Origin of the sequence: Blautia sp. 2227st1_G12_2227SCRN_220401 (genome assembly GCF_039062885.1) — a bacterium.
GTDB lineage: Bacteria > Bacillota > Clostridia > Lachnospirales > Lachnospiraceae > Blautia_A > Blautia_A fusiformis.
In genome coordinates, this window is the sequence record NZ_JBCLNI010000015.1 from 1 (window position 1) to 57,671 (window position 57,671).

Genomic DNA, 57,671 nt, shown 5'->3' on the forward strand with positions numbered 1-57,671 from the left:
TCAACTATTCCCATTCTTGTGGGCAGAACCGCACCATGCGGACGTATCATTATTCTGTGAGGATAGGTCGTGGCAAAGCGACTTTTCCAACGGTCGCTCTCGGATCACTGCGTGGGTCGCTCGCTTTCTTTTGGAAAGGTCATGGCGTACAGTCCCCGTGGCTTGCTATCTCACAAACGTATCTGTCTGCTTTATTCAGTTGTCAAAGACCAGACGGGCATAATCAATCCCGATATGAATTAGAAGCGTTTAATATCAAAGTTTAAGATTTTACGAATAATCGCTTCTTTGATAAAACCTTTCATTTCCAAATCTACCGCAAGACGTAAGTTGTTGTTATCGTCGTAAAACGGACGCATACAGCTCTGATTGATATATGGGTCATAAAATTCCAAGATTTTTGAAATTGCTGTTTCGTCGCCGTCGCAGGCTTTGGAAATAACCGTGAAAGTCGGTGTCAGCTCTTTTGGCATTTTTCTTTTTCCTCCTCAATCAGTTGCTTTAACTTGTCTAGTGCTTGTATTCTGCACTTCGTTACATTCGCTCTGGAACAGTCAAGCATTTTCCCAATGTAAGTGTCCGTGTCCCCAATGAAAAAATACTGTAAAACGATATTACGCTTTCGTTCTTCAATAGCTTTCAATGCACGAGCCAGTTGTTCATCTTCGATTGATACTTTTTCTCCACAGACTTCAAATACTGCAACATAATCCGTAGAATATGTATCTTCTGTACCTATGGAATTTAAGAGGTCGTCCATAATTTCGGCGAATGGCATTTCTTTTTTCTCTGAACGACGTATCGCTCGATAGAAGTCAATCGCTCTATGACGTATAACTGTTTTAATAGCACAATCGAATTGATGACAGGTTTTTTCTTGTAGTTCTGACGGTTTCATTTTCCTCACCTCCTTTCGCTAGTCGAAAAGAGGTGTCTGCCCCTTTTCATATATACCGCGTTGAAAGTGGGGTACAGCGTAACCAAAATCAAAAAAAACTTAAAAAAATTTTTTCTGGCATGAAAAAAGCCCGCACAAAACATATAGTCTGTACGAGCCTTTGAAACTGTATTGTATTTAGTTCTTATAACAATGCCGTTAGGGTCAAATTGATTGTGTCGAGGTATATCTAAAATATTCCATAATGACAGCTCCTTTACGGCACTATTCTTGTTTATTCAGACAGAAAAGAAATTGCACCGTTTTTAATTTCTAAGATTTCGTCGGCTTCTTCTGCCAAATGCTTACTGTGTGTAACCACAACAACACATTTTCCTAATTCATGTGCAGTCTTTTTCAGCAAAGCAATGATTTCATCAGCGGTAGTTTCATCAAGATTTCCCGTCGGTTCATCTGCCAAAAGTACATGAGCGTCGCTGGCTAAAGCTCTTGCAATCGCCACACGCTGTTGTTGTCCGCCAGATAGTTGCAATACATTTCTCTGCCAGTATTCTTTTCCAATACCGACTTCTTCCAATAATTTTTCAGCATTTCCACTACCACCTAATTTGACATTTTCAACCGTTGTCAAATAATCAATCAGATTATAATTTTGAAATACCAATGAGATATTATGCTTTCTGTGGTAATTCAGCCCTTTTTTTGTAATGTCCTCGCCATTGCAAAGGACAGTCCCTTTTACCGCTGTGTCTAAGCCTGCTAACAACGATAAGAGTGTTGTTTTTCCTGCACCACTCGGACCGACAATGGTATAGAAGATACCCTCCTCGAAAGTAGCAGATACATTATTCAAAATGGTTTTATCTTTTTTTGTTTTGTAAGCATAGCTTACATTCTTTACTTCTAACATTTTCGTCGTCCTCCTAACTCATTTCCGATAAAATATCTTTCGGGTTTCTCTTTAGTATTACAATTCCAGATACCAGAACAGAAGCCGTTATCAACACAAGAACACTTACACCGTCCAACAGATACATTTCTGGCGTAACCTCTACGCTGATACTCTGCACGTCCTGCTTTGGTGCAACGTATTCTGTGGATACTTTTCCCTCATTATTCTTTTCTTCCTCTTGCATTTGCTGAACCTGCTGTGATACCAGATAATTTGCAGTTACTTTAGAAACAGCAGGAGCGACAGCAAAGGACAACATAAGGGAGAGAACAGCAATCATAATCGCTTCGCTCCAAATTTGTCCGATAATTCTAAATTTCGGAACACCGAGAGATAAGAAAATACCAACTTCCTGCACCCGATTTTTCAGCCAGAACAGAAATACTAAAACAAGGATAACAAAACTTGCAACAGAGATTACCAATATCATCATTTCGCTCACTTTTGCTAAATCATTGAAGTTTGAGGACATGGTTTCGGAATTTCCGTTATTGTCAATCAAATCATATTGCTCCCAATTGATGTCTACTTTTTGCAGATTTTCTTTTACTTCGTCGTAAGCTTCCACATCTTCCACTTTGAAATAGGCTCTTTCATATAATGGACTTGTTTCACCCTCTGCCTTTTCTGGAAATCTCAAATCTGTAAATATTACATTTTCCGAACGGTAAGTATCTCCCTGCATAAGTGGGGACATCTTTTGATCCACTTGATAAATTCCAACAATCTCAGCTTCTGATACCTTTGAATTTTCAGTATCGTGGTAATCATTAAAAGAAATCTTATCGCCGATTTTCAGATTATTTTGCTTTGCCAGTTCCTCTGAAATGACACACATATCTTTATCCTCTGAGGTTATCATTCGTCCCTCTTTGATATGCAGGTTTCCAGATAAAACATTTCTGTCTAGTTTCATATCTTTGTTTCCAATTAAACTTACACCGCCAACATCTGCATTCTGGTCTACATCTTTATCTTCAATCCTTTTGAAATTTACAGGGTTTACGGGAGTTGTTACTGTTGTAATATTGTAATCAGCAATTCCTTTTGCTTTTGCCAATTTCTCAATGTCTTTTATATCTAAGCTTTCAAATTCATTTGTTGTCCAGCCTGTCCAAGTCTCCACACCATTGATAATCTCTTTTTCCTGATGGTAGCCACCAAAACTACCTTCCTTATCATTACCAATCTTTTCTGAGTATTCACGAACTCGCTTTGTTCGGTACTCTGCATTTCTTTCTAAAAGAAAGCCTGCACCTATGGCTTGTCTGGTTTTGTCCTGCACCTCAATACTGGCATTTTTGCTCGCCACACCTGCAAGAAGCAAGGTACTGATTGCAAAAACAATCAACAATAAGAGAATACTTTTTACGGGCTTTCTGAACACAGAACGCCTTGCCAATCCAAAAAAATTCATGTACTATCCCTCCATTTTTGCTAATATATCTTTTGGGTTTGCTCGTAATATCGGAAGAATGGAACAGCACAATGCCACCAAAATAACTGCACCGCCTAAAAGGAACAACATTCCAATATCTTGTATCTGCAAAACCACTTTCAGATTTTCTGTTACTGTTTCTGAACCGGTAATGACGTTTTGCAAAACGCCCGAGAACAATTTACCAATGGCTGTTGCTCCTAAAACCGAAAGTGTAAATACACTGCCTGCTTCTAATAAAGTTTGCAGGAAAATTTCACTTTTTGTCTTGCCGAGGCTCATAAAGATTGCCACCTCTTTTTGCCTTGTCCGCATCCACATACATAACAGCAGGGAAACAACAACAGTACCAGTTACCAATGTAAGGTAAGTACCAGCATAAGATTTGCCACCTTACTGATTTGCTCTAATGGAGCAGACATCTGTTGATAAAGGGTATCGGAAGTGCTAAGTTCTACATCATTTCCGAATATTTTTTGCAGGCTGGTTTCCAGCACATCTAATTTTTCTGGTCTTTTTGAATAAACGCAGAGTTTTTCAAATTCAGCTTCTTTGAACAATTCTTTATAAGTGCTGTTGTCAATAAAGACTTGATTTTCTATTCGATTGACCGCCGTAGTTTTTGACGGCTGGTCTTTTTCCGCATTTCCTGCGGACATGAAAATTCCAATAATCTGAACAGATACTTTTGTTCCGTTTTCTGTACCTAGTTCAATCGTATCTCCAACCTTTAGTCCATTTTGATTTGCAAGGTTCGCATTGATAACAGCACCTTTTTTCTCATGTTTGATATAATCGCCAGAAGCTAAGCGGTACTGCATTTCTGAAAAAGGACTGTCTTTTTCCAAATCATCATAGGAGAGCAACGCTATTTTCAAATTTTCCTCATTCGTAGAAGTATTGAGCGTAACGGGAGCAAAATCATTCGGAAATACCTCTTGTCTGCCGATACGGTTGATAGACGAAACATCTTCCAGCGTTTCAATCTTGTTTACTTCATTCTCGGTTATCTTGCTGTCCTTACTTGTAATTTCAGCTACAATCTTAGAATTTGTCTTTTCCTGCATGGCTTGTTTGGACTCATTTGTAGTCCTTAAAATCATGCTTGTACCTAAAATCATACTGTTTACAAGTATCAAAACAATCAACAGAAGAATGGTTTTTCCTTTTTTTCGCTGTAAATAGCGAAAGCCAAGTTGATAAAACTTCATACTTCACACCTCTATTCCCAACGAGCTACGACAACCTTTGTTGCATTAAAATGAAGTGTGTCTGAAAACTCTCCATAGAGATATACTTCAGATTGTTTTTTTACATCGGATATAGAACCCGTTGTTACATTCCTAACACCAGACTGTGCATTTACTGTGGCAATGACAAATTCACAATCTGGGTTATAGGTTACAGAAACAGCATTCTCTTTTTTTTCCATTCCCGGTGCTTCTATTTTTATCCCAGCTCCACCCTCAATATCTTTTGCTTGATTTACCAAGCAACCATTGTCTGTAAATTCCAAAACACTTCCTATCAAATTAGCAGAATCTAATATGTCGTTTCCTTTATTTTCTGAAGAACCATTTGCATTTTCTTCATTCGTATTAGAATTGACAATAGGATTAGACGTATCTGGTTTTTCATCTGGACTTGCACCACACCCCGTCAATGCACAGATACATAATCCAACTGCTACAAATTTACTGATGTTTGTTTTTTTCATTTTTGTATTCCACCTTTCTTGTTCGATATGCCCCTATTGTAAAAGGAAACCATTCTAAAAATCCTGTAAAAAAGTAAGAAAATCATCATCATTTTTTAGAGGATTTTTACAGACTTTTCTGTTATACTGTCTATAATTTATATAGAAAAGGATTGATACATTATGAAAATACTTCTTCTGGAAGATGATTTAGAATTATGTAAAAATATAAAAATTTCGCTGGAAAAAGAAAACTATATGGTTGATTGTTGCAATGACGGGGAAACCGCTATGCTGTATGCCTTAAATACCGACTATGCTTATGACCTCGCCATTGTAGACCGTATGCTACCAATCATTGACGGTTTGACAATCATAAAATCTATGCGTAGAAAAGGAATATCTATTCCTATCCTTATCATTACTGCCATGAGTACCCTTGACAATCGGGTTGAGGGTTTAGACGGCGGTGCTGATGATTACTTAGTAAAGCCATTTCATATCAAAGAATTGCTTGCAAGAGTTCGGGCATTGACAAGGCGACCTGCCAATATCCAGTTATCGTCTAAATTACAATATGGAGATTTAACTTTCGATAAAGACAGCCGAACCTTATCTACACCCGTCAATTCTATTTTATTAACTTCAAAGGAAACCGAATTGACTTTTGTATTTATGCAGAACCCAGAAACACTATTTTCCCGTGAACAGCTTATCCTTAAAATCTGGGGCAGTTCTTCTGAGGTGGAAACTGGCAATGTAGACAGTTACATTTCTTTTCTGCGAAAACGCCTAAAAGAGTTAAAAAGTTCCTGTAAAATAACAACGGTCTACGGTGCAGGGTACAAACTGGAGAAAGAAACATGTTAAATAATTTATACCGAAAACTTCATATTCTGTTTGCAAGTTCTGTTATGCTGATTATTACCCTTGTGATTTCCTTTGTTGTTGCGAACACAGTTCACACGGAAAAAATCAACGAAAGCACCTTGTTTCAAAGATTGACAACCTTGCTGATTTATCAAGTGGAAAGTGCTTCTTCGGATATGGATAAGGAACTTAAAGCCTACGAAGAAAGTTATCATATTTTTTCCTTGATTAGCGATACAAAAGGAAATACCATTTATCAGAGTAATTTTCCATTTCCAACTCCTACGGACAATCTGTTGCATGATGTAGAAAAGCAGATTTCTACACAACCATTATCACAAACAGAAAACAGCACAACTTCACAAGGCGGTTTTCTGGAAATAAGAGGAACACATCACGATACTTATTTTGTTATTCCTGCTACCATTCGGACAGCAAATGATACCGTATATCATGCAACCTTTTTTTATCAGACAGCCAGTTTGACGGATATTTTACAAAAGACATTGCCTATCTATCTTCTTATCTGGTTTTTGGCTTGTATCGTTGTTATCGTGCTGACCCGTTATCTGCTGAAAAAGTCGTTTGCTCCAACGGAACGGATACTGCAAAGCCAAAAAGATTTTGTTGCAACAGCGTCCCATGAATTAAAATCTCCACTTGCTGTTATGATTTCCAACACGGATATGCTTCTTGATAATGTTTCCTTAAACGAGCAGGCAAGGCAAGCCGTACAGACCATAGATTTTGAATGTATGCGGTTATCCCGTTTAGTCAAAGATATGTTGCTTCTGGCTTCTTCCGACGCTAAAACATGGACATTGCATAAAAGCACAATCAATGTAGATACCTTACTCATCACGTTATATGAAACCTACGAACCCGTCTGCATGAAGCAGAATTTAGAACTAAAACTGCATTTATCCGAGGAAAGTTATCCTGCCATGCTTACCGACAAAGACCGATTATTTCAAATCTTGTGTGTCTTTATGGATAATGCCATTCAACATTCCAAGAATAATTCTTTGATAGAGATAGAAGTAATCGCCACCGAAAAGAATATTGCTTTTTCTGTGGCAGACCACGGACAAGGCATTTCTGATGAAGATAAGCAGTATATTTTTGACCGCTTTTATAGTGGCGACAAGTCCCATACGAACAAATCAAATTTTGGACTGGGACTAAGTATCGCCAAAGAATTAACCCAAATGCTGAACGGCACAATAACTATCAATGATACTGCTGGTGGCGGTGCTACTTTTACTGTTAAATTTCCTCTGAAATAGATTAAGGCTTGCAGATCATACAATATGTATGGAGCAAGCCTTTTTTCAAATCTTTGTCTTTTTGGTAATCTTGTAAATATATTCTTCTGGGGTAGGGCGTTTATTACCAAAATATTTTTTGAAATTTGCCTGCACCTCTGGGTCTGGGCTGTTCATGGCTTCATCAATCGTTGCTTCAATATCAGCCCGTATATCAGCCAATGAAACACCGCCAGCCTTTGCACCTGCTTTCAAAGCTTTTTTAATATCTCGTTTTTTTAGACCTATCATATTTCAAATAACCTTTAATCTATATATTTTTCATAAACATTTTTTACATAAAAGTGGCTATTAAGCCAAAAGCTAAAATACCAAACATAAGAAAACCGAAAAAAGCACTAACACATAAAGCGACGATTGAAAATACATCTCGTCGTTTGGGATTTTTTACTAACGAAACCGAAAGAACAAAACCAGATAATATCGAGATTACATTTAATACAATCAATCCCGTTTGAAGTCCTCCTGTAATTTCTTCTGTAAAAAGAGAAATCAATAACGTGATAAATGGTAACAGCGAAATGATAAATGTAATAACACTTAATTTATTTTTTTTCATTTTATATTACCTCATTTCTTTTCGTCCAAAGCATTTAATAGAAACATATAGTGCAAGGGCTGATATGATTACAGCACACGGTATAAAAGGAAATAGCGATATTGTACTTCCTGTTCCCGTCGTTGTTACAGTATGTAATGCGTCTGATACGACATAACCACTATAACAATAAGGGTACACTAACCATAAAGGCGTATTAGCAATTAAAACCCCCGGAATTATTAAGAGTAAATTTAATCCCATAGACAATAGTGGTTTTTCAAATAGTACAGTAATCGCCCACATACAAGCAATAGCTGGAATCATTGTTGCAAACAATTTTAATGTCCATGTGAGTAAGTAGAAAACAGGAATATTTTCTGCCACATTCATTATTTTAGTAGCAATAATGCCTGCAATGATGAATGAACTGAAAAAGATTAATAATTCAATCATTAAAAAACTTAATAATACAAAGAACTTTGCCAATGCAAGTTTTCCTTTACTGATGGGCAAAGCAAGCATTTTTAATATACCATTATTCTTTGTTTCTCTGTTGGAAATCATAACGCAAACAATTACCATTGAAAATGGAAGTAAATAATATCCAAAAAGTAATGCACTTTGAATGAACATTGCCGACCAAGCGTCTGTATATTCTGGCGTCATATACATACTAATACTAGATACGCCAGAAATCACAACTAAGATAGGCGGAATTAAAAGCAAAGGTAAAATCATAGACCTTTTTACTTTCATAAATTCTATTTTTAACAATTCAATAATTGACATACGATTGCCCCCCTTTTATTCATAATGCTTTATTTTGCAAAGATACCAGCCAATCATAAAGAATATGATTGTTTCAAAAACTCCCAATATTAAAATACCTGTATCAATACTTGCTGTTGAAGCTACCGCAGGTTTCATCATCAGTACAAATGGATTGACAAGAAATAGTGATATATCTGAAAGGGACATTGCCATACCGCTAAAAAAACCTGCTACTCCAATACCTAATGTAAACCATATATTTTCACATCGTGATGACACCAAAAGCATAAATGCCAATACAGGTAAAGATGATACAAAGCAATATCCTGTATATTTGACAAGTGTTAGTAACTCAAAAGTTCCGTTGGGTAAAAAGATATTTCCAATAATACACAATGCTCCATTTTGCAAGACGATACAAAAAGTAAGCAAAACAAATAATATATAAAATTTATTTTTGAAAATAGATGATGTCTTAAAAGGAAGCATATACATCTTTTTAATTGCATTTCCTTGAAACTCCATATTATATGTTAAAGTTGTTGCCACGATAATGCCGAACATATTAAGAACCATAACCATTCCATAAAGTTGTGTCAGCAAAACGTCCATAGGCGGAAGCGGTAAACTCAACAAAACCTCTTTACGAACTATAAAATTTACAAAAGCGTATAATGCACCAAGAAGTCCAACAAGCGGTAAAACCACTAATATTCCAGTACGTTTACATTTTTTTAATTCTACGGTTAAATTCTTCATAATTTTAACCTCTGCTTTCTATTGGCATTGTCCTCATCAATCATAGATAAAAACATTTCTTCTAAGTTATCATTTTCAAAGCCAGCTTGATGTGCCGTCAATTTCAAATCATCAAGACTTCCTTCAAATAATAATCTTCCATGATTTAAAATACCAATATTGTCTGCTAATAATTCAATTTCTGACAGCATATGTGACGAAATTAGAACCGTACAGTCATATCTTTTTGGAAGTGTTTTAATGAGATTGCGAATTTCGTGAATACCTGCTGGATCTAAACCATTGGTTGGTTCATCTAAAATTAAAACTGGTGGTTCGCCAAGTAGAGCAGAAGCAAGACCTAAACGCTGTTTCATTCCTAAAGAATATTTTTTTGCCAAGCGATTACCAAATTCAGATAATCCTACTAATTCTAATGCTTTATCAACACTTGACGCTGGAAGTTCTAAAATTCTACGAATAATATCAAGGTTTTCTCTACCTGTTAAATTTGGATAGAATGACGGAGACTCGATAAATGAACCAACTTCTTTCAAAATACGAACACGGTCATTCGGGAAAGTCATGTTATCAATTTGAAATTCTCCATCAGTAGGTGCAGTCAAACCCAAAAGCATTTTCATAGTCGTAGATTTCCCAGCACCATTTGGTCCGAGAAAACCGTAAATACTACCTTTCTTAATGTGTAAAGATACGTGGTCTACTGCAATAAACTCTTTGTATGTTTTTGTCAAATTTTTAGTTTCAATCATGTTTTTCATAATTTTTAACTCCTTTCTCGTTACTTATAATATAAAACACCGACATTACAGCAACATTCTCTCTACCTTACATTTACCTTACAAATGCGAAAATGACTGTTCAACTTTTTTCAGAATGTTATAATAGGATAAAGAAAAAGATAAAGAGAGTGTGACAAACAAATGAAAGATACATACTTAAAATCAAAAAAAGTATTAATAGTTGATGATGAAGAAAGTTTAAGAAGTATGCTCATTACCATATTAGAAGATGAAAACTTTTTTAATATTATTACCGCTGATTGTGTAAAATCAGCTTTGGAAATCTGCCAACAGGAAAAACCAGATATAGCTATATTAGATGTTATGCTTCCAGACGGAAACGGTTTTGAACTTATGGACGCACTAAGAAGTTTCACTAATATTCCAGTAATATTTTTGACTGCAAAAGATGATATACAAGATAAATATTCTGGTTTTGGGTTAGGAGCTGACGATTATATAACAAAACCCTTTATGCCAAAAGAACTTGTCTTTCGCCTAAATGCCGTATTACGCAGATGTTATAAGGAAGATAGCCCTCTTATAGAATTACATGATTGTAAAATTGATTTGGCTAATGCACAAGTTATAAAGAACGATGAAGTTTTACCTCTTACCGCAAAAGAACATGATATTTTAGAAACACTTGTACGAAATGCTAATCATATTGTAACAATAGACGCTCTTTGTGAAGCTGTATGGGGCGATAACCCATTTGGATATGGAAATTCTCTCCTTGCTCATATTCGACGTATAAGAGAAAAAATTGAACTTAACCCCTCAAAACCAAAATCATTAATAACTGTTAAAGGATTGGGATATAAAATAAACGTGGAAAGCAGGTTACAATAATGCGTAATTTTGGAAAATTTATCAGTAAACATTTCTTTATATACTTATCAGTAGTAATTCTTATAGTGCTTTTAGATTTATTAATTTTCTTCCTAACTTTTAATGGTACTGTCAACAGTATAAGCAAAGATAATCCTATTCAAATACTAGAAAAAGTATCTAATAACCTTACTATTCAAAATGGAGAATATATATTAAATAATAAATGTCAAAAAGATTTAGTTACAAACAATATCTGGGGAATAGTAATAGATGATAATGGTAATGTAGTATGGAAACACAATCTACCAAAAGAAATACCATTAAACTATTCATTACAAGATGTTGCTACCTTTTCTAAGGGGTATATCGAAAATTATCCCGTATTTACATGGAAACAAGGAAATGATTTATTAGTATTAGGTTATCCAAAGAACAGCTATTCAAAATTTATGACTAACTATCTTCCCTTATCAGCAATACAGAAAACACCCTTTCTTTTTTTGATTATGTTAGTATCAAATATTGCCATTCTATTTATTGTGTACTACTTATCAAAACGAAATGTGATGTTAAAAATTTCCCCTATACTCAATGGAATAGATAAACTATCACACGGCGAAACGGTTACACTTAATATAAATGGAGAATTGGAAGAAATTGGAAATCGTATCAACGAAACGTCATTGCAATTAAAAAAACAAAATCAAGCAAGAGCAAACTGGATAAGTGGCGTTTCACACGATATACGAACACCCCTTTCCATGATTATGGGATATGCAGATAGAATATCTTCTTCATTAAATGTTGAGGAAAACGCTAGAAAACAAGCTAATATTATCAAAATTCAAAGTGTAAAAATCAAAAATTTGGTTCAAGATTTAAACCTTGTAAGCCAATTAAATTATAATGTGCAACCACATCAAGAAAAACCAGTTCATTTCTGTAAATTGATACGAGAAATTGTTGCTGAATATCTAAACAGCAATATAAATAATAAGTTTGAATTTGAATTGAACTTAAACCATAATACAGAACAAATCACTATTATAGGCGACGAAAGATTGCTATGTCGAGCAATACAAAATATTATTTCTAACAGTATCAATCATAATGAAAACGGCTGTATAATTTCAGTTAGATTAGAAATAAATGGAAATAATTTAGAATTAGTAATCAGCGATAATGGAAAAGGAATTTCCGAAAAAGAACTACAAAAAATACAATCGACACCTCATTATTTACAAAGTACAGATAATAGGTTAGATTTGCGACATGGTCTAGGACTTCTTCTTGTGAAAGAAATCATTTCTATTCATAAAGGAACAGTTTCCATTTCAAGTGCATTAAATAAAGGCTTTTCTACAACTATTTCCTTACCTATAAATAATCAATGACAAAACCGTAGCTTGTATATCACATCAGAGTGTTATATTACAGGCTACGGTCTTTTTATATCATTTATCCTACAATCTTCCAGTTACTATCCTTTTGTAACACAAGCTCATACTGTGATACCTGCGTCGCCTTTGTCTGATTATCAAGGAATTTTACCGCTACCTTGACTTTCACATTATCCCCGTTCTTTGTAAAGATAGGGTTTACCAATTCAGAATAAAGGTAGTCCCTGCCGATAGGTTCAATCACATTTCCAGCTACATAGTAGGCAAGCTCTTTTTCCGTCGCTGTTGGGTACAGCTTAAAGAATGTTTCCAGAAATGCGGTAGCGTCATTGACGGTATCAGCGTCTACGCTTGCGTCTGCTTCTGGTGTCTTTAGCTCATAGTCTGATTTTTCGATTGCTGGTGCAAGGGTAGGGTTCTGAACGATTACCATATCCCCGTCAGCGTCTACATGGACTTTTACGGTATAGGTTGCCTTGACATTTCTTGTCTGTTCTCCCTCTTTTATCTGCTGATCTACTTCGTAGGTAGCAGAAAAAGTGTCCGTTCCCGATTGCTCGATATGCCACACAATCACATCTGTAACTGTGGAGCTGGTCGGTATATCGGTTCTAATGGTATCTATATTCAAGTCCTGCAATTCCTTTGTCAGATAACCGTTGATTGCCTGCGTCCTTGCTTCAATCGCTTCTTTACTGTTACTCCATGTGTAGTAGGACTTCGCAAAGTTCTTCACGAAATTTTCTATCCCGTTGGTGTCCTGTAAGCGAAGCTCAATGATTTCTTTTTCGTGGGTCGTGTGCTGGTCGATAGCCGTAAAATTCTTATACACCCCAAAACTCACGCTTGCGATAAGCACCACCCACAACGCAATCACGGTTTTCTGATGTGTGCCTACCTTGACAGTACGCACCTTTTTTTCTTTTGGTTCTTTGATAGTTTCTGTCTGTTTCTTATTCTTCTTAAACATATTTTTCAAGTCCTTTCTATTGTTTTACTCGTCCTGCACCGATTAAGTGCTGTTGCCAGTAACTACTGCTTAGGTCTGCATATCCTATCGGGTCGCCTGCATGGTACATCTGGTTATTTCCCACATATATTCCCACATGGGTTACATACGAACCAGCATTATAGGTGGAATGGAAAAACACCAAGTCCCCAGCCTTTGCCTGCGAGAGTGGAAGATGTTGGGTAGCGTCATACTGTGCTTGTGCTGTTCTCGGTAAGGAGATACCAGCTTTTCCATAGCACCATTGCACAAGTCCGCTACAATCAAAGGAAGTGTTCGGGTTACTGCCACCATACACATACTTCCAGCCTTGATATTTCAACGCTTCATTCATAATCGCTTGTGCCGTCGCATTATCAAAATGTGCCACAGTCAGATATTGATTGACTAATTCCACATAGAACATATTTCCATAGCCATACCGCCAGCCCCCGTTCTTCGCAACAGCTATCGGGTTGGTGTAGGTTACTTTCTTTCCGCCCGATTTCTCACGGGCGAAGCTCTCTGCAAGATTGTAGGTATGTTTCTTTCCTTTTCCTGCCACATATCCCACATAACCACCGCCATAGTTATAGGACTGTATCGCTACATTCAAATCGTCGATACCTTGATTTTTGCAGGAAGAAAGCAGGGACGCAAAATATTTACACCCCTGCTTGATTGAGCTTTCTGTATCTAAAGAGTTGGGCGGTAGTCCCAGACTTTCTGAACTCTGCATAACATCTTCTGCCGTACCGCCACTTTCTACTTGAATGATAGCCAGTAGCACATTGACATACTCGGAAATGCCGTATTCCCTGGCATATTTTTCCACCATAGGCTGATGTTTCAAGACTTCTGCGGATAAGTTCATACCCGTAATGCCAGAAGAAAAGTTACTGTTCTCGTCGTCGCTGTCCGCACTAATCAAGACACCAAAGAAAAGCACCAGAGAAAAGAGGATAGGAAACAGACTGCCAATGATAGCGATATGTTTCAGTTTCATTTTTTCTTCTGTCCTTTCTTCATTACAAGACTACGGTTCTTTTCGGTATGTTCTGTTGTACGCTTTGATTGTTCAAAGGTCTGTGTCTTTGTAGTACGCTCTGCTTTGTAGTTCTGGCGTGTTTCCTGCGATACCACTTTTTCTACATTCTGCCTATGTACTGGCTGTACAGACTGGGTCGCTTTTCTATCAGAAGCACCAGAAGATAGCGGACGCTCTTTGATAACACTTGTCTTGACTGGCTCACTTGTTTTTGAAGTGGTCGCTGTGGCAGGGCGTTTGACTTCCTGCGTCTTTTCCATACTCGGCTTTGGAATGGTTGAAGCCGTGGCTGGTCGCTCATGGGGACGGGTAGCTCCCGTTGTCGCTGATCCGTCAGCCTTTCGCTGTGCCTGCCTTGCTTCTTGTGCCTTTTGAAGCTCCATACGCTTATCGGCGATATTTTGTCTATGCTGTGTCTGCTTTTCCAATCGTCCCGTTTGTCTGGACTGCTGTTCCTGCACCATACCACGCTTGAAGTCAGACACGCTGGACTTTGCTTTTTCCTTTGCGGAATATACCGCATAAGCGGTCTGTGTTGGCATATCCTTGATATTCTCTTTGACAGCGTTTGCCTTGTCTTTTACTTTATTTTTCGTATCTAAGACAGCACCAACCTTTGAGCCTGCACGCTGTCCCATGCTGGAAGTGGTATTGCCCCGATTTTCTTTTGAAGCTGTATTTTTTCTTTCCGCTCGTTTATTAGCAACGGCACTTCCAGCCACCGCACCAGCGACACCGCCCGAAATACCGCCAGCACTTACCGCCCTTGCAATACGGTGTTCCATACGCCTAGCCCCATGTCGCATAAACAGATACGGTCTGCGGAAAATTCTTCGTCCCATGCTTTGACTGTCATTAGCGTTCAAAGAGAACATACTCATTAAATCGCCCAGCTTCATGTAGATACCAGCGAAACATACTATCTGCAAAAACGCCACCATGAAAAATGGATAGTCTGTGGATATGTTATAAAACATACTGGAAATACTGAACGCCACCGTTACAATGAGCGTTATTCCTGCCCGTGTCATAATGGTATTAAACACCCTCACGATTGCCTGCTTTGCCATGCTTTCATAGCTCGGTATCATGGAAAGTAAAAAGCTGATAGGTAAAAACATTGCAAAGATAATAAAAAGTATCTGGCTGAACAACATCATGCCCGTAAGTAAGAATACAAATATTGTTATCCCTAAATTGAAGAACAATAGGAAGAACACCATGCCTAAACGGTTTACCACCTGCGGTATCGTCAGATTGTTGTTGTCGTTGTCCTCGATTTCTGTTTTCACGACTTCCTCTCTGGTCTTTCCGTCCTCGTCCTCTGGGCTTGCCGATACGAGAGCTTCTACACGGTCTGCCCCGATTTCCTCTGCGTTGCTGTTTCCAAATTGCAGAAGTAGCCACGGCTGTTCCACTTGAATAGAAAATAAGCTGTCCCGTATCAAGTCTACGCTGTCCTTGCCCTCGCTGTCAGAGTTGGGGAGCATGATTTTTGTTCCCAAATCAAGTGAAGCGGTACTGATGTCTGATGAAAATTCATTTATCTTCTTGATGTAATCGGGAGCATAGGCGATAAACGAAGCGGACAGTACGAACACCACTACAAAGTTGATAACGGCGTGAAGTGCCTTGCTGGTTTCCCGTTTGATAAGTCCCGTATAGGCAACATAAAGTCCCACCACTAAGATAATGAGAAGCAGGAAACCAACATAAAAGCCCGTAGAAGAAAAGCCGTTCTGTGTTACGCCTGCAAGGGTCTGTATGCTCTTTCCGATACTGTCTGCCATATCGTTAATGAAGTCCAGCTTATAGGCTTCCTGCACCACATAGCCCGTAGCATTGCTTAAATAAAGGCTTATCGTCCAGACAAAGTTGGTAATGCAGTAAAGCCCGTACTGCACCGATTTTCCAATCCCGTCCAGCCAGTTCCACGGCAACCACGACCAGCTATTATCCACATAAAAATCAAGCTGGTAGTTGGAAAGGGGATATTTTGAGTAAAGATTTTCTGCGTTTATGGTATCGTCCACAAGCCCCGTTGCATGAGCCACCGTCCCCAGAAGTGAAAGCAGGATAAGGGAGAGTGCCACCACGAACAGAGCCATTTTGAGAAAGTGGAAAATCTTCTTTTTTGTGAACGCACCTTTTATCCTTTCTTTCATCACTCCACCTCATTTCTCTGTACGGGCGGTCTGGTATCAAAGGCGTGTAGCAGTTCTTCAAAGACGGGGTGTATCTGTACCACACCGACACGCCCGTATAAGTCCTGCAATAAACATTGTCCGTTTTCCAAATCACGCAAGCGTTTCTGGTTGTTTTCATCGTCCTTGTCGATACCGAAAAATTCTAAGGTCTGCTTTATCTCGTTTATATCCGTGCTTCTAAAGGCAAATTTCAAGCCGATATTGTTTTTCAGACTTTCCTTTGAAACATCATAGGCAGACTGGGTAACAAAATAAACGCCTGCCTGCATAGCTCGTCCAGCACGAACCAGCTTGTTAGAGAGCGTTTCTCCTTGTGCCACATTTAAGAACGCCCACGCTTCATCAAGGTCTACAATCTTAAAAATGCTTCTGTCGCTGTGAATGAAGTCGAGTGCAAAGGTACTAATCACAATCAGCATAGACACCGATAATAATTCAATGGTTGTGTATTCATTAAAAGTGGTGTCTTTATCTGGCAATACTAAGTCCGCTACTTGAATGATATTGAGCTGATTATCTAGGCTGATTGTATTTTTTACTGTCCCGTCTGAAAACAATAAATGTGCAAAATCATAGTTCGTAAAACTGGCAATATGATTTGCAATATGGTTCGCAATCGGCGTATTTTCTTTCCGTAATTCTGTGATAACATTTAACAGCCCTCGGTGTTCGCTTTCAGATACATTGCTGATTGCACTAATAAGCACAGGAAATTTATCTCCGTCACGGGTAGAGATACCCGTTAAGAATGTTAAAATTTCTTTTGCCAGCGTCGCTCCGTCCTCTTTGTCTTTCATAATCACAAATGGGTCAAGAAGTCCTGCATTGTCCTTGTCGCTGGTTAAGTTTACGATATTGATTTCATGGGCGATTTCTGGGAGCGTTTCTTTCCAGTTGCCACGCTCTGATTTTGGGTCTAAGATAACCGCTTGTCCCCCAAAGAGAACCGAATAATACACCAGAAGATTGTTGCAGAACGACTTACCACCGCCAAGCGAACCGACAAAAGCAGAAGCAAGGGCATTTGTAACTGTGCCTTTTACGCCCTGCGAAGCTAAAGACGGTTGCAGGTACACATTTCTTCCCGTATCAACGGAATAGCCCATATAGATACCCGTAGTTTCCCCTAACTGCTGTGTCGCTCCAAAGCCAAGCCCAGCTAAAAAATCTGATTTTACATACTGCACGTAGTCATTGATATATCGCTTGCTGGCTGGAAGAAATTCAGAATGAAGCCCCAGCATATCCCCAGCAGGACGCACCAGCTTTACATTGAGGTCGTCGTAAAAGTCCTTGACTTCATCACAACGGCGTTTCAGCTCGTCAAGATCGGGTGCAGACACCCGTATCACGTAGCTTAACTTATACATACTTTCTTTGCTCTGGTCTAAGTCCGTTTCCAGCTCGTCCACGCTGTCTAAAGCGTCCACCACATTTGAGCTGGTTTCACTTCCTGCTTGATAAGCGTGATTGTCAAGGTCTTTCAATTCCTTTTTCTTATTTCTTACTGTGGTAAGAGCCTTTCTGTTCTCCACGATTTCTACATTCATAGAAGTATCAACGGGGAATGTGAATTGCTGTTGCTGGAAATAGAAGATTTCACTTGACGGAAAATCAAGCTCACCTACAATCGCATTGACGGTAAAGTAGGACACATAGCTTTCCTTATCCTCATGTTCCAATCGTAAATACCGCTGGCTTTCTTCAATCACACATCTTGTCGGACGGATAAGGTCGTAGTATTTTATCAGCGTTTCTTTCTTCAATTTCTTCTTTGGTAGCTGGTACTCATAATCTTCATAAGCGATACCGTCCCTGCCGTAAAGATGTTCCATGAGATACCCAAAATCATTGATTTCCAAGCGACGCACCTTAAAGCGACGGGAGATTTTATTTTCCAGTAACTTTTCCATTTTCATGTAACGGTTGATTTCATCATTCGGCATGGAAACAAAATCATTCATCAGCGTATGGTTCACTTCATGGAGAAATTCCGTGAACGTCAGCCACACCGATTTTTTCATGTTCTTCAGATTGAGCTGTTCTTCCGTAACCATGAGCTTAAAGCCAAGAAAAAAGCGGTAGTCCACTTGATTGTCCCCAATCATAGATACTAACGCTTCGGTCTGCTCGTCTATCTTCTGGCAGGCAACTTCCTTTAATTTTCCCGTTACCAGCTTCTTTGACTGCTCCTGCATACTTCGTATGGAGCTTTCTGTGGCAATCTGCAACGCATGAATTTTACCCTCACGGGACTGTGCGATTAGCTGTCGAAAGCTGTCATGCACGATAAATTTCTGCTCTGCGGATAGGAAAGAATAGTTGTACGGTATCAGCTCATAGTAGGCAAATACCTCATTGTCCTTGTTCCAGACAAGGTTGTTGTCAATATATTTTATCGGGAACATAGTTCACACTCCTTACTGCCGTGATTGTTTCATTGAGTATCTGCTTATGCAGTTTTACGGCTTTTCCTGCATAAGTGATTTTGGGTCTTAACGCATAGGTTATCTGTGATTTCAAAAAGCTGTACGGCTTCTTTCCGTCAAAGGTTTTCTGCGACATAAACCAAGTGAGAGCAACAGGAATACCAAAGTATTTAAGAAATGCTCCCTCAATCATGGAAAGTGGGGGAATATCCCCAAACAGAATGATGATAAATTCTGTAATCACAAACCATGTAATCTGTGTAAAGGTAACGGGAAAGGGCAAGTTAAAGTCATTGATTGCATACAAGACTTTTTCCACGTTCCAGATACCCGTATAAGATTTAATCTTTTTCAAGTTCTTTCAGCTCCTTTCAAAATAGAAAAGGACAGCCATGTTTCAGACTGTCCCTTAAAAGAGAAATACGCTGTCAGTAGCAACAATGCTTGTCGCTGATCTTCCAGCGTTAGTATGGTATCTCGCACATACCTCGGCTTGTTTCAATAAAGCAACCACCCATATCCAAATCTCGCCCGTAGGCTTCATAGTCAATGTAGTTCTGTAAGTGGGGTGGAATGTCGCCAAGTGCCTGCAATTCGTCTATGTAGTAGTAGGCAACGTCTGTCATGGTTTCACAGTCGGGATAATAATAAATATCGTCCTTGTGTTCCACGACTTCTTCCAGCGTCCCATAGTGGCTGATAAATTCGTCCAGACACTCTATGATATAATCGGGAAGTTCCTCTATCATTTCATACATAGAGTTCAGTTCTTCAATGGAAACATACTCGCCAATCGCAATGGGGAAGTTGTCGGTATCATGGATTGCGTATTCCTCATACTGTTCATTCAAGCCGATTTTTTCTTTTACATCTTCCTCGTCAATGGGAAACGTGAACCAAGCGCCGACTAAATAGCCCTCATTGTATTTGCCAAGATTAGTAATGTAAACCGCCATATCATCAATCATAAGCACCACCTCATTTCCTACTCTGGCAGTTCAAAGATACCGTGTTCTGTTACTAAAAATTTTCCGTGTTCCTGCAAGTGAGAAGCGTAGGCTTCAAAGTCAAAATAGTATTCTTTACAGTCCTCGGATAAATGTTTGAACGTCGGGTCGTTCATCAGCTTTTGCCTTGCAACATCAATCATGCTTTTGCAGTCGAGATAAACCGTAATCACGTTCCTGCAAATATAAAGTGCTTCTAAATTCTCAAACACCGTAAGAAGTGATACATATTCTTCCTGCATATCGCTTGAAAGCTGGCGGTACATAAAATCTAATTCGTTGAGCTGATACACTCTTGTATGTTCGTGGACTTCATCAGCATAAGGCAACACCTTTTCGATAATACGGTAATCCCCACTTTCTGCACCGATACCTAACTTTTCTTCAAACTCGGCAACATCTATCGGCAGGTCGAACCAGTATGATATTGTTTCTTCGCCAGTTGTTCCTTTCGTTTCCACCAGCACCCTTGTTTCCTGCATTGTTCCTCACGTCCTTTCTGTTGTTTCATCACATCTTTTAAGGTCTGGTACGACATACCAAACACATACTTTGAAAAATCTTCTAACTGTCTTTCTTCATAATTGGCAGGGTTCAGTCGTTTCATTTCCTGCCACACCTTACGTTTGTAAGAGGGCAGGTCGGAAATGTATTCACAGCCGACTTTTGCCTGCATATCCTTAAAAATATCGTTCATTTCATCACTCCAATCTGAAATTTTGGTAAGAAAAAAGCAGTCAATCCTAAGACTAACTGCTTTGTGTGTAGGGATATGAAATTGTAAACTAGATTGTTTGTTATAGATTTATAGTCATAATATATTCTTCGCTGTTTTCATCAACAACAAGAAAACCTGCTTTCTTATACATTTTTACTGCATAATTATTTTTCTGAACAGATAAGGAAATTTTTGAATAACCAAAAGATTTTTCCACCAACAATAACTGTTGCAATAATGAAGTTCCAATCCCTTGTCCTCTATACTTTTGAAAAACAGACATAGCAAGGGACGGTGTATCATTGTCAATGTGTCCGTAATCGTTCATTATTCGTACCCAAATAGCACCTACGACATTTCCTTGAACTTCCGCAACTAAAGCCCTATCATCTTTTCGCTTTCCAAATTCAAAAACATATTCTTGTAATTCTGGACAGTTAATTATTGATTTAGGTGGTGGCTCAACACCGTCTGGAATATAAATTGCTTCATACAAAAAGTCATTGAGTAAATCATATTCTGCTTTTTTAATTTCCCTTATGATATAATCCATAACTTGACTCCTAATCTATTTTATCTTTTTTCATACCCCGATTATACCATTCACATATAAGCACTACAACAAAATTTTATGCTTCGATAATCTTGTTGAAAAGTTCTAAGAGTATATCATTTCATCACTCCAATCTGAAATTTTTGTAAGAAAAAAGCAGTCAATCCTAAGACTAACTGCTTTGTGTGTATGGATATGAAATTGTTTATCAGACATATTGTTTGAAAAATACATTTAACTTTTGCCCTAGTAGTGTTGGGTTATCTGTATTTACTTCATGTCCTGCATTTTCAATAATAGCTATTTCTGCGTTTTCTATCTGTTGTTGCAATTCTAAAGAAGCTTTTTTATTTATCTTATCCTTATCGCCACAGACAACAAGTACCGAACATGATATTTTTTTCAGTTTATGTTTAAAACTAAGTTCCGTCATAGATTTGCATAGATTGATAAAATCTGTTTTCTGAAAGCCCATTTTTTCAAATGCTGAACAAGGCATAATACGGAATATCAGATTTTGCATTTTTAACAGATACTTTGGCATTTCATATTGTTGTGCCTATTAACACTAATGAGTTCATTTTTTCTGGGTGTTCTATCGCATACTGCATAGCAAGAATACCACCTAAAGAAAGTCCACAAATATTTAGCGGTTCTTCAAACTGTTCACAGTATGTTTCCAATGTCCGATACAATGTATCATAACATGGTGTTTTCCCAAAAAGCCAATCTGATAAATTAGGGCATAAAACTTCAAAATCATCATTGAATACTTTTACGGTATCACTCCAACTTTCAGAAGATTGTCCCAAACCATGAAGCATTATATATTTCATTCCATCACTCCTAGATACTGTGTTTCATATCCACATTATAACATTCGCATATCAGCACCACAATAAAATTTTACGCACCGATAATCTTATTGAACAGCTCTAACAGTACATCTTTCACACCGCCAGCATTGAATACCAAACCGACAGCAATCAAGGCAACTACCAAGAAGCCAATGAGCTTTGAAAACTCACGCTTGAACCCTAAGTAGATACCGATAACCACAATCGCCATAAGCACTAAGCTCTGTGCGTTTGATAAAAACCATTGATACAAATTGTTTCCGAAATTCATGTTATTTGTCCTCGCTTTCTTCTAATTGTTTCATTTCATAGTCAGCTTCTTTGCCGACATTCAAAATACACATCAAGACTACGCCGATACCCATTCCCATAGATACCAGCAGGAAGTCTTTTAATAATACCCACATTTTTTATCACTCCTAACTTTCTACTAAATCTTTTGCAGGGGTCGTCTGCTGTTTGATTATCATTTCATGCTTTTCTGTGAGCTTTGCTTGCTGTTCGATTGTTTCCATGTAGTCTGTACCGTTTCCTTTATCAATCTTTTTCAGCATTTTCAAGGTCGGTGCTACCTGCCTTTGTACCCACCGCAATGTACGGTCTAAGGTGTAAGGCTCTGGCTTTGTCGTCAGCTTCAGACTTTGCCGATTATCGCCGATAAACCAAGCCCAGCGGTCATTGAGTTTCCAGTCATTTTTTCGCTTGTCTGGTTCTTCATCAACAAACCGCACATACTGGTTGATAATAGAAAAGGCGGTCTGTTCTGCGTCATAATAGGTCAGCAAATCTCGTACTGCATAATAGGCACGTTCATTGCGAAGTCGTATCTCAAAACGGTTGATAATGTCGGCTTCTTCAAGCGGTGTCCCTAACTTGACGTACTGCTCATAGTCCTTTTCATAGATACAGAAATACACATCTGATTTCAGCGAACCAAGATAAAGGGTACGTCCCATATATTCTCTGTCGTCCTCTCTGTGCTTGATAAGCTCGCCCGACTGATAAAACTTATAGCTTCTGGACTTTCCAATATATTCCTGTTTTCTGCATTTTTCCGCAAGCTCTGGAATATCTAAAATGCCCGTATGGTCGTTGATAGCAAGGTCGATACGCTTCATCACGCCACCGTCTACGAGTGCGTCCATGAGAAAGTCATACCAGCTTCTTTGTTGTGCTAACAGGTAACTTTCAAACTGCCTGCAACCACGCCCCTTTAACTCTAAAAGGACACCTTTTTCTTCGTCAGCCGACGTATAGATAAAGATGTCCCCTAAAGAATAATGCTCCGTATAACTGTAACGTCCGTAATCTTCATGGAGCATATAATTGATATTCAGTTTTAATATATCTTTGATGATGTGCTGTATATCCAGCGTGGGAAAACGAATTTTCACATAATCAAACAGCATGGTAAGCGGTGCTTCTGGATTGAACCTTGCCAGTTCCTTATGCAAAGTTTCCAGAAGTTCCTTTGACGGCTTCATTTTTCCGCTTTCTATCTTGTTGAGATATTCCCTTGTGATACCCGAAGCCACCGCCAACCTGCCTTGTGAGATACCGTAAGCAATCCGTTTCTCCCGTAATTCTTTTATCCATTGTTCTTCATTCAGAACCATACCCCCAATCTGTAAAGTGTGAAGTTTTTTAAGGCGACTTCACAACTGATTTTTACTAGGAAATCATGCCAGAAGCCTTATGTTTCCTATGTTTTTTGTCTATTGTCTATTTGCAAACGTACCCCTCTGTTAGATACCGAGGGGTTTTACCTGCTGGCGTGGCTAACGCCACACCAGCAACGGCTAGTCCGTGCCGTCGCCTTTCGCTTCGCACGTCGCCGTCCCGTCCTGCCTTGCTTGTGCAAGAGAGCCGATAGTCTGCAAAAAATCATGTCCTTTTGGGACTAAAGGCGTGTAAAATTCACTTATGACGCTTGTTCCCACATCACAATAGCCACGCCCCTTGATACGCTTCTGAAAAAACTGCTTTTTCACATCTGAACCGAACAGCATACCGTAACCTAATTCACTGATACGCCCAAGTCCCACACGGAAATTGAAGTTATCTCTGATACCGTCCGAGAAATACTTTGCGTCTGGACGCTGGCAGGCAACGATAAGGAAATATCCTGCTTGTCGCCCTAACATAACGATTTTCTTTAACTGGCTAAGCAGGCTTACGCTTTCTTTCGTCCCCAGCATTTCAAAAAATGCTACATATTCATCAAAGATAAGAAAGCAGGGTGGCAGTCCCAGATAGGCATAGTTTTCGCCAGTCTTATAGTTCGGGTGTCGTTTCATTTCCTCACTTCGCTGTACCATGCCCTCATAAAAGGCATTGACGCTGTCAATCATTTCTTCTTTGGTATGATACACATTTCCCATAACTGTCCCTAAGTCCGCAAGGTCACCGTTCTTCGGGTCTAAGATATAAAGGACAGCGTTGGTATGCAGTAAGGCTTCAATGAGCGTTAGCAAAAAATAGGTTTTACCGCCACCAGTCCCACCAGCAATCAGAGCGTGAGGGAGTGCGTCATATTCCCAGACAAGATTTTTCATCAATCTAAGACAGCCGTTCTCTGCCCGTACTTCATCAATGGTAATGCGGTTTGCTATCATATCATAAAGCAGGATATATTCGATATATCCGTCATGCAGGGTCTTGTCGGTCAGCTCACAATACAAGCCACTTTCCAATTTATCCTCTAACCGTAAAAGCTGGTCTTGATATTTCCCCAGCGTAATTTCACAGCGGATATGAAGCAGTCCCTTTTCCATTTGATAATAAATCTTTGGAAACCAGACGATTTTTTCCCTTGATCTGCTTTGCAGGTCAGTAAAAAAACCGCTGTCTTGTACGGTATCGGCTTCATACCACTTGTTTTCCAGTACCATTCTTGCCAGCTTTTGACGGTGCAGGAGCTTCTTGAAACTGTCGTAACAGAAGCGGTAATACAGAAAAGCGACCAATGCACAAACACCAGTCGATATCAGTATGGTTATGAAGTTGTAAGGGGAAAGCGTCAAGCCATTCTCAAACAAGCTGAAATGCTCCCAATCGGCACGCATGAGCTGTTTGATATTCAGTAGCAGGAGAACCGCCACGAATACAAACAGAAGCGTTCCTATGGAAAAGTGGTAGACAAGGTGCTTGTCGCTGGCTCTGATACGGTGTCCTTTATTCCAAATCTTACGCATAAAACAATCTCTCCTTTCTGTGTACGAAAAAAGCAGTCAATCCTAAGACTAACTGCTTTAAACTGTCTTTATTCAAAAATAAATATATCTTCTATCGGAGCTTTTACAGCTCTTGAAATATCTATTGCCAATTTAAGTGACGGATTATATTGTGCTTTTTCTAATCTCATAATAGTTTCACGACGAACACCTACAATGTCAGCGAGTTGTTCTTGTGTTAATTCTTGTGCTACACGATATTTTTTTAAATTACATACAAACTTTGCTTCCATAATTTATTTCCTTTTTTCATAACGATATAATAAATAGTTGCTAAGAAAAAGAACAAGAGCATAGATAAGTGAAACAGAAATCAGCATAAATATTGCACACCACTCAACATTACGGGAAAACATACCTATTGCCATAAGCCAGATAACTACAAATAATAGTTTAAAACCTATCTTGTAGGCTTCTAATTGTGCCTTACGTTTATTTTCTTGAAAAAGCTCATCTTCTAAGATATGAGAAAGTTTACCTTCAAAGAAAAAACTGAAAAAACCAAAAAATATGAAAAAAGCAAAAGGAAATATTTCTCCAAATTTATAGTATGTCCAAAATCCGCCAAACCCCAGAAAACCAAACATTCCACAAAATCCCCAGTAAGGAGAAATTGTTCTTGAATATCGTTTTTCCCTGCTGTTTTTTGAAAAGACATTTTTAAAGCAGATAATTACTATATAGATAGCATATAGTGCTATTAAAGCTCCAATTACTAACATAGGAATATCCTTGTAAGAAAATACATATTCCGACATATCCATATTTTTGACCCAGCGTCCATCATTGTATAATAGGGAGTAGATTGTACCAACAATAAGCAATAAAGCACACCCTACCCCCATAAAAATAATTTTTTTAATTTGTTTCTTTGACATATTTATCTCTCCTTTCAAATGAGATGTTTTTGTATCTTTATGAGATAAATATATCACTCTGCATTGTTCGTGTCAATCAAAATTAAGACAAATACATCACTTTTATTTCTTCGGCTGTCCCTGCGGTGTAGGGTTCTGTGGACTGCCTGCGTTCTGGTTGCCTTTATTCTTCAACACAATATCCTCTGCCTTTACATACCAGTCCACATCTGCACCCGTATAGGTTTTTCTTGATACCGTATCGGCTACGGGATTGACAAGCTCCACAACTGCATTGTAAGGAAATTCCCTTAACGGTACTTCTGGCGGTACAGACACGGGGATAATTCCACCATGCAGACTGCACTTCAAATCATAGATACGCTTTTTAAGCTGGGTACTCGGTGTCCCGTCCTCATTCTGTAAGAACACATCACGCACCGCTGTAAACTTTAATTCTCCAAATGTTTTCTCTTTGTCAATAACAAACCCGTTTGATAATCTCATAAATTCTTCACTCCTTTACTTTTCTTCAACTGCTACAATATCATCAGCAACTAATACATAATCGGTATGTCCCATATCCCCGATTGCGTAACCTCTGCCGTATAACTTCGGATTGACAAGTTTTACTTTCTGCTCATACTTGAACTTCTTTTCGCCAGCCTGCACGGGAATTTCTACCACAACATTTTCGCCTTTCTGTACGTCGGAATAAAGGTTATAGCTTCGTCTGGCTAAGACCCTGCGATTATTTTTATCTCTTTCAAAGACTGGCTCGCTTTCGCCTGCAAATTCAAGAGTTCCAAAAGACTGTGCCATATCTGGCACGACATATTTCATTTCCATACTGTTTTACCTCGTTTCTTTCTATATTTGATAAGTTTTTTAATTGTGATTTCTTATTCTGGCGGTTTGGGAAGTACCAGCAATCCCCCAGATAGTAAAGGGTAAAATCAATGCTTACGCACCCTTGACTATCCGTGTTCTTGCAGGTTGTAGGCAGACAAGCCAGAATAAGCAAAAATCTGCCGTTTGACAGCTTCGGCGGAGAGCGTGATTTTTCTTTCCTCATACCGTTACCGCCTTATGATTTCTTCATTTTACGGCGTTTGTAAAGATATGTTCCAGCCAGTCCACCAGCAGACGCAAGCAACATCACGATAAATGCCATTACATTTGTACTGTCGCCCGTTTTGGGACTGTCGCTAGGTCTGTTAGGCTTTTCCGGTGTCGGTGGTGTTTCGGGTTTCTCTGGTTCTTCTGGCTTTTCCTTAAAAGTAATCGTCTGTCCCTTATCCTCAATATCCTTATGCTCGGTAACTTTCTTCGGCTCGTCTGGATTGCTTAAATCGTATAATTCCTCAAAAGTTACAAGCTGTTTGCCGTCAAGAGAAGTAGCGTCAAACGTAAAAGCAACTTCCACTTTCATAGTTTTGCTGTCAGCAATAAAAGTGTAATCACTTTCCACACGTTTTCCATTGATAAGAAGTTCTGCATTTTCTTCTTTCAACATCTGCCAGCCCACAAGTTTGTACTGTGTACCGACTTCTAAGCCCTCTAAGGTTACGGTATCAATGATTGTAACGTCTTTTCCTGCTTTAAGCTCTTTGTTGCCGTCCTTATCGGTAGCGGTAGTATGTATCTTGATGATACGCTCTGTGATAAGTACCGTTTGCCCGTCGTCCTCAATGTCTTTGTGTTCTGCAACTTTTACGGGTTCGTCTGGATTGCTGAAATCATATAATTCTTCAAAGGTAACAAGGTTTTTGCCACCTAAAGCAGACGCATTGAATGTATAGGAAATTTCCACTTTCATTTCTTCATCATCAGCGACAAAGGTATAATCGTTTTCTACACGTTTCCCGTCAATGATAAGCTCGGCGTTTTCTTCCTTTAACATCTGCCAGCCTTTCAACTGATACTTTGTGCCTTTTGTAAGTCCGTCTAATTTGACAGTATCAACGATTGTAACCTCTTTTCCTGCAAGGATAGTCTTTTCGCCGTCTTTGCTGGTCGCTGTGGTATGAATAGAGATTTCTTTTTCGTATTCATCAGTTAGCGTTCCTAAATCAATCACAAGGTTATTTCTTGATACCACGATTTCAAAAGGTGGGATAAGTTCAAAGCCTTTGTTACTATCGCAACGCATTTCTTCAATGATATAGGTATCATAAGGTAATGCCCCCTTGCTGTCGTCTGGTTCAGAAGTCCCAAACCACACACCGTCCTCACTGGTCTTGCCTGCGTTTGTATTGTGCTTATGAGAAGCCCAGTCAGCAGAAGTGGAAAACTGCCCGTTATCATCAGTTACCACAACATGATTTTCGCCCGTTGTCTTGCTTGTGATCCTAAAAGGAACATCAGCAAGACGCTTATGTGTGCCTGCACCGATTTTTACACCCTCAATATCTCCACGCTTAATCTGATTGTAGATAGAATGAGCTTCGTCGGTTAAGTCCACGATTTTTCCATTTTCTGTGATTGTAAAATCAATCGGTTTTGCACCGTCAGTTAAGTAACCGTCGGGAGCTTCACTCTCAACAATACGGAATTTTCCATAAGGTAAGAGGTCAGAAGAAGTAGAAGCGATACCCTCAATATCTGTACGAATAGTTTTTACGACTTCATTTTTCTTATATAGCTTGCCCTCAACCAAAACAGAATTATCATTTAAGGAAATGATGTCAAAGACAGTATCTTTCAGAGTGGCACTTCCTTGTGGCTTTGTATCGCCCGTTTCTAAATCTCGTTTCTGAATTTTGACACCGCCACGGATAACCTTGTCTGATACGGAAAACTGGTTACTTCCAGATAATACGGCAAGGTCGCCGTCCTCGGTAATCTGTGTTACATATAAGCCCTTAATCTGTTCGGACTTATCGCCAGCCTGCATATATGCACCCTCTAACAAGTAGCCGTTTGGAGCTTTCGTTTCCTCAACGGTTAGCGTTCCAAGTGGAAGAACCGCCTTGCCGTCCTGCATATAGAAGCTATCGCCAGATACCTTGTATGCGTCCGCTAATTTTGTAATGTAGTGAGTTGTCCCGTCGCTATCTGTTTCAGCGATTGTCTTTGTAACCCATGTACGAGTAGCTTTGGCAGGGAGATTGTCTTTATTATAGAAGCCTGCATAATACTTCCATGTAAATTCCGCACCTGCTAAAGAAGCGTTCCCTTGCGGATTGTCTTTCTGTGTTTCCATATCAATCTTGAAAAGCTCAATCAAAGTGTCCGTTACTTTTGGTGTATCTGATACATTCAAAGTTGCTGTTTCGCCAGCTTTGATTGTTAATGGATAGATTGTCTTATCCACTTTATATCCTGCTGGTGCGGATAATTCCTTGATATAGACTGTGCCTGCTTTTACCTCTGCAATATCTGTATTTCCGTTTTCATCAGTCGTAAGGGTGGCAAGCTGTTTCGTGCAGTCCTTATCAGAAAAGACACCATAGGTCGCACCAGCGATAGAGTAATTCCCGTTACCGTCTGTAATGCTGGTATTACTGGAAGTCTTTTGCAGTTTCGCATTTCCGACATTCAGCTTCGCCCAGAATTGTCCCAATTCCTGCCCCTCGCCAGAGTAGATATAACCGCCACATTCATAGCGTTCTTTATTCTCTTTGACAAAGGCTCTTGCACCAGAGAAAACTTCGTCCTGCGTTGCCTTTGGAATTTCATCATAAGAAGCTCGCACGTTATCACATTGCCAGCCAAGATGTACGCTCAATCTCTGCCAGACGACACATTGTTCCAACAGATAGACTTGTTTGTAGTTAAATTCCTTGTGAGCTTCGCCATACTGTTTGACATACTCTAAAGATAACGCCACATCTGAAATCTGATCGGCACTCATGCGTGAGCTTGCGTCAGCTCTGGTCTTGTAACCATTCTTAAAATCTGTATTGATGTCAATACAATAGGCAGTTTCGTCCTCGACTTTCATATAACCCTCATTGAATGTCGAACCGATAGAACCGTCATTCATTACTTTTTCAATGATACCGACACGCTCTGCACTTTCCGTCCAGTATTGCTTACTTTCTGCATGGACGGGTGTAGTCGGTAAAGCAGTAACGACAGTTGCAAGAGCTAAGAAGCCCGTACACAATCGTTTCCATGTCTTTTTCATAAATCTAATGCTCCTTTCATTTTGGGTGATAAAATAGCCGTCCAATAAGAACGGCTGGAAATAGAAAAGGAACGTCATTTTAGGCGTTCCATAGTCTATAAAATATTCAATTTTTTTCTTGTTTCAATACTGATGTGCTGTACCATATCTTTGCATATCTAGGAAAACTGGCGTATCAAGGCTCATTCAATGGTAGTAAATAAGTAGTAAATTGATGTATTTGTTCCCTTGAAAATGCTGATAGATACTGTGTTTTAGCGGATAATCAGATTTTTATTGTGTTTTTGATGCAAAAAATAAATATATTTTACTTATAATGTGCAGATATGCACAGTTTACGCTTTCATCTCGGCAATTGAATTACCGAGGATTCCCGCTTATCTTCCTAAATATTTTTCTAGTCATTGTAATATAAAATTGCTTATACAGTCTCTTCCTTAAGAGTCCTGGTATTCTGGATAATATACAGAGCGACCGATATGACCATCATTATAGCGCACAAACCAATCAACAGATCTGATACCATCGGTGTAATGTGGAACCATATAATATGCACCGCTGCAGTTCCATATAATAAAAAGGTTACTATCTTTCCATGCCAGTCTGCACCATGTACTTTTCCTGTCTTTCGTATCACAAGACATCCACTGACTACCATATACAGCTCCTTACCTGCCATTATTACAATTAAAAGAAGCACATGCGGAAAACGAGTAAACAGACAGATTAACATCGCTGCCTGTGTCAGCTTATCAGCCACCGGATCAAGTATTTTTCCTAAATTACTAATCCTATGGAATCTTCTTGCGATATATCCATCAGCAAGATCCGTAAGACCAGACAGCAATAAGATTTCACCAGCTAACAGAGGATTTTTCTTTACACAATAACTCCATATAATTACCGGAATCAGACAAAGCCGAAAAAAAGAAAGAAGATTAGGAACCGTAATAATTCTATTCAAATTTTCTTCCTGATTCACTTCACTCTGCATGTACGGTCATCTCACTTTCCTTTTTTTAGACATAAACCAATAAAATATAACACAAAATGCTAAAGCAAACACAACACCAAAAACATTTTGAATCACTCTAAGACTAACCGCTCCTTGTAGTCCATAAGTCTCTGCAGCAATGGCTAAAGCACCAAATGTGTTAAATACTGCCTGCCAGCCATATTGTGCTGAAAATCCTACACCGATTCCACCAAGAATTCCTATATATGCATAGATTGACGAAGGAAGCAGAAAATATAATACTGTAAAACATATAACACCTGCAATATTTCCGACAATCCTTTTACGGACTCTGTAGTGCATATCTTCCATAAACGGCAAAATCGCGGACATGGCCGCAATACCAGCCCACATTGCACGTGGCATATTACAAAGTTCTGCAATGCAAAGGACAATCGGTACGCATAAAATCTGACATATCTGCCATTTTGTTCTGGAAGAAGTGATATCAAATTCTTGTATCAGATCTTTCAGATTTCTTTTATAAGTTCTGTTTTTATGATTTCGATAAAATACGAAGCAGGTAAGTGCTGCACCTAAAGCCATTCCGACTAATCGCATCTGATAGCTTTTTCCCGTAACATCATAACCATATAGCAGCAGATACCCAAGAACCAATGTAGATTGATTAAACATGAATGGATTATGGCATCCGAACAGAATCAACACAGCCAGTGCCGCAATATTTAACAGCATTCCCAATACCGGTGAAAACTGATTTGCTAAATGCGGACATACAGTCATAATTACAAAGAACAAAGCCAAAAGCATCGTAGATTGTCCGGTGTGGATCCCCAGATCCGCATTTCTAAACACCATGAGACATAATAAGACTACTACACCTACAATGCTGTTCTCATTTCCAAATAGGATGCTGAAAATACTAACAAAGAAAAAACAAAATGCCATTGTAACAGCTATCTTCACCAGATATACCCACATATGATATAATTTTTCTTTTAGTGTTTCACTCTTTTTCAACAGGTTTTTAGAACCTGCCTGATTTAACTGCAACTCCTGATAAAATGTCATATAAATCCTCCCATCTTCTAATTTATCTTAAAACTATATAATCTCATCTTTCTGCTTTGGCAGCTCTATAACAAATCTGCATCCACCATATTCACGGTTTTCTGCTTTGATTGTTCCTCCGGCACTATCTACAATCCGTTTTACAAGTGCAAGACCTAGGCCATTTCCTTCTGCTTTATGAGATCCATCTACCTGATAGAACTTGTCAAATATTCTGGATTTTACATCATCCTCTATTCCTGGTCCTTCATCTTCCAGAATGAACTTAACAGAATCCTGTTCTTGTTTCAGAAACATCGTAATTGTCCCCTTTGAAGGGCTGAACTTAATCGCATTATCCAAAAGATTTATCCAGATATGCATAAAAAGTCCTTCATTCCCAGTATATTTAACTTCCTCCAATTCTACCTGAAAACCAATTTCTTTTTCTGTCCATTTTGTTTCCAATGAAAGAAATGCCTGGCGGATCTGTTCATCCAGACGATATTCTGTTTTTTTCATTGGTATATTCTGATTCTCTAACTTGGATAACAGCAAAATATTACCAACCAATCCGGAAAGTCTTTGGGTGTTAAATAAGATTTTTTCTACATATTCCTCTTGCTCCTGAGACAATTCTTCTCCCTGAAGAAGCATTGTATACCCTTCAATGGCATTGATCGGGGTCTTAAACTCATGAGAAACATTGGAGACAAAATCCATCTGCAGTACTTCTGTTGCACGAAGCTCTTTTGTCATCACATTAAAACTCTGGTAAGATTCTCCAACTTCTGCGATACGGCTGTTCGTTTCCAAGTGCTGTTCAAAATCTCCCTGCGAAACTTCCTTCATTGCTTTACTGAGTCTGGTAATTGGTTCCAGCAACTTTGCATTGATAAAGGAAGTGATCAGCCCGGCAATCAATGTATTGAAAATCAAAAGCCAGCCAAGCACAGGTATGCTGCCCGGCAGATTAAAAAAATGATTCAAAAAAGCAAATAATAACGCAGATATGACTGTTGAAAATACAAGTGCCAGCCAGATTGCACCAGTCAGACAGGATCGGATCCGCAATCCTTTTTCTTTCTTTTGTTCCATTATTTTTTCACCACCTTGTATCCAATTCCACGCATTGTTACGATTTCAAAATCCGGGGTATCTTTAAAACGCTCTCTGATTCTTCCTATATGTACCTCTATTGTATGTGGGTCTGCCTCCGTCTCGTATCCCCATACTTCATCCATCAACTGTTGTTTTGTAAATGTTCTGCCTGGCGAAGCTGCAAGCTTATATAAAAGCAGGAATTCTTTTTTAGGCAAAACAAAACTTTCCTTATCAGTTGTAATCGTCATTGCATCATAATCAAACTCTGTTGAACCGATCACAATTTTGTGTTCATTCAGTATCTGTGCACGGCGAAGCAGTGCTCCGACTCTTAAAACCATTTCATTCACATTTACCGGTTTTACCATATAATCGTCACTTCCCGAAAGAAATCCCTGGCGCATATCATCAAAGGAACCTTTCGCAGTGATCATAAGCACTGGTATCTGATATCCTGCTGAACGAAGTTCTGACACCAGTTCATAGCCATCCATAACCGGCATCATAATATCAGAAATGATCAGATCAATATATTCCTTATCCAATACTTCTAATGCCTGTGCTCCATCCGATGCACTTTTGACTTGATATCCATTCTTCTCAAGCACTTTTTGGAATAGCTGGCTTAATTCTTTATCATCTTCTACAATCAATATTTGAAACACGTTTTCCTTCCTCCTTATTAAAACAGATACCTTGCCCATCCAAGCAGATGCTGTACCAAAAATATTTTTGTCTGACGTTTCTTTGTTAATTCGATTGGCTCTACATGATATGGATCATTATAAGTTCCGCCTTCTAATATCTGGCGGGACACTTTTTCATATTCCATCATGCCCTCTTCCAACTGTTTATTAATATCTTTACTGCGAATTACAAGCATCAGTTCCGTATCCAGATATGTACTTCTCATGTCCATATTAAAGGAACCGATTACAGACAGATCATCGTCAATCAGAATACTTTTTCCGTGGTATGAATAACCGCCTTCATATTCCCAGATATTAATTCCTGTACTTAAGATTCTATTTCTGTTTTTCGCATAATCGGCAGCCCCAAATGGATTCCCATTATTCGCAACTGAATTTGTCATGATAGAAAAATCTGAAACGTTCTCTGCAATTTCCTCCCATGTATTATACATCATATCATTACAGATAATATATGGCGTGTGGATCTTCACACGATTTTTTGCATTTTTCATCAATTCTCCCAACTGATACCACACTACTGGTTCTTTGGAACCTGTGTGAATAGGATTTGACACTAATGTAATCTTTTCTGTCTCAAAAGTTTCGTCCGTATAATTGGTCTCGCAGATTCTTTCCTTATTCTCTTCAAAATATTTCTGATAGCTGTTCTGCAGCTCTAAAACTGCGTTCTTTACAGATTTTCTATTTGCCAGTTTTTTATTGTTATGAAAATAACCACAGTCTTCCTGATTCCATATGGTTTCAAAATACTCTGACAACTGGTTAACTGAATTTTCTTTCTCAGGTTCATCGCAAACCACTAACACGTCTCTGTCATAGTTCTTATGTCCCGGAAAATCACCCAGGAAATAATTGTATGTATTTCTTCCCCCAAGAATATATCTCTTTCCATCTGCAATCAAATATTTATCATGCATTCTACCCATCATTTTCCACGGTTTCAACGGATTGGCCTTATTATACAGTTTAATTTCAACATTCTCATGGGAAGATAATCCATAGAAATACGGATTTCCTTCCATATCAATCCAGCTCTCCATTCCATCTACTAACAGACGAATATGTACACCTCTGTCTGCCGCATCATGCAATGCTCCTAAAATCAATTTTCCACTTTCATCGGATTGAAATGCAAAAGTAGAAAGAATAATTTCCTTTTTTGCATTCTTGATCAAACGCACTCTTTGTAAAAGCGCTTCTGGATTCTTTTCTATGATTACTGCCCGTTCTGTATTTTCACTGCATTCGTTCCATGACTCATTTTTTGTTTCTTTTTTGGTTGTATTGGACACTTCCGGCTGCTTTTTATATGCAACGCAGATTCCGAGCAATTCATAAAAAGCCACACATAAAAAAATTGCCAGTATAACAAGAAGGATTTTACATATTTTATGCTTTTTCATTGTACATCACCTGATTCCTTTTTATTTCATACTTATACAATACAAAGTCAATCTCAATTTAACCTCAACAAAATTTATTTTTCATAAAAAAATATGACCGGCTTCTTTTTAAAGAAACAGTCATATTTTTATTCTAATATATGAAGGAGCTTTTCTTACTCCGTTGTATTAATCACTATCCATGCAAAATCTTCTTTGTACAACAGACTGTTAGATATAGCAAAAACGGCCTTTCAAAAACAGTTAACTTCTAAATCAACTGTTTTTTGAAAGGTCGTTTCATCAGATTCTTATAGCAATCCAGCAAATAATCTCATAAATAATTGTCCCAGTCGCAAATATGCACTTCGTCCGGTTTGATATTGGTCTGTCACATCACGACATTCTCCCATCGTTCTTATCAGATCATTTTTTATTTCCACAACTGCCTGACAATCTGCCATAAAACAGCCGTTTTCAAAATGGTGATATAAACTTCGATAATCCAGATTAATTGTTCCACAAGTTGCCATACAGTCATCTGCCACACTCATTTTTGCATGACAGAAACCAGGAGTCCACTCATAAACACGAACACCATGTTTAACTAATCCATGATAAAAAGAACGAGTTATATTATAAATGAATTTTTTATCAGGAATACCAGGTGTGATAATTCTTACGTCTACCCCTCGCTTAGCAGCCAGACATAACGCATGCGTCATTTCATCTGTTATGATTAGATATGGAGTCATAAACCAACAATATTTTTCAGCTTTATTTATCATACTGATATAAACTTCTTCTCCTACTTGCTCATTATCCATAGGGCTGTCTGCATAAGGTTGAACAAACCCAGTTTGCTGTGCCGCATAATCATAGTGGAAAAGGTATTTACTAAAATCAGAATCATTAGCATCCTTATCACTTACTGCATTCCACATTTCCAAAAATGTCACCGTAAGCGACTGGACAGCATCTCCTTCTAAACGAATACCTGTATCTTTCCACTGTCCATACGGGTGTGTGTAATTAAAATATTCGTTTGCCAGATTATATCCACCTGTAAATCCGACTTTTCCATCAATAACTGTTATTTTTCTATGATCACGATTGTTCAAAAACAGATTTAAACCTGGCATAAACGGATTGAATACACGGCAATGAATTCCTATTGCCTCCATCTTTTTCACAAAATCTGTGTTAATAAAGCCTATAGAACCCATATCATCGTAGAATACTCTAACTTCCACACCTGCTTTTACTCGCTCTTCCAGAACATCTTGAATCTTATGCCATGCTTCAGCGTCTTCTATCGCATGATATTCCATAAAGATAAACTTCTGTGCTTTCTCCAAATCCTTAAGCTGTGCCTCTAATCCTTTCACTGCTTCATCAAAATACACAATATCCGTATTCTGATAGATTGGATACTGCGAATTTCTTTGTATGTAACTTGCTATATTTCCTGCTTTCGGAATTGTTTCTTTTATTTTGCTCAAACACTCCTGACTGTCCGGAAGCATTGGTAACAATTTGCTATCAATTTCTGCATATCGCTCACGCATTTTATGTGTGCCACCATTCAAACCAATCAACAAATACAGGCCTACACCCATAATTGGGAAAATTAGAATTAAGATGATCCAAGGCATTTTCATAGAGGATGTCTTATTTGATGCGTACAATCCCAAAACCAAGATCCCACTCAAAATCCTTGTAAATAAATTTATGATTTCTGCATATTCATTCAAGCGTGTTACGATAGTAATAATAAAAATCACTTCCAGAAGAATGCAGATTATGGAAAAACACAGCCGTTTTACCCCATTTTTTGTTTTTGCTTTGCCCTCTAAAGTATCTTGTTTCATATATATTCCACCTTCCTACTTGCTCAGTTTTCTCCCTAAATTTCGTGGAACATACCAATTTTGTCTTTTATTCTCTGCATTTCATTATCTGCTTCAATGATAGCTCTTGCAGAATGAAGTAATTCTTCACTTATCTCATCATAGCCAGGCATTTCTTCAATTCCTTTTTTATAGCGAAGTTGATGTTCCAATGTTGCCCAGAAATCCATACCATTGGTTCGAATCTGTAATTCTACACGCATAGGTGTTTTACCCTTAGCAAAAAATACTGGTATTTCAACAATCATATGATAGCTTCGATAACCATTCGATTTTGGATTTTTTATATAATCTTTTATTTCAATAACTTTAATATCATCCTGTTGGGTAATCAAATCTGATATCATATAAATATCGTCAATAAACGCACAAACTATTCGAACGCCTGCTACATCATTGAGATATGTCTGTATATTTTCTGTTGTAAATTCATATCCCATCTTCTGCAGTTTATCGTAAATACTATTGGGCTTCTTAATTCTTGTTTTTATAAAAGAAATAGGATTTCGATTGTTCTCAACTGAAAATTCATCATCCAAAACCTCAAGTTTAGTTTGTATCTCCCGAATAGCACAACGATACATCATCATTAAATTATAAAATTTTGTAGCATTATTTAAAAACTGTAGTGATTCCGGACTGTTCATCCTGAGTTTTTTTACTTCATCTTTTGTCATGGAACTTTCCTTTCTACCTCATCCCTGATTTCAAAACATTATTTATTTTGATAGTTGATTCGTTCTCCTTGAATTACTGGATAACAAATCATTTTATCACTATCCAGATTTTCTACATGCATATCTACTGCACTGATCTGATGGTTTTCATAAGTATTGTAATAATAAATACCTTTTGTAACATTACAACACGACGTATACAATGTGATTTCATATTTTCCATCCGCTACTTCGCAACATCCTCGTTGCTGATCCACAGATCCGAGAATGTGGAAGAATTGGCTAACGCTTTCTTCCTCTGATTCACCTGAAATTGCATTTACCTTTGTAAAAGCTACACGTACAAAGCGTGAGGCAGATGAGAGATCTCCCGGAAGACCTAATCCTCCCATACCTCTACTATATGCATCAAGAGCCAAATTTTCGCAGAAAGTATTTCTGGGCTGTTTAGGAGATAAATGCATATAATTATTTAGTTGAAACATCTGCTGTGGAAATGGCGGATTATTCGTAAGCACTCCTACTGGATTATCATAAATATGCAAACCATCTGACATAGATTCTACCGTAATTGACTCATTCTCATCAGAAATGATCCAGTGTAATTGTGCTAATGGCAATTGCTCGCTAAAAGGAGTATTAACAATATTAATTCGTTCAAGAAGCTCGCGAACTTCAACTAAAGAAGAACACTGACTTAAAATCCACGGAATAAATTCAAACTGTGCAATATTTTCCACATCTGGCTTAATCGCGGAATAAACAGCATTTCCGACAAAATTCAGTCCTGCCATTGCCACTCCTTTTTCATTCATAGCATCATAATACAAAGGATAATCCTCTGCAACATGAGCCATTCCAATAATTGCATAATGATTTTTCATATCGTCAACATGGCGAAAATTAAACGCATAATTACGTGGTGTAATTACTATCTGATCACCATAAGAGAATTCATAATCGAGGGTTCGTCCAAAGTAAAAATCTTTTGTTTTATAAGTTGCTGCTGTACACATGATCGTTTATCCTCCTAAATAGATTGAAATATGTCAATGAGTTTTTTTCTTGAACAATAGTATAGCACAATTCTTTTATTTTGTTCCAACTTCATACATGATCATAACATGTAGACTTTAAACTATTTTCCTAGATTATTTCTCCATCAGTTTTTCAAACCAGGTATCCATAGCTAGGATGAATTGACCTACGTCTGGCAATTCTTGCAGCATTTCGTTTAAGGTTTTGTGCTTCACATATTTCTGCACATACACCCAACAGGCAACGCTACTGGCTTCTGATACAATGTCAGCTATGGTTTTGCGCATAAGCTCTTCAAATTCAGCAATTTCTTCTTTTGGGACAACATCATACAGTGTTGGTGCCTGATGACTTAATTTTACGCCATTTTCATTTGCATCTTTAAGCAGATTCTTAACTTTTTCTCTTGAATTCTCCGGTACTTTCATGTACTCCCACATAAATGCTACCACATCGGACGGTGTGTCTTTTTTAAGTGGTGGTAACTGAATATAATCATTGTTTTCGCTCATTTTCATATCCTCCTCACGATATAATAAAATCAATAATACGTTCTCTTGTCATGTCCAGTACAGTATCTACGAACACTCCTGCAAACAGGATCAGATACAGAATAACACTCAGCGCAAACAGGAATACAACCTGTACCCAGTCATGGTAACAGTATGCAGTTGCTATAATCAACAAAGTGAATATAAAACCAAGGATTCCCCTTACAACCGCATAAGTCTGTACTGTCATCTTCACTGCCAGGCCGATCACAAAAAGGATCAGCCATACCGGCAGTAATAATATCTTTCCAGCAAGTTTTAAAATAAACATGTGCACCTCCTATCTTACCAGTCCTGGCATATCATGGTTCACCTCTGCCTGATAATACCCGTTCATCGTTGACGGTGCATTAAACAGGGCTGCTAATAAATATTTCTTGATGTTCTTCACCTTTGTGGTGTTACCACTTATACAGTGTAAGACACCTTTCACTTGAAACGGATGCTCTTTGAACGGTCGAAGACGCTCAATCTCAATTTCTATGATTCTTTCTTCGTTTTCTCCTGATTGTCTGTTTGGCTCAGTCATCTTGACTCCTTTCCTCCAGGATTCAGGATACTAAAAAATGCCTGCCTGGAACTTTTATAGATAGTAAAGTTCCAAACAGACATTGCTGTTTGACCATTAGCTGTAGCTAATAGAAGTGAATACTGTTTCAGCTAATTTATGTTTGCAGGTTTGGGAGAAATTGTTTCTTTTCCCGCCTTTTCTCTGATTTACATCCCCGAATAAGGGGTGACAACAGAGCGGAACCCAAATGTTAGCTAGACTTCCTAAAAACCATGTTTGCAAACCGGTAATTTTGATTAGCTGTCAGCTAACAAAAATCGGATTGCGTTAGCTGGAAATTGATCATTTCGAATGGAATTTTGTGTCACGAACGTGATTAGAAAATAACAAAAGCGTTCGCTGTCAGCTAATCTAGCTAACATTTTCGAACGCTTTGAAGCACGTCCATAAGAGGATTTGAACCTCCGACCCCTCGCTTAGGAGTATGGCTTACCATGTGATACACGGTTCGGATGTAACTTCCAATATCATCCCTTACGCAGAATGACTTGTAGTAAACGAACTTTATGGTGCAAAACACCTATTCTGACGCAGTTTTATGTGTCCGTTGGGTGGTCCTATTAGCAAATTCTTAGCAAGAGGACACCCAGCCAAAGCCGATTGCTACTGCCATTCTTCACTCCCTTAGTCAAAATGACAAGGCAAATACATGGAGGTTACTATGGACAAGAAAGAGAAAAAGTCACTGCCGGAACCGCGCACATACACCGTGGAACAGATTGCAGCCATGCTTAACATTGGCCGCACAACCGCATATCAGCTCGTCAAGCAGGAGGAGTTCAGGATCGTCCGCATAGGCAATGCGATCCGCGTCTCTAAGAAATCTTTCGACGAGTGGCTGGAAAGTTTGGACTTGTGAATATTGCAAGAAAAATCTATATACAAGCTTCAACAAATCTACAAATTTGGTTGCCACGCAAAGGCTTTGCATGGTATAATAAGCTATTAAATAGCTTGAGAGAAAGGAGGAGATTAATATTACTGTTGTTGATTTGTTTTGTGGTTGTGGTGGAATGTCACTGGGATTTCAAGAAGCTGGATTTAATATCTTGGCTGGGTTTGAGCATTGGAACACCGCTATTTCTTGTTACAAAAAGAATTTTTCACACCCAGTTGAAGATGTTGATCTTTCGGATGTTGACCTTTCGGTAAAAACTATTGCAAAATATACACCTGATATTATAATAGGTGGTCCTCCTTGTCAAGACTTCTCTGGTGCTGGAAACAGAATCGAGGGTGACCGTGCAGATTTGACCATTGCATATGCAAATATTATCCAAAAAGTTTCTCCGCAATATTTTGTAATGGAAAATGTTGAACGTGCAGCTAGTAGTAACGCCTATAAAAAGGCTCGCAAAATCTTCAAAGATGCAGGATATGGATTGACAGAAAAAGTTCTTGATGCAAGCTTCTGTGGTGTTCCGCAAAAAAGAAAGCGTTTTTTTTGTATTGGCTATAAAAATGGACCTGATAGTTTTTTAGATGGACTGTTGTCAACCAACCAATCAGTATTTCCTTTAACAGTCCGCGAATATTTTACGCAGGAAAATTATAATTTATCAACAGAATATTATTATCGCCATCCTCGCTCATATAAGCGACGTGGTATCTTTTCGGTTGATGAACCTTCTCCAACTATAAGAGGCGTTAATCGTCCGAAGCCTAATAATTATAAAAAGCATAGTGGGGATTTAGTTTCTCCTGATGGAGTACGTAACCTGACTGCGCTGGAACGCTCTCTTATACAAACATTTCCGCCAAATTTTGTTTGGGATGACTCTTCCGCATCAACTGAGCAAATGATTGGAAATGCAGTTCCAGTTAAGCTTGCTCATTATGTGGCAACTTGCTTAATGCGCTTCATTAACGGCGATACCGATTTACATAACTTACGTTTTATAGATTGGCTAAAAAAGGAAAAGAACCTTTCTGCTGAAGTCGCTGGCGATACTCTTTCTAGAATAGGACGTGCAAGAAGAATTTTAGATTTTGAAGATAACGATTGCGAAACTTATCTGAAAAAACTAAATGAAGAGAATCTATTCAAAGGCATTGTTCCTTCCGTTCGCGCACAAATTCGTAGAGCGGTAAGATTATATTTTGAATATGTTTCTAATCATACGGAGGTAGAATCATGAGTGAACCAAAATTCCAAATGTCCATCAATTTGCAAGTATTAAACCATTTAGGCTTAAATCTTTATAGCAATACCTCTGCAGTTCTTTCAGAAGTTGTTGCAAATGCTTGGGATGCTGATGCAAAAGAAGTACATATTTCCATCGATAGTGATAGCATAACAATTATTGATAATGGTACTGGAATGGATTTATCAGACATTAACAATAAATATTTAACGGTAGGATATCAAAAACGTAGCGAAAGCGGTTTATCGCCAATACTTCATAGACCTGTAATGGGTAGAAAGGGGATTGGAAAATTATCTTTATTTTCTATTGCTAATGTTGTTAAGGTTTTTTCACGAAAAAATGACGAAATAAATGGATTTGAAATTGATACAAATTCTTTAAAAGAAGCCATCGAAACAAATGACACATATTATCCAAAGGAATTATCAACCACAGATGTGACATTTGCAGAGAATGGAACAATTATCGTCTTGAGTGATTTGAAAAAGAAAAGAACGGCATCACTTGCAACACATTTAAGGCAACGATTAGCACGTAGATTTGCCATTATTGGAGAAAAAAACAATTTCAAGGTGTTCATAAATGACAAAGAGATTTTAATTTCTGATAGAAATTATCTCTCTAAAGCTCAATGCGTCTGGATGTATTTACCAGAAGAAAATTCAGCAGAATATAAGGATGATTTACTAAAACAAACAAAAGATGAAAAAATAAAATTAAAAAAGGAACGCCCGTCTACTATAACGATTGACGAAGAGACTCATCGGGTCTCTGGTTGGATCGCTACTTGTGCAGAACCAAACGAACTTGATGATGACGAAAATTTGAATCGTATTGTAATTATGGTACGAGGAAAAATGGCTAAAGAAGATATATTTTCTGAAATTGGGACAACGGCCCTTTATTCTAAATATATCTTTGGTGAATTATCAGCAGATTTTTTGGATTTAGACAATGAAGCAGATATAACTACAAGCAGCCGACAAGATTTTTTTGAAGATGATGACCGTTATATTGCATTAAAAGAATTTATCAAAAAAGAATTATCGACTATTAGAAGTGACTGGGAAGATGTACGAAGCAATACTGGCGAAGCTGAGGCTTGTAAATATACTGTTGTAAGTGACTGGTATAATGATTTACAGGGAGACGATAAAAAGTCCGCAAAAAAACTATTTGGCAAAATCAATCAATTAACTGTTGAAAAAGATGAAAAGAAAGAACTTTTTAAACACGGTGTCTTGGCTTTTGAATCATTTAAATTAAAAAATGAATTAAGCCAGTTAGAAAAAATTTCTGCAGAAAATATTGCGGCTTTCTTGGAGGTTGCAGGACGTCTTGATAATATTGAAGCTACTATGTATTATCAAATTGTTCAGGAAAGATTAGCTGTCATTCAAAAAATGAAAGATGTTGTTTCTGATGGAAGCTTGGAAAAAGTTGTTCAAGAACATTTAAGCAAAAACCTTTGGTTATTAGATCCATCATGGGATCGAGGAACAGAAGCACCTATCGTAGAACAAGCGTTTAAAACTCAGTTTGATATTATTGATGCCGGACTGACACAAGAAGAGAAAGATGCTCGTCTTGATATCAGATATAAAAAGGCTTCAAATAAACATCTTATCATTGAATTGAAAAGAGGCAATCGCATAGTAAAAACGGATGAACTCTTTGCACAAGTAAGAAAATATTTTTCGGCTACTATGAAGATAATGGAAACCCATGAAATGACAGAGCCATTTGAAATTATAGTGCTATTGGGTCAACATTTAGACGGAAAAGATTTTAATCAAGCTGTTTATGAGGCTACAAAGCGTTCTTTAAAAGAATATAATTGCAGAATAATGTATTATGATGAATTACTTCGTAATGCAGAAAATTTGTATAGTGATTTCTTGGAAAAAAACAAAGGTCTATCGACTCTAAGCGATTTGATTAGCGAATTAGATATGAACTAATATAAACTACTTTTTGGCACTATCCATCGTTTTTTTTCATTAGATAAGCACGAATCTTTTGGGCGTATAATAACACAATGAGGAAAGTATATTGACTCTCCAACAATAACATATTCCACGGAATTATCTATTAGACATGGTTTTTCGCCTAATAATGAATATCCGTATTGACAGAGCGTTTTAAAAGAATTCATATTTTCCTCCAGCATTTTTATTTTATACTTATGCTACATCAAAACTTTATATTCTTTTATATGCCATAGGTTAACCGCCTATGGCATTTTTTATACCCATTTTGAAGGAGGCTGGCAATGAAACTAACAGAAGCAGAAATGAGGATGGTGTTTCAGATTGAAAGTACCAATCAGAACGCCGCCCTGAATGAGATTTACATGACATGGCGCTATGCGCCGAACCCGGCAACGAAAGAAACGGCGGAAAGCCTTCTGGACAAGCTCCCTCCCCTGTCGGATCAGGAGTGCATGGATTTGATCCGCAAGGTGCAGACCGAATACCGTCTGCCGGAGAAGGCCCGCACCATCGGGGAAATGCTGGCAGAAGCCAGACAACGATCCGGGGCGCAGAAGTTATCCGGCCATGACATTATGGCATTGGAGCGTTTCGACCCGGCGACCAGACACATGATCGTCTTTGATGTTCTTACCCATGACTCGCCTGTTGGCTGGAAGGGTGAGAAAATGCGCCTGTTCCTGACCGACGCCGGATACAGCAAGGCTTTGGAAAATCAGGAAAAGGGGCACATCAAAATTCGCAGCCATGCGAAGGTGCTTTCCGGTGACCTCCACTATGACCATAAAGACCGTGAGAGGTAGCCGACTGAAAACTGTATCAAAATTAGTGGGATATCTTCTGTTTTTTCCTCTGTATCTTGCGTTCTGAACAGGGCGTGGATGTTTTCCCATGCGGAAGGCTATGGAGGCATACAGACGGGTAAACCGCTCAAAATCAACACTTTTTATTTTCACAGGAAGGAGGTGCGAAGATGGCTGTTTTTCGTATTGAAAAGACCCGTGATTATACGGTCATGTCGAACCATCACTTGAAAGATCGGACGCTGACCCTGAAATCCAAAGGGCTGCTGTCCATGATGTTGTCGCTCCCTGACGAGTGGAATTACACCACCAGAGGTCTTGCGGCGATCTGCCGGGAAGGTGTGGACAGCATCGGTGCGGCGTTGAAGGAGCTGGAAACCCACGGGTATATCCGGCGCACACAGCTTCGGGATGAAAAAGGCAAGATCACGGATACCGAGTATGTCATTTACGAAATGCCTCAGTGCGAGCCGCCGTCAAGCCCAGGTACGCCTTTACCGGGTACGGCAAAGCCATATACGGAAAACCCGGATATGGGTGTCCCGGATACGGCGGAACCGTGTACGGAAAACCCCGCACAATTAAATACTAATCAAACAAAGACTGATTTATCAAGTACGGAGATATCAAATCCTATCCCATCAAATCCCCCTACCCCCGCAGGGGCAAGGATGGGAATGGATCGGATGGGAGCCAGAGAATGTTATCGTGAAGTGATTTTGGATAACATTGAGTACAGCTATCTGGTGCAGGACAGCCATATCGACCGTGAGCAGCTTGACGAGATCGTTGACCTGATCGTGGATACCGTATGTTCTGCCCGCAAAGTCATCCGCATTGCCGGAGATGATTATCCGGCGGAGGTGGTAAAGTCCCGGTTTATGAAGCTGGACAGCTCCCATGTTCAGTATGTTATGGACTGCATGAAGGACAACACCACCTATGTCCGCAATATCAAGAAATACCTTCTGGCGGCGCTGTATAACGCCCCGACCACCATCAACAGCTACTATTCTTCCCTGGTGCAGCACGATATGTACGGGGACGGGCAAAGGGGGCGAGGCTAAATGCAGGAGGAAGTAACGCGGGGCGCCGTAACGCTCATTGTTGACGGAGCCAAGCTAAGTGAGCAGGTCTTTGAAAAGGCCGTCAAAAAGTTCCTGGAGGAAATCCAGAAAAGCCAGAAGCCCAAAATCTACCGCGGCAGGCAGAGTCTTAAACAACTTGCCAGCCAGAACGCCGGTCTTGCCAATATCGAGATCAGTGACAAGAATATCAAGGCTTTCTCCCGTGTGGCGAAGAAATACCATGTGGATTTTGCCTTGAAGAAAGACACCGCCGCAGAGCAGCCCCGTTACCTGGTCTTTTTCAAAAGCCGGGACGCGGATGCCATCACAGCGGCATTTCAGGAGTTTGCCAGCCGCAAAATGAGCCGTGAGGAAAAGCCCTCCATCCGGGAGCGGCTGACCCAGGCGAAGGAACAGGCGGCAGAGAAAGCGGAACGCCGCACCATTGACCGGGAGAAAGTAAAGGTCAAAGATCGGAGCGTGCAGAGATGAATATGAAAAAACTGTTTTTGCTGAACCTTCCGTATCTTCTGTTCGTGTATCCCTTCGATAAGCTGGCACAGGCTTTCCGGCTTGCGCCCGGTGCTGACCTTTCCGGCAAGCTGCTCTCCATCGGGGACGGCTTCACGGCGGCGTTTTCCTCCCCGTGGCTCAGTTTTCATCCCACGGACCTGCTGATCGGCATAGCCGGTGCGGTGATCCTTCGCATGGCGGTCTACCTGAAAGGCAAGAACGCTAAGAAGTATCGCCACGGGATCGAGTATGGTTCTGCCAGATGGGGTACAGCGGCAGATATTGCTCCCTACATGGACAAGGACTTTTTCCAGAACATTCCCATGACGCAGACGGAACGGATCACGATGGCGAGCCGTCCAAAGCAGCCGAAGTATGCCAGAAATAAAAACATTCTGGTAATCGGCGGTTCCGGCAGCGGCAAGACGCGGTTCTTCTGTAAGCCGTCTCTGCTGCAAGCCCATTCGTCCTATGTCTGCACTGATCCGAAAGGAACCTTGCTGCCGGAAATCGGTGCTTTCCTGGAACGGAAGAAATACCGTATCAAGTGCCTCAACCTGATAAACTTCCGAAAATCCATGAAATACAATCCGCTGGCTTATATCCGATCAGAGAAAGATATCTTAAAGCTGGTGAACGCCCTGATTATGAACACGAAGGGCGAAGGCGAAAAATCTTCGGAAGATTTCTGGGTCAAAGCGGAACGCCTCTATTATTCCGCACTGATCGGCTACATCTGGTACGAGGCCACGGAGGAAGAAAAGAACTTCATCACGCTTCTGGACCTTATCAATGCCAGTGAAGCCAGAGAGGATGACGAGACTTATCAAAGCCCGGTGGACCTGCTCTTTTCTCAGTTGGAAGAACGGGAGCCGGACCACTTCGCCGTGAAGCAGTACCGCAAATTCAAGATGGCGGCGGGCAAAACCTTAAAATCCATTCTCATTTCCTGCGGCGCCCGGCTTGCTCCCTTCGACATCAAGGAGCTGCGGGACCTGATGGAATATGATGAACTGGAACTGGATACCCTGGGCGACCAAAAGACGGCGCTGTTTGTGATCCTGTCAGATACGGACAGCACTTTCAATTTCGTGGCCGCCCTCATGTATAGTCAGCTTTTCAATCTGCTCTGCGACAAGGCGGATGACTTCTACGGCGGACGGCTGCCTGTCCATGTCCGTCTGATCCTGGACGAGTTTGCCAACATCGGCCAGATACCGAACTTCGATAAGCTGATTGCCACCATCCGAAGCCGTGAAATATCGGCTTCTATTATTTTGCAGTCGCAGAGTCAGCTAAAGACCATCTACAAGGACGCGGCAGATACCATCGTCGGTAACTGTGACAGCACCTTGTTTTTGGGAGGCAAAGAGAAATCCACGCTCAAGGAAATTTCGGAGCTGCTGGGGAAAGAGACCATTGATCTCTATAACCAGTCTGAAAACCGGGGCAGTCAGGTTTCCCATGGCCTCAGTTATCAGAAATTAGGAAAGGAGTTGATGACCCAAGACGAATTGGCAGTGATGGACGGCGGCAAGTGTATCTTCATGCTGCGGGGCGTGCGCCCGTTCCTTTCGGACAAGTACGACCTCACCCGGCACCCGAATTACAGATACACGGCCGACGCCGACCCTAAAAATGTCTTTGACATGGAACGGTACATGAAGAAGCAGCGTACCGTGGTAAAACCCACGGACACCTTCGATGTGTACGAGATTGACGCAACAACTTAACCCAAAATCAAAAACATTTTTTAGGAGGATTATTTTATGGAATTTTTCAACAGCGCAGTTGGTGTTTTGCAGACTCTCGTGGTGGCCCTGGGCGCAGGTCTTGGTATCTGGGGCGTTATCAACCTTCTGGAAGGTTATGGCCAGGACAACCCTGCTTCCAAAAGCCAGGGTATGAAACAGTTGATGGCTGGCGGCGGTGTCGCCCTCATCGGCATCACCCTTGTACCTCTGCTCTCCGGCCTGTTCGGTTGATCGTCTGGCGGTGATCGCTTATGGGCGGCATACTCGACAAACTCGATGAATGGCTCCGAGGGCTGCTCATCGAGGGGATCACGGGAAACCTGTCGGGCATGTTCGATACGGTCAATACCAAAGTAAGTGAGATCGCCGGTGAAGTGGGACAGACGCCGCTGGCATGGAACAGCGGCGTCTTTTCTATGATCCGAAACCTCTCTGAAACGGTGATCGTTCCAATCGCCGGGGTTATCCTGACATTCGTAATGTGTTATGAGCTGATCCAGCTTGTGACAGAGAAAAACAATCTGCACGATGTAGATACCTGGATGTTCTTCAAGTGGATTTTCAAGACCTTCTGTGCCGTTCTCATTGTGACGAACACATGGAATATCGTCATGGGTATCTTTGATGTGGGGCAAAGCGTTGTGAACAGCAGCGCAGGCGTCATCATCGGGAATACCTCCATTGATATCAGCAGCGTTATCACGGATATGGAGGCGCAGCTTGAAGCCCTGGGCACGGGAGAATTGTTCGGGCTGTGGTTCCAGTCCCTTTTCGTGGGACTTACCATGAACGCCCTTTCCATCTGTATCATGCTTGTCATTTACGGCCGCATGATTGAGGTGTATTTGACAACTTCCGTTGGACCGATCCCGCTTGCCACTATGACGAACCGGGATTGGAGCCATACAGGACAGAACTACTTGAAATCCCTGTTTGCATTGGCGTTCCAGGCATTTCTAATCATGGTGTGCGTGGGAATCTACTCTGTTTTGGTACAGAGTATCGCCACGGACGGAAATATCTCAGGCGCGATATGGGCCTGCATGGGCTACACGGTCTTGCTGTGCTTCGCCCTGTTCAAGACCGGCAGCCTCTCTAAGAGCCTGTTCGGAGCGCATTAAGGAGGCTTGATAAATTGGCGTATGTAACCATTCCAAAGGATTTGACGAAAGTAAAATCCAAAGTGCTGTTTGGACTTACCAAACGGCAGCTTATATGTTTCGGAGCGGCGGCACTCATCGGAGTACCGCTTTTCTTTTTGCTCAGACGCACGGCCAGCAACAGTGCCGCCGCGTTCTGCATGATTATCGTCATGCTCCCGTTCTTTCTGCTTGCCATGTATGAGCGGCATGGTCAACCCCTGGAGGTGGTGGCCGGACAGGTCATCCGCTGTATGTTCCTGCGGACGAAAGAGCGGCCTTACCAGACAAACAATTTCTATGCAGCCCTGGAGCGGCAGGCCCAGGCGGAAAAGGAGGTGAAAGCCATTGTTCAGAAAGCGAAAGCCAGAGCCGCAGGCACGACAGGCGGCAAAAGCCGCGGTAAAGCTGACCGTCGCAGAAAAACGTGAGATCAGCCGTATCCTGGAAACCGCCAGAGGCGACGGCAAGGTACATTCCGCACAGGACACCTTACCGTTCCGCCAGATGTACCCGGACGGTCTGTGCAAGCTGGACGACCACACCTGGTCGAAGTGTATCGAGTTCGAGGATGTGAATTATCAGCTTGCAAAGCCTGACGACCAGACGGCGATCTTTGAAGCCCTCTGCGATATGTATAACGCCCATGACGCTTCTATCGGGATGCAGCTCTCCCTTGTGAGCCGCCGCATGAACCGGGAGGATTTTGTGAAGCGTATCGAGATCGCGGCGCAGGGAGATCACTTCGACCATATCCGTGAGCTTTACACACAAATGCTCCGCAAGCAGCTTGAACGGGGCAACAACGGTCTTATCAAAACAAAGTATCTGACCCTCACCATCGAGGCACGGGACAGCAAAACCGCACGGGCACGATTTTCCCGGATCGTCATGGATGCCCTCAACCATTTCAAGGTCATGGGTGCTCTGGCAAAGGAGATTGGCGGCAAGGAGTGGCTGGAAACGCTCCACGGCATCCTGCACCCGGACGGGGAACGGTTTGCCTTTGAATGGAGCTGGCTTGCCCCTTCCGGCCTGTCGGTTCAGGATTTTATCGCACCATCTTCCTTCCGCTTCGGTGAAGCACGGAAGTTCACGATGGCGGATAAATTCTGTGCCGTGTCCTTTCTGCAGATCAGCGCACCGGAAATGGATGACCGTATGCTCACCGAACTGCTGGATACGGACAACGGGCTGCTTGTCAGCCTCCATATCCGCAGCATGGACCAGAACGAGGCAATCAAAACGGTCAAGCGGAAGATCACTGACATTGACAGTATGAAGATCGACGCGCAGAAAAAGGCGGTGCGGGAAGGTTTCGATATGGATATCAGTGCGACTCGTTCCTGAACAAAGCCTTCGTGGTTGAAGGACAAAATCAGGCACTAACAAAAGAACGAAATTTCAAATGTTAGGAGAACTAACAATCCAAGCGGTGGAATGATGGGGTAACGCCCTGAAACGCCCCCTTAATACTCCGACTGGCATTTCTACAAAAATGTGACTTGTCAGAAGCTCGGTGAAGTCGGCCGAGAGTAGCCGTAAGGTCTGCTGGATAATTACCAGCCTCCACGAAAGCTGTCCAGAGGTGGATGGTGCTACCTATAGGCCGGAGGTCTATAAAATACCCATGGTCAGAATGTCTGAAATATATGACTGACGAAAACCGCGAATGTACGGGTCTATACCATGACGGCATAGAAATGTGCCGGTAGCGTTAATCGTTAGCCAGTGTGGTGGAGTAAGAATTGATGTTATAAAACACCATGGCACGTTACAGGCGTGTCCAAGCTGGCAGGCTCAAAGCGGAGACCTAAAGGTATATGTATAGATAGGATTGTTGGAACGAGGAAAGGCAGTAGGTATTTTTTTTATGAAAATATAGGATGACGAAGAACGATAAGTATCCGAACTGCTGCTGAAAAGCAGAGGTCGAACCTGTGACGTTTTCTGCGAAAAAGAAGAAAACAGAGGAATGGCCTCAAGTCAGTCAAACAGCCTATCAGCACTTAGTCGCAATTAGGATTGCGAGTATGACAAAAAGAAGTCACTCGCCGTAAGGGAGAGTGATGCCTAATGCCAAATGAGAAGCATACAAAAACAAAATGCGTAGAATACCTCCGTCACGCAGAATATTACGATATGCAGCATACTTTTGATGATCTGTATGCCAGAAGTCAGACTGGAGAAATATTTGACAGTCTGATGGATGTGATACTTTCAAGAGAAAACATCCTGCTGGCTTACAGAAATATCAAATCCAATACCGGTAGTTTCACACCGGGAACGGATAAGCTGAAGATTTCGGATATTGGCAAACTTACCGCTGACGAAGTAACAGCCAGGGTATGCAAAATCGTAAAAGGAGGAAAAAACGGCTACACCCCCAGAAGTGTAAGAAGGAAAGAAATCCCAAAGCCCAACGGAAGCACCAGACCTCTGGGAATCCCGTGCATCTGGGACAGGCTGATACAACAATGTATCAAGCAGGTCATGGAGCCAATCTGTGAAGCCCGGTTCAGCAATAACAGCTATGGTTTCCGTCCTAACAGGTCGGTAGAAAATGCAATAGCGGCAGTTTACAGGCTTATGCAGAGATCCGGACTTTCCTATGTTGTGGAGTTCGATATTAAGGGTTTCTTTGATAATGTTGACCACTCAAAACTCATAAAACAGTTGTGGTCGCTGAATATCCGGGACAAAGAATTGCTTTTTGTAATTCGCAGGATTCTCAAAGCACCCATTCTCATGCCAGACGGACACACAGTACATCCAACAAAAGGGACGCCGCAGGGCGGTATTATCTCCCCATTGTTGGCCAACGTTGTCCTGAACGAACTTGACCATTGGATAGAAAGCCAGTGGCAGTGCAATCCGGTAACAGAGAATTATTCCCACAGGGAAAATGCTTCGGGTTCTCCGATACAAAGCCATGCGTACCGGGCCATGCGGAATACAAACCTAAAAGAAATGTATATCGTAAGATATGCCGATGATTTTCGCATCTTTTGCAGGACAAAGGAGCAGGCAGAGCGGACAATGATAGCGGTAATGCAATGGTTGAAAGAACGCCTGAGACTTGAAATATCCCAAGAGAAAACGAGAGTTGTCGATACCAGGCGGAGCTATTCTGAATTTCTTGGGTTCAAAATCAGATTACACAAAAAGGGCAAAAAGTACGTTGTGCAATCGCACATGTGCGATAAAGCATATAAAAAGGCAAAGGCGAATCTGATAAAACAGGTCGGAAACATCAAATTCCCAAGAAAAGACCGTGGAGAGGCCGGAGAAGTTCGGCTATTCAACTCCATGGTCATGGGAATCCAGAATTACTATCAGCTTGCCACTGACATCAGTATTGATTGCGGTGACATTGGCAGGGCTGTCAACACAGTCCTTAAAAACAGACTGAAATCTGGAAAGACGCACCGCCTGAAAGATGAAGGCCGTGACCTTACCAAAGTGGGACTCCAAAGATATGGGAACTCGGAGCAGCTAAAATATATAGCACAATCCAAAGAGCCTATTTATCCCATAAGCTATGTTCAATGCAAAAATCCAATGAGCCAGCGACGGAAAGTATGTGCATACACAGTAGAAGGACGAACCGAAATTCACGATAATTTGCGAATAAATACCTTCCTGATGTTACAGCTTATGAACGCACCTACTTACCGCCGCAGCACAGAATATGCGGATAACCGCATCTCACTATTCTCTGCCCAATGGGGAAAATGTGCGGTTACAGGTACAGACTTCAAATGTATTTCGGAAATCCACTGCCACCATAAAATACCAAGAGTTGATGGCGGCAGTGATAAGTACGAAAATTTGGTACTGGTGCTTGCGCCAGTGCATGAACTGATACATGCCGCTGATGAAAATACGATATTTTCCTACATTTCCGCTCTAAAATTGGATACTAAGCAAATTGCAAAGTTAAATAAGCTGAGAATACTGGCAAAAAGGAAACCTATCATCTTGGAGAACCAAAATCATGTAAATTATTCTCATAATGGTATGACTAAGGAAACTAAGAAAACTGTTTGATTGATGGAACGCCGGATGCGGTGAAAGTCGCATGTCCGGTGTGAAGCGGGGGAAAAGTTGGAGATAACTTCAAAGACTTACCTATCGCTATTCCCCACCGATCTTGCCACCTACGCAGGCGAGGCAAAGAACATCCTCCGTGACCTGCAAAGCAGAAATGAGCGAATGTTCCTGATGACCTTCCTGGTGGTAAATTTTGCAGACAGCAAGCAAAAGCTGGAGAATGATCTTCTCCGTGCGGCAAGCGTGGCGCAGAAATATAACTGTTCCCTGGTACGGCTGGACTTTCAGCAGGAGGACGGCTTCGTGTCGGCTCTGCCCCTGGGTGTCAACCGCATTAAGATACAGCGCGGGCTTACCACTTCGGCGGTGGCGGTGTTCGTTCCCTTCACCACGCAGGAGATTTTCCACGGCGGCGAAGCCCTCTACTACGGGCTCAATGCCACTTCCGGCAACATGATCCTTGCCGACCGCAAAAAGCTGAAAACACCCAACGGCATGATCTTAGGCACACCCGGCAGCGGCAAGAGTTTTTCCGCAAAGCGTTCCATCGTGGGTGTGTTCCTGAATACAAAGGACGATATCCTGATCTGTGACCCGGAGGCGGAATATTTTCCGCTGGTGAACCGTCTGGAAGGACAGGTCATCAAAATCTCACCTACCAGTACACAGTATGTGAACCCTATGGATATCAACCTCAATTACAGCGAGGATGATAACCCGCTGGCGCTGAAATCAGATTTTATCCTGTCGTTCTGCGAACTGGCGGCAGGCGGACGGAACGGTCTGGAGCCGGTGGAAAAGACGGTCATTGACCGTGCCGTGCGGATCGTGTACCGCCCCTATATCGCAGACCCCCGCCCGGAGAATATGCCGCTGCTGGAAGATTTGTATGACGAGATCAAACGGCAGCCGGAGCCGGAGGCACAGCGGATCGCGGCGGCACTGGAACTGTATGTGCATGGCAGCCTGAATGTTTTTAACCACCGTACCAACGTGGATATCAACAACCGTATTGTCTGCTTTGATATCAAGGAGCTGGGAAAGCAGCTCAAAAGCCTGGGTATGCTGGTGATCCAGGATCAGGTGTGGAACCGTGTTTCCCAGAACCGGGATCAGGGCAAATCTACCTGGTATTTCGTGGACGAGTTCCACCTTCTGCTGCGCGGTGAGGTTGGTTCCTGGAGTGTGGAGATTTGGAAACGCTTTCGCAAATGGGGCGGTATCCCCACGGGAATTACGCAGAACATCAAGGACCTGCTTTCCTCCCCGGAGATCGAGAACATCTTTGAAAACAGCGATTTTGTGTACCTTCTGAACCAGGCCAGCGGAGACAGAAAAATCCTCTGCGAGCGCCTGAATATCTCCAACCAGCAGGCGGCACATATCAGCAACGCAGGCCCCGGCGAGGGGCTGATCTTCTTCGGCAATGTGATCCTGCCTTTTGTGGATGACTTCCCGAAGGACAATGAACTTTACAGCATTATGACGACAAAACTTGGTGAAACCGGGAAAGGAGAAAACGAACATGAATGATCCCCGCTATTTGCATACGGAAGAAAAGCAGGAGGGCGAAACCTTTTTTGATGTGATGAACCGGCTGATTGCCAGAAGCAAGGCGGTCACGGCGGATATGGAGGCGGTCCTTGCGGAGTTGGAAAGTGAGATCGAACCGTTCCGTGTACCGAAGGGCCATGAATAAACTGACCCATGTGAGCCTGTTTTCCGGCATTGGCGGTCTGGACCTGGCGGCGGAGGCTGCCGGGTTTGAAACCGTCTGCCAGTGTGAGTGGGCGGATTTTCCGCACTCCGTCCTCTCCGCACGATGGCCGGATGTTCCCAAGTTCCGGGATATTACTACTTTTACGAAGGAGGCGTTTTTTGAAAAAACAGGACTTGAAACAGTTACCGTTATCTCAGGCGGCTTTCCCTGTCAGCCCTTCTCCACCGCCGGAAAACGGAAGGGCTTTGCGGATGAACGCTACCTGTGGCCGGAAATGTGCCGCGTTATTACCGAGCTGCGGCCCCGTTGGGTGCTTGGGGAAAATGTTGCTGGCTTCATCAATATGGGGCTCGACAAAACGATCTTTGACCTGGCAAAAGCGGGATACGCTGTTCTCCCATTCGTATTTCCGGCTTGCGGTGTCGGCGCATGGCATGAGCGCCAGCGAACTTTTATCGTCGCGGCTGATGTTTCCCACACCCCTTGCCTCCGACAACAACACCGCCAGGGACGCGGCAAGCCTGGATGTGTTCCTGTCGGACAATGGGATATTCCGCAAGAGGAACCGAAACGGGGCGATCTGGAGCCTCAGCCTGTCGGCGGCGGTATTCTATCTGACCCCGGTGGCGTCGGACGGTTTCCGCTCGACCTTGAAGCCGTCGGCCTTCGATCCAGCGAAGAAGGACGGGAACCTGTCGGCGCAGATCATCTCTCAGGAACAGCCGGTGTCCGAAACGGCAGCACTGAACCCGGATTGGGTGGAATGGCTCATGGGCTTCCCGAAAGGATGGACGGACGTATCCTCTGGACCGCCGAGCCAGAAGGAATCCCCCGCATGACCGAGCGCATGGATGACCGGGCACTGCGGCTGAAAACTTTGGGAAATGCGGTCTGCCCGCCCCAGGCCTATCCCATTTTCCGCTATATCGCCATGATTGAAAATGGCACCTGCGGCGACTTTTGCCCCTATGGAAAGGAAGGTGACTGCCTATGAGGGAACTGAAAGCAACCGATAAGATCACGCAGAAAATGACCCGTGACGGTGCGGTATCAGAAAACCTTGCCACGGGAGAGGTGGAACATATCAGCAGCCGGGAGCCGGAAACGGAGCTGTCCGCTTCTTCGGAAGAATCCGCTGATGCTGCGGCTGATCTTGCCCTGCGTGCGGCGGAACACCATGAGAAGAAAAGCGCACGAAAGGCTGAAAAGGCTGATACCCAGGCGGTGCGGGATGGTTCTGCTGCAAGGCAGCGCCCGTCCTCCCGTCTGCAATTCACCGAGGAAGAACGCGCCGATCCCGCACTTGGAAAGTACATCGACCATTCCGACCGTGCGGCGGACAGGCTGGACGCGGCAAAGGCCGCTATCCCCACAAAGAAAGTTCTCCGTACCGAGCGTGTTTTTGACGAGACAGCCGGAAAAGGAAAAACGCAGCTTCACTTTGAAGAAGTGGAGAAACGCCCCAACGGACGCCTGCGGCACAATCCGCTTTCTCGGCCGGTCCATGAGATTGTCCACGCTGCCCACGCGAAGGTGCATGAGGTAGAGCAGGAAAATGTGGGTGTAGAGGCCGGACACAAAGGCGAGGTGTTGACGGAACGCGTGTTTGCCTATGGAAAGGGCAAAGTCCGTGCCGCCGTCCACCATCACCGCACAAAGCCCTGGCGTGACGCGGCGAAGGCAGAGCAGGCTTCTTTTAAGGCAAACGCCGACTACCTTTACCAAAAGGCACTGCATGATGATCCTGCATTGGCAGCTTCTAACCCGGTATCCCGCTTTCTGCAGAAACAGCGGATCAAGCGGAACTATGCAAAGGAGCTGCGGCAGGCGGAGAAAACCGCAAAGAACACCGCAGCTACGGCGAAAAGTGCGGCGCAGAAAGCAAAGGACGCCTTCAAGGAAACATTCCTCTACATCAAACACCATAGCCGGGCGGTTCTGCTGGTGATCGGCATTGGTGCCTGTGTTGTCCTGCTGTTTGGCGGGATATCTTCCTGTTCCATGATGGCGGGCTCCGGCGTGGGCGGTGTATTCACTTCCTCTTATCTCTCCGAGGATGCGGATATGCTGGCTGCGGAGGCGGCCTACTGCGAATTGGAGCAGGCGCTTCAATATGAGCTGGACCACTATGAGGCTCTGCACCCCGGATATGACGAATACCGTTTTGATCTGGACGAGATCGAACATGACCCTTATGTGCTGATCTCCATTCTCACG

59 protein-coding genes and 4 pseudogenes (1 of these 63 running past the window's edge) are annotated in these 57,671 nt (G+C 41.1%); 20 read left to right on the top strand and 43 right to left on the bottom strand.

Going from position 1 to position 57,671, the window contains the following annotated elements:
* Positions 1-239: 239 nt before the first annotated feature.
* From ABCM67_RS09110 to ABCM67_RS09140, 7 genes are all read right to left on the bottom strand, one after another.
* A complete protein-coding gene (locus ABCM67_RS09110) occupies positions 240-473 on the bottom strand; it encodes a helix-turn-helix domain-containing protein (protein WP_005342382.1) in 234 nt (77 codons plus the stop codon).
* Positions 458-898: a hypothetical protein gene (locus tag ABCM67_RS09115; protein ID WP_003431889.1), complete on the bottom strand. Its 441-nt coding sequence runs from the start codon at positions 896-898 to the stop codon at positions 458-460. The genes ABCM67_RS09110 and ABCM67_RS09115 overlap by 16 nt, the downstream gene beginning before the upstream one ends.
* Before the next feature lie 274 nt (positions 899-1,172).
* Positions 1,173-1,808, bottom strand: a complete 636-nt coding sequence (locus tag ABCM67_RS09120) for an ABC transporter ATP-binding protein (protein ID WP_005342381.1) — start codon at positions 1,806-1,808, stop codon at positions 1,173-1,175.
* Between the two features lie 13 nt (positions 1,809-1,821).
* Positions 1,822-3,267 carry an FtsX-like permease family protein gene (locus tag ABCM67_RS09125; RefSeq protein WP_342992772.1) on the bottom strand — a complete coding sequence of 482 codons (1,446 nt, stop codon included), beginning with the start codon at positions 3,265-3,267 and terminating at the stop codon, positions 1,822-1,824.
* A 3-nt stretch (positions 3,268-3,270) separates the two neighbouring features.
* On the bottom strand, positions 3,271-3,609 hold the full coding sequence (locus ABCM67_RS09130) for an FtsX-like permease family protein (protein ID WP_342992773.1): 339 nt from the start codon (positions 3,607-3,609) through the stop codon (positions 3,271-3,273).
* Positions 3,610-3,641: 32 nt separating this feature from the next.
* Positions 3,642-4,499, bottom strand: coding sequence for an ABC transporter permease (locus ABCM67_RS09135; RefSeq protein WP_342992774.1), 858 nt, complete (start codon positions 4,497-4,499; stop codon positions 3,642-3,644).
* Positions 4,500-4,510: 11 nt separating this feature from the next.
* Complete coding sequence (locus ABCM67_RS09140; RefSeq protein ID WP_138276592.1) at positions 4,511-5,005, bottom strand: chitinase; 495 nt, start codon at positions 5,003-5,005, stop codon at positions 4,511-4,513.
* A 162-nt stretch (positions 5,006-5,167) separates the two neighbouring features.
* On the opposite strand from ABCM67_RS09140, the gene ABCM67_RS09145 reads away from it, so the two are divergent.
* Positions 5,168-5,854 (top strand): response regulator transcription factor, encoded by a 687-nt coding sequence (locus ABCM67_RS09145; RefSeq protein ID WP_015559973.1) that lies wholly within the window; start codon positions 5,168-5,170, stop codon positions 5,852-5,854.
* On the top strand, positions 5,848-7,140 hold the full coding sequence (locus ABCM67_RS09150) for a HAMP domain-containing sensor histidine kinase (protein WP_005342375.1): 1,293 nt from the start codon (positions 5,848-5,850) through the stop codon (positions 7,138-7,140). Before ABCM67_RS09145 ends, ABCM67_RS09150 begins: the two co-directional genes overlap by 7 nt.
* Positions 7,141-7,185: 45 nt before the next feature.
* On the opposite strand, the gene ABCM67_RS09155 is transcribed toward ABCM67_RS09150, so the two are convergent.
* Genes ABCM67_RS09155 through ABCM67_RS09175 form a run of 5 tightly spaced genes read right to left on the bottom strand, consistent with a single transcriptional unit; the run spans position 7,186 to position 10,011 of the window.
* Positions 7,186-7,410 (bottom strand): hypothetical protein, encoded by a 225-nt coding sequence (locus ABCM67_RS09155; RefSeq protein WP_003431901.1) that lies wholly within the window; start codon positions 7,408-7,410, stop codon positions 7,186-7,188.
* Positions 7,411-7,453: 43 nt separating this feature from the next.
* Positions 7,454-7,738, bottom strand: coding sequence for a hypothetical protein (locus ABCM67_RS09160; protein ID WP_003431903.1), 285 nt, complete (start codon positions 7,736-7,738; stop codon positions 7,454-7,456).
* 6 nt (positions 7,739-7,744) lie between these two features.
* Complete coding sequence (locus tag ABCM67_RS09165; RefSeq protein ID WP_003431905.1) at positions 7,745-8,509, bottom strand: ABC transporter permease; 765 nt, start codon at positions 8,507-8,509, stop codon at positions 7,745-7,747.
* Positions 8,510-8,524: 15 nt separating this feature from the next.
* Positions 8,525-9,250, bottom strand: coding sequence for an ABC transporter permease (locus ABCM67_RS09170; RefSeq protein ID WP_003431907.1), 726 nt, complete (start codon positions 9,248-9,250; stop codon positions 8,525-8,527).
* Positions 9,247-10,011, bottom strand: a complete 765-nt coding sequence (locus ABCM67_RS09175; RefSeq protein WP_003431908.1) for an ABC transporter ATP-binding protein — start codon at positions 10,009-10,011, stop codon at positions 9,247-9,249. Before ABCM67_RS09175 ends, ABCM67_RS09170 begins: the two co-directional genes overlap by 4 nt.
* A gap of 162 nt (positions 10,012-10,173) precedes the next feature.
* Here ABCM67_RS09175 and ABCM67_RS09180 point away from each other — a divergent pair, with 162 nt between their 5' ends.
* Positions 10,174-10,884 (top strand): response regulator transcription factor, encoded by a 711-nt coding sequence (locus ABCM67_RS09180; protein WP_003431910.1) that lies wholly within the window; start codon positions 10,174-10,176, stop codon positions 10,882-10,884.
* On the top strand, positions 10,884-12,260 hold the full coding sequence (locus ABCM67_RS09185) for a HAMP domain-containing sensor histidine kinase (RefSeq protein ID WP_003431912.1): 1,377 nt from the start codon (positions 10,884-10,886) through the stop codon (positions 12,258-12,260). The genes ABCM67_RS09180 and ABCM67_RS09185 overlap by 1 nt, the downstream gene beginning before the upstream one ends.
* A 64-nt stretch (positions 12,261-12,324) precedes the next feature.
* Here the strand turns inward: ABCM67_RS09185 and ABCM67_RS09190 are convergent, their stop codons facing one another.
* The 31 genes and pseudogenes from ABCM67_RS09190 to ABCM67_RS09340 all read right to left on the bottom strand — a co-directional run.
* A complete protein-coding gene (locus ABCM67_RS09190; RefSeq protein ID WP_003431915.1) occupies positions 12,325-13,236 on the bottom strand; it encodes a conjugal transfer protein in 912 nt (303 codons plus the stop codon).
* 16 nt (positions 13,237-13,252) lie between these two features.
* A complete protein-coding gene (locus tag ABCM67_RS09195) occupies positions 13,253-14,260 on the bottom strand; it encodes a C40 family peptidase (RefSeq protein WP_003431918.1) in 1,008 nt (335 codons plus the stop codon).
* Positions 14,257-16,467: an MFS transporter gene (locus ABCM67_RS09200; protein ID WP_003431919.1), complete on the bottom strand. Its 2,211-nt coding sequence runs from the start codon at positions 16,465-16,467 to the stop codon at positions 14,257-14,259. Before ABCM67_RS09200 ends, ABCM67_RS09195 begins: the two co-directional genes overlap by 4 nt.
* Complete coding sequence (locus tag ABCM67_RS09205) at positions 16,467-18,917, bottom strand: ATP-binding protein (protein ID WP_342992775.1); 2,451 nt, start codon at positions 18,915-18,917, stop codon at positions 16,467-16,469. Before ABCM67_RS09205 ends, ABCM67_RS09200 begins: the two co-directional genes overlap by 1 nt.
* Positions 18,895-19,293, bottom strand: coding sequence for a conjugal transfer protein (locus ABCM67_RS09210; RefSeq protein WP_003061368.1), 399 nt, complete (start codon positions 19,291-19,293; stop codon positions 18,895-18,897). The genes ABCM67_RS09205 and ABCM67_RS09210 overlap by 23 nt, the downstream gene beginning before the upstream one ends.
* A gap of 109 nt (positions 19,294-19,402) precedes the next feature.
* Entirely contained in the window at positions 19,403-19,906 is a 504-nt protein-coding gene (locus ABCM67_RS09215) for an antirestriction protein ArdA (protein ID WP_059086441.1), read from the bottom strand.
* A gap of 17 nt (positions 19,907-19,923) precedes the next feature.
* Positions 19,924-20,427, bottom strand: a complete 504-nt coding sequence (locus tag ABCM67_RS09220; protein ID WP_044912031.1) for an antirestriction protein ArdA — start codon at positions 20,425-20,427, stop codon at positions 19,924-19,926.
* Entirely contained in the window at positions 20,346-20,642 is a 297-nt protein-coding gene (locus tag ABCM67_RS09225) for a hypothetical protein (protein ID WP_005339688.1), read from the bottom strand. The genes ABCM67_RS09220 and ABCM67_RS09225 overlap by 82 nt, the downstream gene beginning before the upstream one ends.
* A gap of 100 nt (positions 20,643-20,742) precedes the next feature.
* The gene (locus ABCM67_RS09230) at positions 20,743-21,216 is read right to left on the bottom strand and encodes a GNAT family N-acetyltransferase (RefSeq protein WP_005339691.1); all 474 of its coding nucleotides are present in this window, start codon (positions 21,214-21,216) and stop codon (positions 20,743-20,745) included.
* A gap of 208 nt (positions 21,217-21,424) precedes the next feature.
* A complete protein-coding gene (locus ABCM67_RS09235) occupies positions 21,425-21,760 on the bottom strand; it encodes an alpha/beta hydrolase (RefSeq protein WP_243119203.1) in 336 nt (111 codons plus the stop codon).
* A 1-nt stretch (position 21,761) separates the two neighbouring features.
* Positions 21,762-22,052, bottom strand: a complete 291-nt coding sequence (locus ABCM67_RS09240) for an alpha/beta fold hydrolase (protein WP_005339695.1) — start codon at positions 22,050-22,052, stop codon at positions 21,762-21,764.
* Positions 22,053-22,122: 70 nt separating this feature from the next.
* Complete coding sequence (locus ABCM67_RS09245) at positions 22,123-22,344, bottom strand: hypothetical protein (protein ID WP_004843355.1); 222 nt, start codon at positions 22,342-22,344, stop codon at positions 22,123-22,125.
* Position 22,345: 1 nt separating this feature from the next.
* Positions 22,346-22,480: a DUF3789 domain-containing protein gene (locus tag ABCM67_RS09250; RefSeq protein WP_005339698.1), complete on the bottom strand. Its 135-nt coding sequence runs from the start codon at positions 22,478-22,480 to the stop codon at positions 22,346-22,348.
* Between the two features lie 12 nt (positions 22,481-22,492).
* Complete coding sequence (gene mobT / locus ABCM67_RS09255; protein WP_138276593.1) at positions 22,493-23,689, bottom strand: MobT family relaxase; 1,197 nt, start codon at positions 23,687-23,689, stop codon at positions 22,493-22,495.
* Between the two features lie 183 nt (positions 23,690-23,872).
* Positions 23,873-25,267, bottom strand: a complete 1,395-nt coding sequence (locus tag ABCM67_RS09260) for an FtsK/SpoIIIE domain-containing protein (protein WP_342992780.1) — start codon at positions 25,265-25,267, stop codon at positions 23,873-23,875.
* 68 nt (positions 25,268-25,335) lie between these two features.
* A complete protein-coding gene (locus tag ABCM67_RS09265) occupies positions 25,336-25,539 on the bottom strand; it encodes a helix-turn-helix transcriptional regulator (RefSeq protein ID WP_008787613.1) in 204 nt (67 codons plus the stop codon).
* Between the two features lie 3 nt (positions 25,540-25,542).
* Positions 25,543-26,184, bottom strand: coding sequence for a DUF3796 domain-containing protein (locus ABCM67_RS09270; RefSeq protein ID WP_055285974.1), 642 nt, complete (start codon positions 26,182-26,184; stop codon positions 25,543-25,545).
* Between the two features lie 102 nt (positions 26,185-26,286).
* A complete protein-coding gene (locus ABCM67_RS09275; protein ID WP_027089108.1) occupies positions 26,287-26,670 on the bottom strand; it encodes a YdcP family protein in 384 nt (127 codons plus the stop codon).
* Between the two features lie 15 nt (positions 26,671-26,685).
* On the bottom strand, positions 26,686-27,012 hold the full coding sequence (locus ABCM67_RS09280; protein WP_005339720.1) for a YdcP family protein: 327 nt from the start codon (positions 27,010-27,012) through the stop codon (positions 26,686-26,688).
* 238 nt (positions 27,013-27,250) lie between these two features.
* Complete coding sequence (locus ABCM67_RS09285) at positions 27,251-30,295, bottom strand: SrtB-anchored collagen-binding adhesin (RefSeq protein ID WP_173686987.1); 3,045 nt, start codon at positions 30,293-30,295, stop codon at positions 27,251-27,253.
* A gap of 421 nt (positions 30,296-30,716) precedes the next feature.
* Entirely contained in the window at positions 30,717-31,289 is a 573-nt protein-coding gene (locus ABCM67_RS09290) for a CDP-alcohol phosphatidyltransferase family protein (RefSeq protein WP_055057096.1), read from the bottom strand.
* Positions 31,279-32,342: pseudogene (locus ABCM67_RS09295) on the bottom strand (FUSC family protein). Before ABCM67_RS09295 ends, ABCM67_RS09290 begins: the two are co-directional and overlap by 11 nt.
* 33 nt (positions 32,343-32,375) lie before the next feature.
* The gene (locus ABCM67_RS09300; protein WP_059086534.1) at positions 32,376-33,419 is read right to left on the bottom strand and encodes a HAMP domain-containing sensor histidine kinase; all 1,044 of its coding nucleotides are present in this window, start codon (positions 33,417-33,419) and stop codon (positions 32,376-32,378) included.
* Entirely contained in the window at positions 33,419-34,129 is a 711-nt protein-coding gene (locus ABCM67_RS09305) for a response regulator transcription factor (protein WP_147602752.1), read from the bottom strand. Before ABCM67_RS09305 ends, ABCM67_RS09300 begins: the two co-directional genes overlap by 1 nt.
* On the bottom strand, positions 34,108-35,541 hold the full coding sequence (locus ABCM67_RS09310; RefSeq protein WP_147602753.1) for a phospholipase D family protein: 1,434 nt from the start codon (positions 35,539-35,541) through the stop codon (positions 34,108-34,110). Before ABCM67_RS09310 ends, ABCM67_RS09305 begins: the two co-directional genes overlap by 22 nt.
* 290 nt (positions 35,542-35,831) lie before the next feature.
* A complete protein-coding gene (gene cls, locus ABCM67_RS09315) occupies positions 35,832-37,391 on the bottom strand; it encodes a cardiolipin synthase (RefSeq protein WP_055053948.1) in 1,560 nt (519 codons plus the stop codon).
* Positions 37,392-37,426: 35 nt separating this feature from the next.
* The gene (locus ABCM67_RS09320) at positions 37,427-38,107 is read right to left on the bottom strand and encodes a GTP pyrophosphokinase family protein (RefSeq protein WP_005347231.1); all 681 of its coding nucleotides are present in this window, start codon (positions 38,105-38,107) and stop codon (positions 37,427-37,429) included.
* Between the two features lie 38 nt (positions 38,108-38,145).
* A complete protein-coding gene (gene bsh, locus ABCM67_RS09325; protein ID WP_118752611.1) occupies positions 38,146-39,123 on the bottom strand; it encodes a choloylglycine hydrolase in 978 nt (325 codons plus the stop codon).
* A 135-nt stretch (positions 39,124-39,258) separates the two neighbouring features.
* A complete protein-coding gene (locus tag ABCM67_RS09330; protein ID WP_021650147.1) occupies positions 39,259-39,663 on the bottom strand; it encodes a hypothetical protein in 405 nt (134 codons plus the stop codon).
* 7 nt (positions 39,664-39,670) lie between these two features.
* Positions 39,671-39,967: a hypothetical protein gene (locus ABCM67_RS09335; RefSeq protein WP_015526518.1), complete on the bottom strand. Its 297-nt coding sequence runs from the start codon at positions 39,965-39,967 to the stop codon at positions 39,671-39,673.
* 9 nt (positions 39,968-39,976) lie between these two features.
* Positions 39,977-40,129, bottom strand: a pseudogene (locus tag ABCM67_RS09340) (DUF6017 domain-containing protein); the annotation flags it as partial.
* Between the two features lie 799 nt (positions 40,130-40,928).
* Between ABCM67_RS09340 and ABCM67_RS09345 the strand changes: the two are divergent.
* The 16 genes and pseudogenes from ABCM67_RS09345 to ABCM67_RS09420 all read left to right on the top strand — a co-directional run.
* Positions 40,929-41,126 carry a helix-turn-helix domain-containing protein gene (locus ABCM67_RS09345; protein WP_342992786.1) on the top strand — a complete coding sequence of 66 codons (198 nt, stop codon included), beginning with the start codon at positions 40,929-40,931 and terminating at the stop codon, positions 41,124-41,126.
* A gap of 133 nt (positions 41,127-41,259) precedes the next feature.
* Positions 41,260-42,405, top strand: coding sequence for a DNA cytosine methyltransferase (locus ABCM67_RS09350; protein ID WP_342992787.1), 1,146 nt, complete (start codon positions 41,260-41,262; stop codon positions 42,403-42,405).
* Positions 42,402-44,375, top strand: a complete 1,974-nt coding sequence (locus ABCM67_RS09355; RefSeq protein WP_342992789.1) for an ATP-binding protein — start codon at positions 42,402-42,404, stop codon at positions 44,373-44,375. The genes ABCM67_RS09350 and ABCM67_RS09355 overlap by 4 nt, the downstream gene beginning before the upstream one ends.
* A 311-nt stretch (positions 44,376-44,686) precedes the next feature.
* Complete coding sequence (locus ABCM67_RS09360) at positions 44,687-45,208, top strand: DUF5720 family protein (protein WP_342992790.1); 522 nt, start codon at positions 44,687-44,689, stop codon at positions 45,206-45,208.
* Positions 45,209-45,378: 170 nt separating this feature from the next.
* The gene (locus tag ABCM67_RS09365; RefSeq protein WP_342992791.1) at positions 45,379-46,275 is read left to right on the top strand and encodes a DUF6017 domain-containing protein; all 897 of its coding nucleotides are present in this window, start codon (positions 45,379-45,381) and stop codon (positions 46,273-46,275) included.
* Positions 46,276-46,767, top strand: a complete 492-nt coding sequence (locus ABCM67_RS09370; protein ID WP_342992792.1) for a PcfB family protein — start codon at positions 46,276-46,278, stop codon at positions 46,765-46,767.
* Positions 46,764-48,521: a type IV secretory system conjugative DNA transfer family protein gene (locus ABCM67_RS09375; RefSeq protein WP_342992793.1), complete on the top strand. Its 1,758-nt coding sequence runs from the start codon at positions 46,764-46,766 to the stop codon at positions 48,519-48,521. Before ABCM67_RS09370 ends, ABCM67_RS09375 begins: the two co-directional genes overlap by 4 nt.
* A 36-nt stretch (positions 48,522-48,557) precedes the next feature.
* On the top strand, positions 48,558-48,773 hold the full coding sequence (locus tag ABCM67_RS09380) for a Maff2 family protein (protein ID WP_005541840.1): 216 nt from the start codon (positions 48,558-48,560) through the stop codon (positions 48,771-48,773).
* A gap of 20 nt (positions 48,774-48,793) precedes the next feature.
* Entirely contained in the window at positions 48,794-49,663 is an 870-nt protein-coding gene (locus ABCM67_RS09385) for a CD0415/CD1112 family protein (protein ID WP_342992795.1), read from the top strand.
* Positions 49,664-49,677: 14 nt separating this feature from the next.
* On the top strand, positions 49,678-50,112 hold the full coding sequence (locus ABCM67_RS09390) for a PrgI family protein (RefSeq protein ID WP_342992796.1): 435 nt from the start codon (positions 49,678-49,680) through the stop codon (positions 50,110-50,112).
* Between the two features lie 76 nt (positions 50,113-50,188).
* Positions 50,189-51,013, top strand: a pseudogene (locus ABCM67_RS09395) (conjugal transfer protein TraE); the annotation flags it as partial.
* A 744-nt stretch (positions 51,014-51,757) separates the two neighbouring features.
* Positions 51,758-53,731 (top strand): group II intron reverse transcriptase/maturase, encoded by a 1,974-nt coding sequence (ltrA, locus tag ABCM67_RS09400; RefSeq protein ID WP_342992798.1) that lies wholly within the window; start codon positions 51,758-51,760, stop codon positions 53,729-53,731.
* 93 nt (positions 53,732-53,824) lie between these two features.
* A pseudogene (locus tag ABCM67_RS09405) lies at positions 53,825-55,267 on the top strand (conjugal transfer protein TraE); the annotation flags it as partial.
* Positions 55,260-55,433, top strand: coding sequence for a hypothetical protein (locus tag ABCM67_RS09410; RefSeq protein ID WP_007705948.1), 174 nt, complete (start codon positions 55,260-55,262; stop codon positions 55,431-55,433). The pseudogene ABCM67_RS09405 and the gene ABCM67_RS09410, both read left to right, overlap by 8 nt.
* Positions 55,426-56,448, top strand: a complete 1,023-nt coding sequence (locus ABCM67_RS09415; RefSeq protein ID WP_342992799.1) for a DNA cytosine methyltransferase — start codon at positions 55,426-55,428, stop codon at positions 56,446-56,448. Before ABCM67_RS09410 ends, ABCM67_RS09415 begins: the two co-directional genes overlap by 8 nt.
* Positions 56,445-57,671, top strand: partial view of an NlpC/P60 family protein gene (locus tag ABCM67_RS09420; RefSeq protein WP_342992801.1) — the 5' portion only. It continues 753 nt past the right edge of the window; only the first 1,227 of its 1,980 coding nucleotides appear in the window; it begins with the start codon at positions 56,445-56,447; its stop codon lies beyond the right edge, outside the window. Before ABCM67_RS09415 ends, ABCM67_RS09420 begins: the two co-directional genes overlap by 4 nt.

Coding starts and splice junctions, on each gene's coding strand:
- ABCM67_RS09160 (WP_003431903.1), bottom strand. CDS start 7,738: ATGAAAAAAAATAAATTAAGTGTTATTACATTTATCATTTCGCTGTTA.
- ABCM67_RS09280 (WP_005339720.1), bottom strand. CDS start 27,012: ATGGAAATGAAATATGTCGTGCCAGATATGGCACAGTCTTTTGGAACT.
- ABCM67_RS09130 (WP_342992773.1), bottom strand. CDS start 3,609: ATGTGGATGCGGACAAGGCAAAAAGAGGTGGCAATCTTTATGAGCCTC.
- ABCM67_RS09300 (WP_059086534.1), bottom strand. CDS start 33,419: ATGGAACAAAAGAAAGAAAAAGGATTGCGGATCCGATCCTGTCTGACT.
- ABCM67_RS09305 (WP_147602752.1), bottom strand. CDS start 34,129: ATGGGCAAGGTATCTGTTTTAATAAGGAGGAAGGAAAACGTGTTTCAA.
- ABCM67_RS09220 (WP_044912031.1), bottom strand. CDS start 20,427: ATGCAGGAAACAAGGGTGCTGGTGGAAACGAAAGGAACAACTGGCGAA.
- ABCM67_RS09345 (WP_342992786.1), top strand. CDS start 40,929: ATGGACAAGAAAGAGAAAAAGTCACTGCCGGAACCGCGCACATACACC.
- ABCM67_RS09180 (WP_003431910.1), top strand. CDS start 10,174: ATGAAAGATACATACTTAAAATCAAAAAAAGTATTAATAGTTGATGAT.
- ABCM67_RS09195 (WP_003431918.1), bottom strand. CDS start 14,260: ATGAAACTGAAACATATCGCTATCATTGGCAGTCTGTTTCCTATCCTC.
- ABCM67_RS09335 (WP_015526518.1), bottom strand. CDS start 39,967: ATGTTTATTTTAAAACTTGCTGGAAAGATATTATTACTGCCGGTATGG.
- ABCM67_RS09370 (WP_342992792.1), top strand. CDS start 46,276: ATGCAGGAGGAAGTAACGCGGGGCGCCGTAACGCTCATTGTTGACGGA.
- ABCM67_RS09240 (WP_005339695.1), bottom strand. CDS start 22,052: ATGAAATATATAATGCTTCATGGTTTGGGACAATCTTCTGAAAGTTGG.
- ABCM67_RS09145 (WP_015559973.1), top strand. CDS start 5,168: ATGAAAATACTTCTTCTGGAAGATGATTTAGAATTATGTAAAAATATA.
- ABCM67_RS09330 (WP_021650147.1), bottom strand. CDS start 39,663: ATGAAAATGAGCGAAAACAATGATTATATTCAGTTACCACCACTTAAA.
- ABCM67_RS09270 (WP_055285974.1), bottom strand. CDS start 26,184: ATGTCAAAGAAACAAATTAAAAAAATTATTTTTATGGGGGTAGGGTGT.
- ABCM67_RS09265 (WP_008787613.1), bottom strand. CDS start 25,539: ATGGAAGCAAAGTTTGTATGTAATTTAAAAAAATATCGTGTAGCACAA.
- ABCM67_RS09380 (WP_005541840.1), top strand. CDS start 48,558: ATGGAATTTTTCAACAGCGCAGTTGGTGTTTTGCAGACTCTCGTGGTG.
- ABCM67_RS09415 (WP_342992799.1), top strand. CDS start 55,426: ATGAATAAACTGACCCATGTGAGCCTGTTTTCCGGCATTGGCGGTCTG.
- ABCM67_RS09150 (WP_005342375.1), top strand. CDS start 5,848: ATGTTAAATAATTTATACCGAAAACTTCATATTCTGTTTGCAAGTTCT.
- ABCM67_RS09360 (WP_342992790.1), top strand. CDS start 44,687: ATGAAACTAACAGAAGCAGAAATGAGGATGGTGTTTCAGATTGAAAGT.
- ABCM67_RS09310 (WP_147602753.1), bottom strand. CDS start 35,541: ATGAAAAAGCATAAAATATGTAAAATCCTTCTTGTTATACTGGCAATT.
- bsh (WP_118752611.1), bottom strand. CDS start 39,123: ATGTGTACAGCAGCAACTTATAAAACAAAAGATTTTTACTTTGGACGA.
- ABCM67_RS09230 (WP_005339691.1), bottom strand. CDS start 21,216: ATGGATTATATCATAAGGGAAATTAAAAAAGCAGAATATGATTTACTC.
- ABCM67_RS09185 (WP_003431912.1), top strand. CDS start 10,884: ATGCGTAATTTTGGAAAATTTATCAGTAAACATTTCTTTATATACTTA.
- ABCM67_RS09355 (WP_342992789.1), top strand. CDS start 42,402: ATGAGTGAACCAAAATTCCAAATGTCCATCAATTTGCAAGTATTAAAC.
- ABCM67_RS09385 (WP_342992795.1), top strand. CDS start 48,794: ATGGGCGGCATACTCGACAAACTCGATGAATGGCTCCGAGGGCTGCTC.
- ABCM67_RS09120 (WP_005342381.1), bottom strand. CDS start 1,808: ATGTTAGAAGTAAAGAATGTAAGCTATGCTTACAAAACAAAAAAAGAT.
- ABCM67_RS09375 (WP_342992793.1), top strand. CDS start 46,764: ATGAATATGAAAAAACTGTTTTTGCTGAACCTTCCGTATCTTCTGTTC.
- ABCM67_RS09260 (WP_342992780.1), bottom strand. CDS start 25,267: ATGCGTAAGATTTGGAATAAAGGACACCGTATCAGAGCCAGCGACAAG.
- ABCM67_RS09245 (WP_004843355.1), bottom strand. CDS start 22,344: ATGAATTTCGGAAACAATTTGTATCAATGGTTTTTATCAAACGCACAG.
- ABCM67_RS09155 (WP_003431901.1), bottom strand. CDS start 7,410: ATGATAGGTCTAAAAAAACGAGATATTAAAAAAGCTTTGAAAGCAGGT.
- ABCM67_RS09200 (WP_003431919.1), bottom strand. CDS start 16,467: ATGAAAGAAAGGATAAAAGGTGCGTTCACAAAAAAGAAGATTTTCCAC.
- ABCM67_RS09115 (WP_003431889.1), bottom strand. CDS start 898: ATGAAACCGTCAGAACTACAAGAAAAAACCTGTCATCAATTCGATTGT.
- ABCM67_RS09290 (WP_055057096.1), bottom strand. CDS start 31,289: ATGCAGAGTGAAGTGAATCAGGAAGAAAATTTGAATAGAATTATTACG.
- ABCM67_RS09190 (WP_003431915.1), bottom strand. CDS start 13,236: ATGTTTAAGAAGAATAAGAAACAGACAGAAACTATCAAAGAACCAAAA.
- ABCM67_RS09170 (WP_003431907.1), bottom strand. CDS start 9,250: ATGAAGAATTTAACCGTAGAATTAAAAAAATGTAAACGTACTGGAATA.
- ABCM67_RS09125 (WP_342992772.1), bottom strand. CDS start 3,267: ATGAATTTTTTTGGATTGGCAAGGCGTTCTGTGTTCAGAAAGCCCGTA.
- ABCM67_RS09205 (WP_342992775.1), bottom strand. CDS start 18,917: ATGTTCCCGATAAAATATATTGACAACAACCTTGTCTGGAACAAGGAC.
- ABCM67_RS09275 (WP_027089108.1), bottom strand. CDS start 26,670: ATGAGATTATCAAACGGGTTTGTTATTGACAAAGAGAAAACATTTGGA.
- ABCM67_RS09110 (WP_005342382.1), bottom strand. CDS start 473: ATGCCAAAAGAGCTGACACCGACTTTCACGGTTATTTCCAAAGCCTGC.
- ABCM67_RS09215 (WP_059086441.1), bottom strand. CDS start 19,906: ATGATTGATGATATGGCGGTTTACATTACTAATCTTGGCAAATACAAT.
- mobT (WP_138276593.1), bottom strand. CDS start 23,689: ATGGTTCTGAATGAAGAACAATGGATAAAAGAATTACGGGAGAAACGG.
- ltrA (WP_342992798.1), top strand. CDS start 51,758: ATGCCAAATGAGAAGCATACAAAAACAAAATGCGTAGAATACCTCCGT.
- ABCM67_RS09225 (WP_005339688.1), bottom strand. CDS start 20,642: ATGAACGATATTTTTAAGGATATGCAGGCAAAAGTCGGCTGTGAATAC.
- ABCM67_RS09250 (WP_005339698.1), bottom strand. CDS start 22,480: ATGTGGGTATTATTAAAAGACTTCCTGCTGGTATCTATGGGAATGGGT.
- ABCM67_RS09235 (WP_243119203.1), bottom strand. CDS start 21,760: ATGCCAAAGTATCTGTTAAAAATGCAAAATCTGATATTCCGTATTATG.
- ABCM67_RS09320 (WP_005347231.1), bottom strand. CDS start 38,107: ATGACAAAAGATGAAGTAAAAAAACTCAGGATGAACAGTCCGGAATCA.
- ABCM67_RS09165 (WP_003431905.1), bottom strand. CDS start 8,509: ATGTCAATTATTGAATTGTTAAAAATAGAATTTATGAAAGTAAAAAGG.
- ABCM67_RS09365 (WP_342992791.1), top strand. CDS start 45,379: ATGGCTGTTTTTCGTATTGAAAAGACCCGTGATTATACGGTCATGTCG.
- ABCM67_RS09410 (WP_007705948.1), top strand. CDS start 55,260: ATGAATGATCCCCGCTATTTGCATACGGAAGAAAAGCAGGAGGGCGAA.
- ABCM67_RS09175 (WP_003431908.1), bottom strand. CDS start 10,011: ATGAAAAACATGATTGAAACTAAAAATTTGACAAAAACATACAAAGAG.
- ABCM67_RS09140 (WP_138276592.1), bottom strand. CDS start 5,005: ATGAAAAAAACAAACATCAGTAAATTTGTAGCAGTTGGATTATGTATC.
- cls (WP_055053948.1), bottom strand. CDS start 37,391: ATGAAACAAGATACTTTAGAGGGCAAAGCAAAAACAAAAAATGGGGTA.
- ABCM67_RS09135 (WP_342992774.1), bottom strand. CDS start 4,499: ATGAAGTTTTATCAACTTGGCTTTCGCTATTTACAGCGAAAAAAAGGA.
- ABCM67_RS09285 (WP_173686987.1), bottom strand. CDS start 30,295: ATGAAAAAGACATGGAAACGATTGTGTACGGGCTTCTTAGCTCTTGCA.